The sequence below is a fragment of the Sphingomonas sp. 320_CC genome (genome assembly GCF_059691795.1).
This window is the reverse complement of the sequence record NZ_JCAWAE010000001.1, coordinates 858460-914532: the sequence shown is the minus strand read 5'-3', so window position 1 is coordinate 914532 and position 56073 is coordinate 858460. Positions and strand designations below refer to the sequence as shown.

At 64.8% G+C, this 56073-nt stretch carries 57 protein-coding genes (2 of these 57 cut by a window edge); 25 read left to right on the top strand and 32 right to left on the bottom strand.

Features of this window, described 5'->3' with window-relative positions:
- The 3 genes from AC59GX_RS04190 to AC59GX_RS04180 all read left to right on the top strand — a co-directional run.
- Window positions 1-321, top strand: partial view of a DUF4861 family protein gene (locus tag AC59GX_RS04190; protein ID WP_497300991.1) — the end only. Its footprint begins 618 nt before the window's first position; only the last 321 of its 939 coding nucleotides appear in the window; the start codon falls outside the window, past its left edge; it ends in the stop codon at window positions 319-321.
- 119 nt (window positions 322-440) lie between these two features.
- The gene (locus AC59GX_RS04185) at window positions 441-2882 is read left to right on the top strand and encodes a TonB-dependent receptor (RefSeq protein ID WP_497300989.1); all 2442 of its coding nucleotides are present in this window, start codon (window positions 441-443) and stop codon (window positions 2880-2882) included.
- A gap of 145 nt (window positions 2883-3027) precedes the next feature.
- On the top strand, window positions 3028-3735 hold the full coding sequence (locus tag AC59GX_RS04180) for a FadR/GntR family transcriptional regulator (RefSeq protein WP_497300988.1): 708 nt from the start codon (window positions 3028-3030) through the stop codon (window positions 3733-3735).
- 151 nt (window positions 3736-3886) lie between these two features.
- Here the strand turns inward: AC59GX_RS04180 and AC59GX_RS04175 are convergent, their stop codons facing one another.
- Entirely contained in the window at window positions 3887-6862 is a 2976-nt protein-coding gene (locus AC59GX_RS04175) for a sensor histidine kinase (RefSeq protein ID WP_497300987.1), read from the bottom strand.
- A gap of 332 nt (window positions 6863-7194) precedes the next feature.
- Between AC59GX_RS04175 and AC59GX_RS04170 the strand changes: the two genes are divergently transcribed.
- The gene (locus AC59GX_RS04170; protein ID WP_497300986.1) at window positions 7195-7719 is read left to right on the top strand and encodes a hypothetical protein; all 525 of its coding nucleotides are present in this window, start codon (window positions 7195-7197) and stop codon (window positions 7717-7719) included.
- Between the two features lie 256 nt (window positions 7720-7975).
- On the opposite strand, the gene AC59GX_RS04165 is transcribed toward AC59GX_RS04170, so the two are convergent.
- From AC59GX_RS04165 to AC59GX_RS04150, 4 genes are all read right to left on the bottom strand, one after another.
- Window positions 7976-8494, bottom strand: a complete 519-nt coding sequence (locus AC59GX_RS04165) for a DUF6438 domain-containing protein (RefSeq protein WP_497300984.1) — start codon at window positions 8492-8494, stop codon at window positions 7976-7978.
- Window positions 8495-8884: 390 nt separating this feature from the next.
- Entirely contained in the window at window positions 8885-9280 is a 396-nt protein-coding gene (locus tag AC59GX_RS04160; RefSeq protein WP_497300982.1) for a thermonuclease family protein, read from the bottom strand.
- 16 nt (window positions 9281-9296) lie between these two features.
- Window positions 9297-9479, bottom strand: coding sequence for a hypothetical protein (locus AC59GX_RS04155; protein ID WP_497300981.1), 183 nt, complete (start codon window positions 9477-9479; stop codon window positions 9297-9299).
- Entirely contained in the window at window positions 9479-9715 is a 237-nt protein-coding gene (locus AC59GX_RS04150; RefSeq protein ID WP_497300979.1) for a hypothetical protein, read from the bottom strand. Before AC59GX_RS04150 ends, AC59GX_RS04155 begins: the two co-directional genes overlap by 1 nt.
- Window positions 9716-9849: 134 nt before the next feature.
- Between AC59GX_RS04150 and AC59GX_RS04145 the strand changes: the two genes are divergently transcribed.
- From AC59GX_RS04145 to AC59GX_RS04135, 3 genes are read left to right on the top strand one after another with little or no spacing between them, the layout of a single operon-like run.
- Window positions 9850-10053 (top strand): hypothetical protein, encoded by a 204-nt coding sequence (locus tag AC59GX_RS04145; protein WP_497300977.1) that lies wholly within the window; start codon window positions 9850-9852, stop codon window positions 10051-10053.
- A gap of 3 nt (window positions 10054-10056) precedes the next feature.
- On the top strand, window positions 10057-10533 hold the full coding sequence (locus tag AC59GX_RS04140; protein WP_497300975.1) for a LexA family protein: 477 nt from the start codon (window positions 10057-10059) through the stop codon (window positions 10531-10533).
- A complete protein-coding gene (locus AC59GX_RS04135) occupies window positions 10530-11798 on the top strand; it encodes a Y-family DNA polymerase (RefSeq protein WP_497300974.1) in 1269 nt (422 codons plus the stop codon). The genes AC59GX_RS04140 and AC59GX_RS04135 overlap by 4 nt, the downstream gene beginning before the upstream one ends.
- A gap of 887 nt (window positions 11799-12685) precedes the next feature.
- Here AC59GX_RS04135 and AC59GX_RS04130 read toward each other — a convergent pair.
- The 9 genes from AC59GX_RS04130 to AC59GX_RS04090 all read right to left on the bottom strand — a co-directional run bounded on the left by AC59GX_RS04130 (window position 12686) and on the right by AC59GX_RS04090 (window position 19124).
- The gene (locus AC59GX_RS04130) at window positions 12686-12847 is read right to left on the bottom strand and encodes a hypothetical protein (RefSeq protein ID WP_497300972.1); all 162 of its coding nucleotides are present in this window, start codon (window positions 12845-12847) and stop codon (window positions 12686-12688) included.
- A 396-nt stretch (window positions 12848-13243) separates the two neighbouring features.
- Window positions 13244-14155, bottom strand: a complete 912-nt coding sequence (locus tag AC59GX_RS04125; protein ID WP_497300970.1) for a hypothetical protein — start codon at window positions 14153-14155, stop codon at window positions 13244-13246.
- Between the two features lie 74 nt (window positions 14156-14229).
- Window positions 14230-14643: a ubiquitination-like system serine protease family protein gene (locus AC59GX_RS04120; RefSeq protein ID WP_497300968.1), complete on the bottom strand. Its 414-nt coding sequence runs from the start codon at window positions 14641-14643 to the stop codon at window positions 14230-14232.
- Window positions 14644-14726: 83 nt separating this feature from the next.
- Window positions 14727-15854: a ThiF family adenylyltransferase gene (locus AC59GX_RS04115; protein ID WP_497300967.1), complete on the bottom strand. Its 1128-nt coding sequence runs from the start codon at window positions 15852-15854 to the stop codon at window positions 14727-14729.
- Window positions 15829-16527, bottom strand: a complete 699-nt coding sequence (locus AC59GX_RS04110; protein WP_497300966.1) for a multiubiquitin domain-containing protein — start codon at window positions 16525-16527, stop codon at window positions 15829-15831. Before AC59GX_RS04110 ends, AC59GX_RS04115 begins: the two co-directional genes overlap by 26 nt.
- Before the next feature lie 66 nt (window positions 16528-16593).
- Window positions 16594-17526 carry a hypothetical protein gene (locus AC59GX_RS04105; RefSeq protein WP_497300964.1) on the bottom strand — a complete coding sequence of 311 codons (933 nt, stop codon included), beginning with the start codon at window positions 17524-17526 and terminating at the stop codon, window positions 16594-16596.
- Entirely contained in the window at window positions 17520-17894 is a 375-nt protein-coding gene (locus AC59GX_RS04100; RefSeq protein WP_497300962.1) for a hypothetical protein, read from the bottom strand. Before AC59GX_RS04100 ends, AC59GX_RS04105 begins: the two co-directional genes overlap by 7 nt.
- Entirely contained in the window at window positions 17891-18331 is a 441-nt protein-coding gene (locus AC59GX_RS04095) for a hypothetical protein (protein WP_497300960.1), read from the bottom strand. Before AC59GX_RS04095 ends, AC59GX_RS04100 begins: the two co-directional genes overlap by 4 nt.
- 43 nt (window positions 18332-18374) lie before the next feature.
- Window positions 18375-19124: a hypothetical protein gene (locus AC59GX_RS04090; RefSeq protein ID WP_497300958.1), complete on the bottom strand. Its 750-nt coding sequence runs from the start codon at window positions 19122-19124 to the stop codon at window positions 18375-18377.
- A gap of 63 nt (window positions 19125-19187) precedes the next feature.
- Between AC59GX_RS04090 and AC59GX_RS04085 the strand changes: the two genes are divergently transcribed.
- The gene (locus AC59GX_RS04085) at window positions 19188-19577 is read left to right on the top strand and encodes a hypothetical protein (protein WP_497300957.1); all 390 of its coding nucleotides are present in this window, start codon (window positions 19188-19190) and stop codon (window positions 19575-19577) included.
- Here AC59GX_RS04085 and AC59GX_RS04080 read toward each other — a convergent pair.
- Genes AC59GX_RS04080 through AC59GX_RS04070 form a run of 3 tightly spaced genes read right to left on the bottom strand, consistent with a single transcriptional unit; the run spans window position 19522 to window position 23968 of the window.
- Complete coding sequence (locus tag AC59GX_RS04080; protein ID WP_497300956.1) at window positions 19522-20124, bottom strand: hypothetical protein; 603 nt, start codon at window positions 20122-20124, stop codon at window positions 19522-19524. The genes AC59GX_RS04085 and AC59GX_RS04080 overlap by 56 nt on opposite strands.
- Window positions 20121-22859 carry a hypothetical protein gene (locus AC59GX_RS04075; protein ID WP_497300954.1) on the bottom strand — a complete coding sequence of 913 codons (2739 nt, stop codon included), beginning with the start codon at window positions 22857-22859 and terminating at the stop codon, window positions 20121-20123. The genes AC59GX_RS04080 and AC59GX_RS04075 overlap by 4 nt, the downstream gene beginning before the upstream one ends.
- Window positions 22856-23968 carry a hypothetical protein gene (locus AC59GX_RS04070; protein ID WP_497300952.1) on the bottom strand — a complete coding sequence of 371 codons (1113 nt, stop codon included), beginning with the start codon at window positions 23966-23968 and terminating at the stop codon, window positions 22856-22858. The genes AC59GX_RS04075 and AC59GX_RS04070 overlap by 4 nt, the downstream gene beginning before the upstream one ends.
- Window positions 23969-24620: 652 nt before the next feature.
- Here AC59GX_RS04070 and AC59GX_RS04065 point away from each other — a divergent pair.
- A complete protein-coding gene (locus AC59GX_RS04065; protein ID WP_497300950.1) occupies window positions 24621-25751 on the top strand; it encodes a hypothetical protein in 1131 nt (376 codons plus the stop codon).
- A gap of 189 nt (window positions 25752-25940) precedes the next feature.
- Here AC59GX_RS04065 and AC59GX_RS04060 read toward each other — a convergent pair whose 3' ends face one another.
- From AC59GX_RS04060 to AC59GX_RS04050, 3 genes are read right to left on the bottom strand one after another with little or no spacing between them, the layout of a single operon-like run.
- The gene (locus tag AC59GX_RS04060; RefSeq protein WP_497300948.1) at window positions 25941-26291 is read right to left on the bottom strand and encodes a helix-turn-helix domain-containing protein; all 351 of its coding nucleotides are present in this window, start codon (window positions 26289-26291) and stop codon (window positions 25941-25943) included.
- The gene (locus tag AC59GX_RS04055; protein ID WP_497300947.1) at window positions 26288-27028 is read right to left on the bottom strand and encodes a hypothetical protein; all 741 of its coding nucleotides are present in this window, start codon (window positions 27026-27028) and stop codon (window positions 26288-26290) included. Before AC59GX_RS04055 ends, AC59GX_RS04060 begins: the two co-directional genes overlap by 4 nt.
- A 13-nt stretch (window positions 27029-27041) precedes the next feature.
- Window positions 27042-27497, bottom strand: a complete 456-nt coding sequence (locus AC59GX_RS04050; RefSeq protein WP_497300946.1) for a hypothetical protein — start codon at window positions 27495-27497, stop codon at window positions 27042-27044.
- 227 nt (window positions 27498-27724) lie between these two features.
- On the opposite strand from AC59GX_RS04050, the gene AC59GX_RS04045 reads away from it, so the two are divergent.
- From AC59GX_RS04045 to AC59GX_RS04005, 9 genes are all read left to right on the top strand, one after another.
- Window positions 27725-28027, top strand: a complete 303-nt coding sequence (locus AC59GX_RS04045; RefSeq protein ID WP_133032421.1) for a helix-turn-helix domain-containing protein — start codon at window positions 27725-27727, stop codon at window positions 28025-28027.
- Between the two features lie 101 nt (window positions 28028-28128).
- Window positions 28129-29184 (top strand): DUF262 domain-containing protein, encoded by a 1056-nt coding sequence (locus AC59GX_RS04040; RefSeq protein WP_133032422.1) that lies wholly within the window; start codon window positions 28129-28131, stop codon window positions 29182-29184.
- Window positions 29184-30050 (top strand): SIR2 family NAD-dependent protein deacylase, encoded by an 867-nt coding sequence (locus tag AC59GX_RS04035; RefSeq protein ID WP_497300944.1) that lies wholly within the window; start codon window positions 29184-29186, stop codon window positions 30048-30050. The genes AC59GX_RS04040 and AC59GX_RS04035 overlap by 1 nt, the downstream gene beginning before the upstream one ends.
- A gap of 267 nt (window positions 30051-30317) precedes the next feature.
- Entirely contained in the window at window positions 30318-31457 is a 1140-nt protein-coding gene (locus AC59GX_RS04030) for a cysteine desulfurase family protein (RefSeq protein WP_497300942.1), read from the top strand.
- A gap of 48 nt (window positions 31458-31505) precedes the next feature.
- A complete protein-coding gene (locus tag AC59GX_RS04025) occupies window positions 31506-32423 on the top strand; it encodes a DUF4007 family protein (RefSeq protein WP_497300940.1) in 918 nt (305 codons plus the stop codon).
- Window positions 32420-35746: a hypothetical protein gene (locus tag AC59GX_RS04020; protein ID WP_497300939.1), complete on the top strand. Its 3327-nt coding sequence runs from the start codon at window positions 32420-32422 to the stop codon at window positions 35744-35746. Before AC59GX_RS04025 ends, AC59GX_RS04020 begins: the two co-directional genes overlap by 4 nt.
- Window positions 35743-36585 (top strand): phosphoadenosine phosphosulfate reductase family protein, encoded by an 843-nt coding sequence (locus AC59GX_RS04015; protein ID WP_497300938.1) that lies wholly within the window; start codon window positions 35743-35745, stop codon window positions 36583-36585. The genes AC59GX_RS04020 and AC59GX_RS04015 overlap by 4 nt, the downstream gene beginning before the upstream one ends.
- Before the next feature lie 1062 nt (window positions 36586-37647).
- A complete protein-coding gene (locus tag AC59GX_RS04010) occupies window positions 37648-38583 on the top strand; it encodes an SDR family oxidoreductase (RefSeq protein WP_497300936.1) in 936 nt (311 codons plus the stop codon).
- A gap of 34 nt (window positions 38584-38617) precedes the next feature.
- Complete coding sequence (locus AC59GX_RS04005; protein ID WP_497300935.1) at window positions 38618-39283, top strand: TetR/AcrR family transcriptional regulator; 666 nt, start codon at window positions 38618-38620, stop codon at window positions 39281-39283.
- 18 nt (window positions 39284-39301) lie between these two features.
- On the opposite strand, the gene AC59GX_RS04000 is transcribed toward AC59GX_RS04005, so the two are convergent.
- Window positions 39302-39487 (bottom strand): SDR family oxidoreductase, encoded by a 186-nt coding sequence (locus tag AC59GX_RS04000; protein ID WP_497300933.1) that lies wholly within the window; start codon window positions 39485-39487, stop codon window positions 39302-39304.
- A gap of 355 nt (window positions 39488-39842) precedes the next feature.
- On the opposite strand from AC59GX_RS04000, the gene AC59GX_RS03995 reads away from it, so the two are divergent.
- The 5 genes from AC59GX_RS03995 to AC59GX_RS03975 all read left to right on the top strand — a co-directional run bounded on the left by AC59GX_RS03995 (window position 39843) and on the right by AC59GX_RS03975 (window position 44255).
- A complete protein-coding gene (locus tag AC59GX_RS03995; RefSeq protein ID WP_497300932.1) occupies window positions 39843-40757 on the top strand; it encodes an MBL fold metallo-hydrolase in 915 nt (304 codons plus the stop codon).
- Window positions 40758-41048: 291 nt separating this feature from the next.
- The gene (locus tag AC59GX_RS03990; protein ID WP_497300931.1) at window positions 41049-41495 is read left to right on the top strand and encodes a cupin domain-containing protein; all 447 of its coding nucleotides are present in this window, start codon (window positions 41049-41051) and stop codon (window positions 41493-41495) included.
- Between the two features lie 140 nt (window positions 41496-41635).
- Window positions 41636-42388, top strand: a complete 753-nt coding sequence (locus AC59GX_RS03985) for an SDR family oxidoreductase (RefSeq protein WP_497300929.1) — start codon at window positions 41636-41638, stop codon at window positions 42386-42388.
- A 476-nt stretch (window positions 42389-42864) separates the two neighbouring features.
- On the top strand, window positions 42865-43563 hold the full coding sequence (locus AC59GX_RS03980; RefSeq protein ID WP_497300927.1) for a glutathione S-transferase family protein: 699 nt from the start codon (window positions 42865-42867) through the stop codon (window positions 43561-43563).
- Between the two features lie 239 nt (window positions 43564-43802).
- Complete coding sequence (locus tag AC59GX_RS03975) at window positions 43803-44255, top strand: Rrf2 family transcriptional regulator (protein ID WP_497300926.1); 453 nt, start codon at window positions 43803-43805, stop codon at window positions 44253-44255.
- Here the strand turns inward: AC59GX_RS03975 and AC59GX_RS03970 are convergent.
- The 6 genes from AC59GX_RS03970 to AC59GX_RS03945 all read right to left on the bottom strand — a co-directional run bounded on the left by AC59GX_RS03970 (window position 44237) and on the right by AC59GX_RS03945 (window position 48754).
- Window positions 44237-44878, bottom strand: a complete 642-nt coding sequence (locus tag AC59GX_RS03970) for a NifU family protein (protein ID WP_497301332.1) — start codon at window positions 44876-44878, stop codon at window positions 44237-44239. The two genes, AC59GX_RS03975 and AC59GX_RS03970, sit on opposite strands and share 19 nt — an antisense overlap.
- Before the next feature lie 235 nt (window positions 44879-45113).
- Window positions 45114-45956, bottom strand: a complete 843-nt coding sequence (locus tag AC59GX_RS03965; RefSeq protein ID WP_497300924.1) for an alpha/beta fold hydrolase — start codon at window positions 45954-45956, stop codon at window positions 45114-45116.
- A 79-nt stretch (window positions 45957-46035) separates the two neighbouring features.
- Window positions 46036-46263, bottom strand: coding sequence for a hexameric tyrosine-coordinated heme protein (locus tag AC59GX_RS03960; RefSeq protein ID WP_497300922.1), 228 nt, complete (start codon window positions 46261-46263; stop codon window positions 46036-46038).
- Between the two features lie 222 nt (window positions 46264-46485).
- Window positions 46486-47457 carry a catalase gene (locus AC59GX_RS03955; RefSeq protein WP_497300920.1) on the bottom strand — a complete coding sequence of 324 codons (972 nt, stop codon included), beginning with the start codon at window positions 47455-47457 and terminating at the stop codon, window positions 46486-46488.
- A complete protein-coding gene (locus AC59GX_RS03950; RefSeq protein ID WP_497300918.1) occupies window positions 47454-48065 on the bottom strand; it encodes a TehB family protein in 612 nt (203 codons plus the stop codon). Before AC59GX_RS03950 ends, AC59GX_RS03955 begins: the two co-directional genes overlap by 4 nt.
- Before the next feature lie 2 nt (window positions 48066-48067).
- On the bottom strand, window positions 48068-48754 hold the full coding sequence (locus tag AC59GX_RS03945) for an alternative oxidase (RefSeq protein WP_497300916.1): 687 nt from the start codon (window positions 48752-48754) through the stop codon (window positions 48068-48070).
- Between the two features lie 449 nt (window positions 48755-49203).
- Here AC59GX_RS03945 and AC59GX_RS03940 point away from each other — a divergent pair, with 449 nt between their 5' ends.
- On the top strand, window positions 49204-49965 hold the full coding sequence (locus AC59GX_RS03940) for an SDR family oxidoreductase (RefSeq protein ID WP_497300914.1): 762 nt from the start codon (window positions 49204-49206) through the stop codon (window positions 49963-49965).
- A gap of 88 nt (window positions 49966-50053) precedes the next feature.
- The gene (locus AC59GX_RS03935; RefSeq protein WP_497300912.1) at window positions 50054-50488 is read left to right on the top strand and encodes a nuclear transport factor 2 family protein; all 435 of its coding nucleotides are present in this window, start codon (window positions 50054-50056) and stop codon (window positions 50486-50488) included.
- 286 nt (window positions 50489-50774) lie between these two features.
- Here AC59GX_RS03935 and AC59GX_RS03930 read toward each other — a convergent pair whose 3' ends face one another.
- The 5 genes from AC59GX_RS03930 to AC59GX_RS03910 all read right to left on the bottom strand — a co-directional run.
- Window positions 50775-52736, bottom strand: coding sequence for a ferritin-like domain-containing protein (locus AC59GX_RS03930; protein ID WP_497300910.1), 1962 nt, complete (start codon window positions 52734-52736; stop codon window positions 50775-50777).
- Between the two features lie 118 nt (window positions 52737-52854).
- Window positions 52855-53886 (bottom strand): LLM class flavin-dependent oxidoreductase, encoded by a 1032-nt coding sequence (locus tag AC59GX_RS03925; RefSeq protein WP_497300909.1) that lies wholly within the window; start codon window positions 53884-53886, stop codon window positions 52855-52857.
- Window positions 53887-53916: 30 nt separating this feature from the next.
- On the bottom strand, window positions 53917-54720 hold the full coding sequence (locus AC59GX_RS03920; RefSeq protein ID WP_497300908.1) for an SDR family oxidoreductase: 804 nt from the start codon (window positions 54718-54720) through the stop codon (window positions 53917-53919).
- Window positions 54721-54828: 108 nt separating this feature from the next.
- On the bottom strand, window positions 54829-55476 hold the full coding sequence (locus AC59GX_RS03915; protein ID WP_497300906.1) for a DsbA family oxidoreductase: 648 nt from the start codon (window positions 55474-55476) through the stop codon (window positions 54829-54831).
- A gap of 79 nt (window positions 55477-55555) precedes the next feature.
- Window positions 55556-56073: the 3' portion of a glutathione S-transferase N-terminal domain-containing protein gene (locus AC59GX_RS03910; RefSeq protein WP_497300905.1), read on the bottom strand. 67 nt of this gene lie beyond the right edge of the window; only the last 518 of its 585 coding nucleotides appear in the window; its start codon lies beyond the right edge, outside the window; it ends in the stop codon at window positions 55556-55558.

Below are 56073 nucleotides of genomic sequence, written 5' to 3'. Positions count from 1 at the left end.
GTGGGCATCGGGATCTCTAAGCATCCGACCGACGAGACGAAACGCGGCACGCTTACCGTGGACCGGGCTGCCGGACGCCTGATCTGGTGGGGCCCCACCGATCCGGCGAAGGGGACGATGGGCGTCGCCCTGCTGGTCGATCCCAAGGCGATCGTCGACGTCACGGCCGATGCGGACAATTATCTCGTACTGCTCCGCGCAAGGCCAGGGAAGCCGTTCGTCTACTACATGGGCGCAGCGTGGGATCGCGGCCTGGACGTCCACTCACAACAGGACTGGCTGGCGATGGTCCGAGCCGCGGATACGGACTTCCGCCCCTAGATCATAAGTTGTATTACAACTATTGACATCCCGTGGGGAAGGAGGATGATCGGCCCGTTACCTCCGGCAACCTGCGGGGGGACGCGACCCGGGTAACCCGGGCGTGATGGGAGGATGCGATGAAGAAGCATAGCTTGCTGGCGTGCGCCGCCGCGTACGCCATCGCCTGCGCACAACCGGCGCAGGCCCAACAGTCGGGTACTCCGGCGGATGCCTCGGCGGGCGAAGCGGCGTCGCCCTCCCCCGCCGCTCCAAGCGCCGCACTGGAAGACATCGTCGTCACCGCGAACAAGAGGTCGCAGAGCATCCAGGACGTCCCCGCTTCCGTGCTCGCGATAACGTCGGCGGGACTGGAACGGGCGAACGTGCGGGATTTCGACGACCTCGTCCGCACGGCGCCGTCGCTGACCATCACGAAGACAAGTCAGCCCGCGAACAACAGCATCAACATCCGCGGCATCGGGACCTACGCGTACAGCATCTCCACCCAGCCCAGCGTCGTGGTAGTCGTCGACGACATCCCACAGGCCTTCCAGGCCGCGGCGTTCACCGCGCTCGCCGATGTCGCGCAGATCGAGGTCCTGCGGGGACCCCAGAGTACCTTGTTCGGGAAGGCGGCGTCCGCGGGGGCGATCAACATCACGACGCTCGCTCCGACCGACCGGCTTTCGGCGCGGGTCGAGACGTTCTTCACCGACGATGGCGAACAGCGGTATCAGGGTAGCATCTCCGGTCCGCTGACATCGACCCTCAAGGCGCGGCTTTCGGGCAGCTACAGCAAGTATCGAGGGACGATCTTCAACACGTTCACCGGCAACTGGCTTAATGGCCAGTCGGACGTGCTGTTTCGCGGCAAGCTGCTTTGGGAACCGGGTTCGAACGCGTCGATCATCGCATCACCCTACTATGTGCGGACGAAGTCGACCTGCTGTGCGCCGGCACAGTATCAGCTCAGCCCCGGCGTCACGTTCGCTCGCGGACGCATTGGCCAGAACGTCATCCTCGCTGGAATCGTGCCCTCGTCTCAGAACCGCCTCACGCGGCTCGACGTTGATTCGAAGGGCGACTCGACCGACTACGGCACGGGCGTGAAGGCGGCCTATGCATTCGATGGCGGCCCGACGATCGCGTCGATCAGTTCGATCGACAGGTACAAGCTGGTTGATCTCCAGGACACGGATTCAAGCGCTTTCGACTTCCGGACGGTTGCCCCAACCGCCCCTGCGGGCGGTTCGGCGAACGGCGGTTTCTTCAAGGTGACGACCTTCACCGAGGAGCTGCGTCTCACGTCGCCCGACCGGGGGCGCCTGCGCTACGTCGCAGGACTGTTCTACAGCGACACGCGGTCGCTCCGCGACTATGTCCGCGGATCCAACACCCTGGGCAATTTCAACGGGTTGCCGTCGCTACCGTCCACCAACAGCATCGCCTATTCGAGCTATCTCGCGAGATCGGCGCAGCAGACCTATGCCGCGTTCGGACAGGCGACCTACGACGTCACGCGAAGGCTGTCGCTGACCGGCGGCCTCCGGGTTCATCGCGAGGACGTCAGATACAGCTTCATCGATCGGGGAACCGGCGTGCGCTATGGATACCCACGGTGCTCGACGGCGAGCGGGACCGCCGGCCTCGCCGTCTCCACGTGCGACCAGGACACGGTCGTGACCGGAAAGGCGGCAATCCAGTTCCGTCCGACCGAGACCGTGATGGTGTTCGCGGACTATGCGCGCGGCTACAAGGGCTTGGCATACGACCTGACGAGCACCTACACCGTTCGCACGCCGTTGGCGTCAGGCCCGTTGAAGGGCGTACCGGTCGCCGATGCCGTGGCGGCCAGACAGCCTGTGCCGGCAGAACACGGCGACAGCTTCGAAGTCGGCCTCAAGTCCACGTTCCTCGACAATCGGCTCACGTTCAACCTCACCGGCTTCTACGAGGCGTTCTACGGCTTCCAGGCGCAGAGCCGCGACGACACGACCGGCCAGAACATCTTGAACAGTCTGGGCAAGGTGACGTCGCACGGCGTAGAGATGGAGGCAGCCGCCAGACCGTCCACAGCGCTGACGCTAAACCTCTACGGCGCGTACACCGTCGCCCGAATGGACCGCTTCCTCAATGCCACCTGCTTCCCCCAGCAGACCGTCGCCCAAGGGTGCGTCGGCGGCATACAGGACCTGTCGGGGCGGACGCTGCCTAACTCGCCCCGCTGGAACCTCTCGGGCAATGCGCAGTACGATCAGCCTCTGACGAACGACATCATCGGGTTCCTCCAGTCCAGCGTCCACTATCAGTCACGCGTCGTATTCAGCCTTCTTCAGGATCCGGACTCCGAACAGGGCGGATACACGCTGGTGAACCTGGGAGCCGGTGTCAGAAGCGGTCCGTTCAAGGTGACGCTGTTCGTCAACAACGTATTCGACCGCGACTATGTGCTGACCAAGGGACGGGACGGCGTATGGAACTACGGCGTGGCCGCGTCACCGTCGACGTTGGCTGTCAGCTACAAGCCTGGAAGAGACAGCCAGCGCTACTTCGGCGTTCGAAGCGGGTTCACGTTCTGAGAGCTTGCGACGCGCGCCTGTACCAGGATCGCCGAGCCGACCGATGGGTCCTTGCCGGCGAGGAGCAGGCGGCATCGGAGACGAACCGTAGCCGCACCCGAAGGAGGTGGCTGGCGCCCCCTCCTTCGGGTGGTAAAGCGTACTCATGAAGGTAACGAAAGCCGCCAACCTCGCCGACGATCTGGTTCGGCGGTTCGAGAGCCAGATCGAGGCAGGTGAGTTGCTGCCCGGCGGGCGCTTCCCCACCGAGAAGCAGATCACCGAGGATTTCGCCGTAAGCCGGACGGTGGTCCGCGAGGCCTTTGCGCGCCTGGCCGCCCGCGGCTTGCTCGAATCACGCCGGGGATCAGGAGCCTTCGTCGCCGAGGCCGCGCACTATCGTGCCTTCCAGGTGACGCCCGAGGAGGTGGAGGCGATCGAAGACGTCCTGAAGCTGCTGGAGATGCGCATGGGTTTCGAAAGCGAGATGGCCGAACTCGCCGCGAAGCGGCGGTCGGATACAGATCTGGCCGAGATGCGTGATGCACTCGCCGCCATGGAACGTAGTTCCGACGTTGACGGATCGGTCCTGGCAGACGCCGCCTTCCATGCCGCGATCGCACATGCGACCGGGAATGACTATTTCGCTCGCTTCACCTCTTTCCTCGGCGTCCGTCTGATCCCTTCGCGCAGACTTTATCTGCAGGCCGACGATCCCGCCGCGCACAAGGCCTATGCGCAGACGATAAACAAGGACCACGAGGCGATCTACTCGGCCATCGAGGCGGCCGATCCGCCGCGCGCGCGCAGGGCGGCACGCCTGCACATGCAGAAGAGCTACGAGAGATATCAGGCCCTATCCAAACGATCATGAAGCGGTCGCGCTGCGGCGCGGACGGCGGCAACGATTGGCCCCTGTTGAGAAGTGCCTAGAATGGCCACACCTCGAACCGCCGCAATCGACGGGCGGACGGACATTGACGTTAAAAACGCGCGCCAACTGGTCCGCATCTGAAAGATCAGCGTCAGTTCCCCGGTCTAGATCGAGAACGCCAAATCGGGACGGGAAGAGCGAGGCGGACCTCCGTCCCACTACCAAGGACAGAATGGATCGACAGTTTGGCACCGATCTGCTTCGCCCGCTCCTGCATTCCAGTAAGGCCGAAATGTCCCGGCCGTCCGCCTGCCTTGAGCACTTCCGGCGGGATGCCAACGCCGTCATCGCGGATGGAAAGCGTGATGCTGAACATCGCGAATGTCAGATCGACGGTGACGATTGATGCTTTCGCGTGTCGTCTGATGTTGAAGAGCGCCTCGCTAACGATTCCGCTCACCTCGGCAATGCACTCGGGCTCGACCCAACGGACTTTTCCCTTGGAAGTGAAGTTGATCTTAATTCCGGAAGGAAAGTCCTGGCGATCGATGAGCGCGAGGACGACCCCTTCCAGATCGTCACTGGTATCGATCGCCCTGAGCGCATGGACGCGGTCGCGACCGTCGATCAGCACGTCGTCCGCGCGATCCATGGCGTCCTCGAGTTCGCGTCTCGTGCCCTCGTCGCGCACGGACTGCGCAGCGACGTGAAAGCGCAGCATCAGTCCTTGTATGCCCTGCAGAAGCGTGTCGTGGAGTTCGCGTGCGATGCGCTCCCGCTCATTGGTCCGTTCCGCCACTCTGATGCGCATGCGCCGCGTCAGTATCCGAACTCGCAGACTCAAGAGGAACCACAGCAGCACGCCGGCAAGGAGAACACACAACGCTTGGAAGATCCGCGACTGTAGGAAGGTCGGCGGAATGACTATCGGGAGATCGACGCCCTGCCTGTTCCAGACGCCCTTGTCGTTCGACGCTATCACCCGGAAGCGGTAACTGCCCGGCCCGAGGTTGGTGTAGAAAGCCTCCCTTCGCGTTCCCGGATCGACCCAGTCGGCATCAACTCCCTCGAGCCTGTAGCGGAAACGCACGCGGCTCGGCACGGACAGGCTCAACGCCGTATAGCTGATCGAGAGGTTTCTAGTCCCGGCAGGAAGATTCACCGACATCGGATCGGCATAGCGGTGACCGTTCGCGGTAAGGCCGCGGATGAGAACGGTCGGCACCCGAGGATTTGACATCAATCTGGACGGATCGACGCGGACGGCGCTCTGCCGAGTGATGAACCAGATCCGCCCGTCCTCGGCCACCGCGGCCTGAGCACCCTCCTCACCCGTAGGATGGCTGGACAATCCATCCTCCTGTCCGAGCGTGAGGTGCGGCAGGGCCGTATGCGGGTGATCGAAGGCTGCTCGGAAACTCGCCGACGCGACGTGATGGATTCCCTTGTTGTTGAGCATCCAGGTTTCACCGCTTCTGGTCTGCACGAGTCCCCGGACGCCGCGCAGCCAAGGGTATTCGTCTATCGACAGGCGGTTGAACCCGCGTCCGTTCCATCGTGCTATTCCGGTACCGCCCGCGACGAGCAGACCGAAGTCCGTCGGGAAGACTCCGGTCAGTCCACTGACACCGATGGTGTCGCCGTCTAGATACTGGGAAGTCCCTCTTGCGGAGACGAGCAAAAGGGCACGATTGCTGAACATCACGACCGGATTGCCCGCGCCGTCCATGATGATGTCCTTGGGACGTTGCGCGTTCATCGGAAGAGCGAAGCGGCGCCACTTCCCATGATCGAGCAAGAACACTCCGGCACTCGGCCGAGCGACCCATAGCCGCCCCGCTCGGTCGACCCCGCAGCCGGTTACGGCCTGCGCTCCGGGCAACGCGAAGACGCCGACCGTGCGGTCGCCACGAAGCCTCTCCATGTGTCCACCCACTGCCATCCAGATGCCGCCGGACGGGTCGGCGCATAGTGCGCTGGGCTGCATAGCCGGCCTGATGGGCATGGGCATGCCGTTGGAACCGGCGCGGTAGAGCGTCTTCCCGCCAGCGACGTATATCGCACCGCTCGCGTCGACCGCCATCTTGTAACCGCGTGGAGACGTCTGCGGCGGCAATCTGACCTGCTCGACGTCGGCCCTCCGGAACTGATCGAGGCCGTTCTCCGTGGCCGCCCAGACATTGTCCTCGCTATCCTGCAGGATGGCGACGGCCTGGTTGGAGGTCATGCCGTCGCTGGTGCGAAAGTGCTGGATCGACGCGTCGCTGGAAGGGATCCGTCCCGGCCCATCGATGCGGAAGAGTCCATCGGTGTAGGTCGAGCCCCATAGGGCTCCGTCACGAGCGAACAACAGGGCGACGCGGCTCGCCGGCGCCAGTGCGGAGTAGAAGACCGGTTTGCGCGGACGGCGGTGTCCGTGGGGATAGTCGGCTACCATGCGCGTGCCGAACGGTCCTGAGATCCAGATATCGCCTTGCCGATCCTGCGCGAACCCCGCTCCGTCCACCAGTTGCTCACCGGTGTCTTCGAACCGGGTCGCGCCCAAGCGAAGGAAGAAGAGGTGCTTCGCAGTGGCGACCCAGACCGTGCCGTCCCCGGCCGTGAACACCGACCATATCGTTTCGGAAGGCAGCCCCCGACGCTGATCGACATGCTCCCAGGCGCCTCGCCAGAAGCGGTACAGCGCGCCGGGCTCCCTGCCGCCGATGGCGTAGAGGCCGCCTTCCCGATCCTCGGCGAAGCTGGTGATCTCGCCGGGCGCGCTCGGCATGGCGACACGGACCAGGCGTCCGTTGCGATAGACCTCGACGCCGCCCCGTCCCGCGTACCCGACGAAGAGTTCGCCGCCGTGGGATACGAAGACGGCCGTGACCGGGATCGCGCCCGACGGATGACCGTCTGCCGGAGCTATCCGCTCGAAGGTGACGCCGTCGAACCGGTAGAGTCCCTCGTAGGTGCCGAGCCAGAGGTACCCGTCGTGCGTCTGCGCCAGAGCGGACACCATCCCGGGTACCCCCTCGGCCGTCGTCCAACTGCTGTGGGTGATCTGCCGTTGCGCATCAGCCTTCGTCGTCGTCGGGTAAGCCCCGAACAGGAAGGCGAGTCCCAAGACCATGGAGCTGATCATGCTCGCTACCGCGTGCCCCCGCCGCCTTTGGTCTGCTCCCTTGATCATCGACGTCCATCAATGGCCGAAATGTCGACCGCGGCCCATGGAACGGGGATGCATTCACCCGATGTTGAAACCTTATCACCCAGCCCGACGAATCGGAAACTCGGATACGCTCTTCGTTCCGAAGTGGCGGCATCGTGTCGGCAAGCTGCACTTGGCGAACGTGGCTGTCTTGCACGCGGTGTATCTTGGCGCTCCGGGATCTCGCCATCGGACCAACACTCGGCTGCCCCCAGTCCGTTCAGCGCTTAAACGGCTTGGCAACGACATTGCGTCATTGTGCCACCATGTCCGTCGCGAACTCCGCAATTCCGAGCTTGCCGGAAGAGGCCCGCTGGATTGCAGCAGCCCAGTCCGTGAACGCTTGGCGCGGACAACTCGTCCAGGCGTTCGCGTCGGCCGAAGCCGCCGTAAGCGAGGCCCTGCTCAGTCTTTCCGGCATACCTGGTCGCGGCGATGACATCCGACTCCGTCATCTCATCGGACAGCGCTTCCAGGATCTCGCGGACGCATTAGACGCGAGCGGTCCGTTTGCGGCAGAGGGCGCCATCGCAGCGTCCTGTATCGCTGCGTTCCGCATTCACGAACCACTCCGGACCGTTCTCGGTCACGGCGTGTTCCGCATCGCTCTCGATCGTCGCGATCGCTGGGTTGTGATTGCAAAGGTCGTCACCTTCCGTGCGAAAGGTGCGGAGAGGATATCCTTGGTGTTCGAACAGGACGATGCCGAAAGAACGGCTTCCGAGGTCAGAGCGCTTGGACAGAAGGTCTCATCGTCTCTCGGCAACCTGATGCGGTCAATCGCGCGCTGAGAACGCAGAGCTCTACATCGTCGCCGCGTGGAATACGCGCAACATCCACGCCTTCGACCCCGCTCGGACGGTCCTACAGGCGTGGAACCGAGGACGTGCGCCGACGACGGCCGAAGCCCGCCATCCGCATCTGCAACGCGAGGCGGGCCATTTCGAACGGAGGCCGGAGCGCAACATCAGTGATCACGCGCCCCGGATGCCGCTGGTGCCAGACGGCACGTCGCGCGGATCTTGCTTTCTTAGCCTGCCTCGCCGCTCAACCCCGCGATGACCCCGGCCGCGTCGTCTGCTGAGCCCAAGAAGCGATACCCAGACGTTTCGGCAGGCTAGCGAGTACGCTGTCGAGTTCATGTCCCGGGCCACCCGAACAGCCCCGCTGGTGCGTCGCAACCATGCGACGACCGTCCGCCGTGATCCAAGTAATCGTGTATGACGACGTATCGCTGATCGCCGCGGTACATGGGACGCGCTCCGTCGTTCCCTCTGCGGGGCGGAACGCCGCGAGATCGCCGGCGACCGCCCGGTAGACTTCGGGGCTAGAACGGCGATCGCGATCGCCCACCTCGGCAGTGTGGCGCTTGCCGGAGAAATGAACGTCTCCGTTTGGAGCGAGCATCACGTCATACACGGGGCAGAAGCCGAAGCACGGTCCGACAGAAACCGCGATGGTCTCGGGCGATCCGGCGAGGGGCGGGTTCATCACGACTTGCGGGATGGATGCGCACGCACCCAGTGAGATCAGCGCAGGCATCAACAGTACGCCGGATCGACGCATTTCGCTCTCCTTGAAACAATCACTCTCTCGTAGACGGAACCGCAGACCACCAGCCTTCATGTCGCACCGGTCCGCTCAAAAGGATCGTGATCAGGCAGCCGCGCAAAGCTACGTTCGTCATCTCATTTTCCTCAACCGATTTGAATCATGAAACAGCGATTGCCGACCAATGGATCACGTGTCTCACCGACAAATCCAGATCTGCGGGTTCGATGTTGCCGCTCCCGAAGAACGGTCTGCGGCAAGATTTGAGACGACATTGAGCCGCAGCAACAAGCATTCAGGATGCCTATCCGCTGTGGCAGTTGCGCAAACATGCAGCGGGGGTGCGCATTTGCGCAGCCTCGTGACGCAAACGCGCACTGCGAGGTTCGTCTGAATGAAAGCGCCTTAACGGCAGTCTGTCATCCGATACTGCCGCCAATACCGCTCCCATCGGACTGCGGCGCCGGCCTCGATCGTCGCGCATGACAGCGACCGGCCGTCGGGCAGCGTGCACCGGGCGACGATGCGGCTGTAGCTTCTACCAGTCGGCTCACATCGCAGCGCCTTCCCCAGTACCAGCCGCTCAACGATCTGCTGGCTGCGTTTGGCAGCGGCGTTGTCGCAGCGATAGTTCACCCGCCGCGGGTCTACCGCCCGACACGGTGACGCGCTCTCGAAGTCCGGCGCCTGAACACCGGCGATCCGAACCTTGATACCGCTCGAGCACCATAGAGGACCGTCACCGTCATGAACGCGCGTCACGATGCATGAGAAGGCCGTCGCTGGTACGATGGCGATCATTGCCCCAACATCCGCATCACTGCTTCGTCCGGCTAGCATCCGCCACAGCGTTCAGACAATCGGCTAGCACCTCCCATTGCCGGTACTGCTCGGGCTTCTCCGGGGGCGACTTCTGCATGCCCGACGCAACGATCTCGCATGCGCCCATCTGGCCATGATCCGCCATCAGCGCGAAAGCCTGTTCCCATGCGTCCTGCATCACGCGGACAACCAGTCCGACTCGGCATCGTCCACTGCCGCGAACATGTCGCCCTCGGCCTGCATGGCACTGAGGTGCTTGCGCACGTCTTCCGGATCACCGTTGCGGGGGAAGCGGCGATCGGCGACCGCTCCAATCGCAAGCTGGCCGACGAGGTCGATGCGGTCCTTCTGTGTAATGAGCCACTGGCCGAACGCTGGTTTTGGCTGCTGCTGGTCGTCATCGTGCTCAGTCATCTGGCGTCCTCGAATTGTCGGCCCCACCAATCGCATCAGATCGATGTTCTTGCAATGTTCTTGCGAATCAATCCGGATCGCGCCTAGCTACGGGGATGCCGCTTGCGGCGACTCGACACTGATGGAGCAATGAAATGCAGCACGATCTGCGGCTACGTGCGGCTGCCCGCGCCACATACGATAACGTCTATCCGTCAGCGGACCCTGCTCCATTCAGCTTCGACGAGGCCGAGCGGTTTGTCACGGTGGAGTATAGGCAAGCCGTCGGCGCGGCCCAGGATGCTCGGTCGGTTCTTGCCGCCCGGCATGAGCAGCTCCTCTTCACCGCGATTCTCTAGGTCGTGTCCTCGACAAACGGTAACCACCCGGTCGTTGTCGCGCTGAACCGTTTCGAGGAAGCCCTGCGGCTTCACGACGTCCCGTTCGAACTGGTGCCCTGCGAGGTGCCGTTCTTCCTCGTCCATACGCAAGCTGGGTTTCCGTCGCCGGCCCAAGACGACATGCAGGAACCGATCGACTTGGGCGCGTGGCTCGTCGAGCATCCGGCCGCGAGCTACATCATGCGCGTCGACGGCCGATCCATGTCCGGCGCGGGAATCAACGATGGTGATATGATCGTAGTGAACCGTGCCAGGAAGCCAAAGGCCGGTTCGATCGTGGTAGCACTGGTCCACGGCGACCGGACGCTCAAGCGGTTGCGCTATGTCGACGGCCGCCATTGGCTCGTGCCCGAGGCCGAAGGGTTCGCGGACATTCTGGTCGACGAGCACGTCGAGATCTGGGGCACGGTCGTCGGTGTCGCGCGCAAGATGGCATGAGCACGCCGATCGCCCTGATCGACTGCAACAACTACTACGTCTCGTGCGAGCGCGCCTTCGATGCCAGCCTGGTGGGCGTGCCGGTCATCGTGCTGTCGAACAACGACGGTTGCGCCATCGCCCGATCGGCAGAGGCGAAGGCACTCGGCATCAAGATGGGAGACCCGATCCACCACCTGCGAGACAAGGTCCGGCAACACGGCATTCAGGTCCGGTCGTCGAACTATGCGCTCTACAGTGACATGCAGCGTCGGGTGATAGCCGCGTGCGAGTCCTTCGCACGCGACTTCGAGATATACTCGATCGACGAGACATTCCTGGATCTGGCGGGGTTCGAGGGCCGTGATCTTGTCGCCCACGCGAACGCGATGCGGGCGCAGGTCCAGCTATGGACGACGATACCCACGTGCGTCGGCATCGCGTACACCAAGACGCTGGCGAAGCTGGCGAACGCGGCGGCCAAGAAGAACCCGCAGTTCGGCGGTGTGGCCGATTTTCGTGACGAAGACGTGCGGCGCGAGGTGATGCATGCTTTCGCGGTCGGCGACGTGTGGGGCGTAGGGGGTGCGACCGCACGCAAGCTGACCGGCCTGGGGATCCACACCGCGGGTGCGCTGCGGGACATGCCGATGAAACAGGCTCGCGCCGTAGGCACTGTCGTGCTCGAACGGCTGGTTGCCGAACTCCGCGGCGTTCCGTCCAACGCGGTCGAGGCGGTCGAGCCGCGCCGCAAGGGCATGGCAGTCACCCGGTCGTTCGGCACGCCGATCTGCGACTTCGAGAGGATGATGGGCGCGTTGTCGCAGTATGCGCTGCGGGCAGGAGAGAAGCTGCGGTCGCACGGGTTGGTGGCTGCCCGGCTGACCGCGTTCTTCCACACCAACAAGCACAAGCCCGACCGACCGCAGTACGGCGCATCGAGGATGGTAACCCTTCATCCGATGACGAATGACAGCCTCGAACTGATCGCAGCGGCTAGGCGCGGTGCGGAGAAGGCGTGGCGCGATGGCTACGCCTACACGAAGGCCGGCATCATGCTCGACGATCTGTTGCCCGAGGACGAGCGGCCGCGCACCCTGTTCGAGGAGGATACGGCCAAGCGGGACCGGTTGATGGGTGCGCTTGACGCGATCAACGCAAGGTTCGGCACTTGGACGGCGGTGACGGCATCGCAGGGGTTCAAGCGGGAGTGGAGGATGCGATCGGAGATGCGGTCGCCAGCGTGGACGACGGACATAGCGCAGGTACCGACGGTCCGAGCGTAGAGGCGGCCAGACCGTATTGCATTTGGGCGGCAGCGCCACGAGAAAGCCAGATGCCCCATGCCAGCAACATCGTCCATTGCGACGGCCCCGAAAGCCCGCACGCCTTCGACATCGTTCCGCTACAGCCTCGCAAGGGCAGCCTCGATGCGATGTGTCCGGTCTGTCAGGGCAGAGGTCAGTGGAACTCCGAGATCGATCTCGTCAGCTTCCGGTGCAAGCGCACCGTTTGCGGACGCTGCCACGGCGCGGGATGGGTCGAGACGGGCTCCGATCCGGTCGGACTTCCCGATATCGAGATCGCACCGGGAGGCTACCCCCGGTGGACACTGCGCTACGAGCCTGCTGAGGCCCCCTCTGGACCCGATCCGGAAACGCCAGGCCTATCGCAGGCTTGATCTGTTACTTGCTCGGGGTCGGGTTATCCAACCTTCCGCGGTCCGCGCGACCTCCTCGTCGCTAGCTCCTCCGGCAGTTCCTCGCCAACCAGGAGCGCGTCATCGGAGATGCCGGGTGCGGTGTCGGCCGGCGGCTCGTCGATCGCGCGCTCATTGGAACCGTCCGTGATCTTCTCCGCTTGTCATGTCAGTCTCCTTCGCAGTGTTCAAACGCACAGACGTGTTTAGGGAGGCAGACGATCAGCGACGGTGAGTCGCTACCGCCTGGACGCTGCAGCGACGGCGTCGGCGGCAGCTGCTATCCGACGCCAGTCTCGCGGGTTGGGTGTCGTGTAGAATGGCGAAAAGTCTGTCCACGAAACACTCGGTCTCGTCCTCGCCAAAAGCCGCAGCGATGGCCGATGCCTTTTCCCAGACCTCGAGGTCGGACATTACCGGATGCTCAGGCAAGCGGCTTGCTCTCGCGCGTAGGAAAGACGGGACCGCGCGCAGTCATTCGATCGGTAGGGTATGGCGCTGCAGCGCGAGCACCTCGTCATAGCTGCCGGTCAGCCACCGCTCGTGATAGCCCGACCGCAGGACCGTGATCATAGCCTCGGGATGGATCGGCGCGACTAGTTCGTTCGCGTCGCACGTGATGAGAGCATCAAACATTGCGATATCTAATCGGCTTCGTGCCAATAGTTGGACACCCTCAAGACGCGCGATGATCGCCTAAGGGATGTCCAGTGCATCGATGTAATCCATGTAAATCCCCCGATGCGAAGCGGCCGCTCATCTTACACGCCCGCCGCCGGACCATTCTCTCCGGCGGACCAGGACTAGTCGCAACGAAAACGTGAACTCCGGTTCTGCCGCGCCGGACGAACGTCGTTCGACTCCACCGTGACGGCGGGACCGTGGGGCGGGCATCAGCCGGTCAAACACCAGACTGCGAGCCGCAGACGCTTCCAACGGCGGGGGTGAACTTCGCAGGTGGATCAGCGGCGGTGTCCGCGACCAGGAAGTCAGCAAGCAGGTCGACTCAACGACGCTCTGCCTCAACGTTCGCTAGTCCGGAAGCTGCAGCTTCTCTGCCCACGGCGGACACATCGAGTTTATCTGAAGCATTCGTGCGGTCAGCTCGTGCTTAGCGAACCCCGCGGCGATGATGGCCGCACGCTCGTTCGATCTTAGATATGCATCGAGCGGACGAACGCCCCCGCCGCTGACGTCTTGCAGCGCTCTTTCACCGGACAACTCGCCATTCCGTCCCAACTGCTGATGTTCCATACCCGCCTCCGCGCGCACCTCATCGAAGGCCACCGGGATCACGGGAGATCTGAAGCTGATCGTCGTACCTTCCTCCGTCAGTACCGCGGATTTTATTATAAATGCCGGGTCCTCGAAGATCGGGTGACTGATTACCGCGTCAAGCCGCTTGCCCGGGAGCATCAAGACATACGTTTCAGGCCAGGCTTGCGGAACCTGGATTGTACATGCCCGCGTTCCAGTTGATCGAACGTTGCAACCGTCCACGATGAAGGAACCATGCACGATTCCGGAACTCATCCGCACTGCCCAACCGCCACTGGCATGAACACGCGGTCGCACGAAGGCTCCGTTGACGTAGTGACGTCTTTCCCAACCGTCCCCCATCCTCGATGTGTAGGATTTGCTCACAGCCGTCCATGACGCGGGGCTCTCGATCTCGGACCAGGGAAAGCCTTCCGAGGGTTCTGGAACGTGAGCGATGGGTAGAATACCGTACAGCATCGCCGAGAGCGAAAGTCCCTCAAAGGCACATGCCTTGGACAGAAGGAGGGAGACGCCCTTCATCTCATCTCGCAATCGCCGAAGCCGCAAGGTGCCCGCTTCCTCCCGCTCTGCGCTAGCTGCGTTGAGCTGACCCACCCACTCGGCTGCCTGCACCACCTGCTCGGGATCCCGCAGCACGCTCGCGACATATACCAGCGCGCTCACGTCGGTCTCCCGCCGACGCCAGCAGTAAATGAAGCGACTTTGGTCGGTCGGATGTTTCAGGTTCGCTATGCGCGTCATCTTAGACGATCTCGTTGCATTGTCCGTTCCTCGATGGGTGTGACATCACGATGGGCCGGATCCGGAGGACGAAACCAGGACCTAATGCGGAAAAGGAGGTCTACGTAGAACGCTCGCAGAGTCGACCGCGCGGGTGGCTCGGCGGGGCCGAAGCTGGGCATCCAATCCACGGTCCCCCGCGTGATGCGGTAGTGCGAACGACAGGCGAGGCTCGCGTTGCCGATGCTCGGCTCGAGCGTGACGGACGTCCCGTCGCAGGTCACGCTCCAGCCATCGCCGCCGATCGGCGTGACTATCTCGGTCCCGCATCCGCAGGCGCACAGGTGCACCGCGACCCCGAACTCGGCCGAGACGTAAAGCGTCGCGCTGCGCAGCCTTTCCGGGATCAGGCCGACGGAGCGGTGCGACATCACACGCACCCTCACGTCGTGGTATCCACCGGCCGCTCATCATTCATCAACGTGTTGCCGTCGACCACGTAGGCGCTCCAGTGTTAACGTTCGAAATCGGCATAGAAGCCGAGATGGCGTTTCCACCGGACCACCGCGAGCGCCGCGTTCAGACAGTTCAGGTCGGCGACCTGAACGTTGCTTGAGTACGGGTCGTCGGCGTCGTCATCGCCCGTCATGGGGATGCGGCCCCGCTCGCGGACATGACCGCGCATCTCGTCGGTGGAGGTCGTGACGCGGACCGTCCCGACGATGCCCGCGTCGGAGACATGGAGCCCCATGCCGATGTCGATAAAGGGCTTCCCCACCATTTCCAAAAATTCGACTATCGGACGCCGGCTTGCGGCGCTGTCCACCGCAATGAAGACGAAATCGACGTTCCTGAGGCCCTGGAGATTGCTCGGGCCCAGGCGCGAGCGATGCGGAACGATCCCGGCGTGCATCCTCCCGTATATGCTCGCGAGATAGTCCACCTTGGCTGGGCGCCGGCCGAGTTCCTCGAGCGTAGGCGCTCCGGGCGCGCGAAACGCGGTGTGCTGCTCGAAAACGTCCGGATCCCAAAGGTGGATGCGCGACACCGGGGTCTTCGCGACCAGGTCCAGAATGTACGACCCGCCGCCACCTAGTCCGACGATCGCGATCGAATGGTTCCGCAGCTTGTCGGTGAAGGCGCCGATCTGCGCCCGCGACGAAGCGGTGTCCTGATAGCGGAACACCGATCTGGCAGCCGGAGACACAGTGCGGACCGCTCGACGCGCGCCGACCGTCGGATCGATCGCGCGCGCATGTCCCTCGATCTCGGCGATGTAGGTCGTGATCAGGGCATGGTAATCAGGATAGTTGCCGGTCACCGGCTGACTCGACATCATGTGGTCGATCGTCATGTCGTCCCCAAAATGCCTAGCCTGCCTCGTATGCAGCATCCGCAGGGGTTGGCCCCGATTGTCGTGCGGCGTGCCCCCCCCAAAGTAGGCGACGTGACTCTGCGGCCGTATCGTCCGGTCTCCCGCGAGGCTGAGCACCGTCAGCACCGTTCCATGCCGAATTACGCCGTCGGAATCGACGAACGGCACCCCCCTGACTACGAGGTGGCCCGTCTCGATAGCAAGGTCGAAACCTTCGTTGGCAAGCCGGGAAAGATCGGCGCTAGCTCTTATCGGTTGATGAGACATTGATCACCGCTCCTGGTTGTAGACGCGCTGCTTGGCGCGGAACGAGGGAGCCATCGGGCCGGTCTCCGCCAGCGCGTCGAACGGTCACGGTGAATGTACGCTCCGGCCCCGCCGGCAGCTGAGGGAAGGCGAGCCGGACGAGGTCCTCGAAGGTCGCTTCCGCGGTCGCAAGCTCGCGAGGCCGACCGTTCAGGATGATCGGAACGCTGCGTTGCGCAGGTGCAACCGGAAGCCGGCGGGTCGAAACTTCCGGCGCGCCGCCGGTAAGGTCGATCAGGCCGCCGGTTCGCACAGGCCCGGTGCCGCCGTTAACGTAAAGCTCGCGATCGGAGGGTACGGACGCGATGTCGCGGACGTCTGAGGCGAGGATGCCGGGATCCAACCAATCCCAGTCCACATCGTCGACACGCAACGCCCAGTGCGATTGCCCCCTTCCCGATCGGAACGCCGGTACATCCTCGCCAAGCGGGATGACAGTTGCCGGTTCGATCAACGAGGCGCGTCCCCCGTCGACCCGGACCAGGCGGTGCGCGTCGGCCGGCACGAGGCCGGCGATCTCGACCGCCTCACACCCGGTAATCGACATGCCCGCGACAGGGATCTCCCTACCGTCCACTTTGATAAGGTACTCCTGCACCCCAGCGTCCCTCACGTCGTTGTTTGCGTCGTCCATCGTTCACTCCTCACAGTTAAATGTCGTTCAGGCGCTCGGTATTTGCCCCGAGCCGATGCGGTTCCATCAGCCGGGACCGTAGACATGCTCGAACGCCGTCGCTGCCAGTCCGTATCGAGCCGCGGCCTTGAGGCCCGGGTGGCGCCATCGCTCCGCCCCGTCGTCGGTCCAGTCGGCGAGACGACCGAGTTCGTCACCCATCGCGCGATCGGTGGCTACCTCGACCAGCGCTTCGATCCATGCCAGTTCCACCCAATCCGGCTGGTCGGGCAGCGTGAGTGCGACGGTCGTCGTGAAGTCCTGCAGTTCAGCTGGAAGCTCGGCGTCCGGCGGCAGCTGGATCAGCCATGTCGCCTCGGAGAGGTCCAGCGTGATGCCCAGACCCCCGTCGTCGATCCGGGACCGCATCGGATCCATGGCGGCTGCCAGTCTAGCAAGGGTGTTCGCATCGGCCGTCTCCACGCCAGTCACGTTTATGATGGGATTGGCGCAGTCCGTCATGCTCATCGCCAACGCCAGGGCAGACGGCAGTGCCGGCGTTGGCCCACGGCCCGGCGAACCCAACCCGCTGACCATCGCACAGCTCGAGACGTCGATCGCGATGTGCGCCACCCCCGCCTCCCAAGCGAGCCGACGGGCGACGTGGGTCCTGCCCGCGCCACATGGACCAGTCACCGCCAGCGGAAGCATGTGAAACCAAGGTCGACCGGCGTCCCGCTGATGCCGGCACGCCAGATCGATCGCCCCGAGCCATTCGGCATTCCACTCGCAGCCAAGCCGCGGCGTTATGCCCGCAGTCACGCGGTCGCCTCCGCGCAGTTGCCGAGGAGCGTCCAGTCCCCACGGAACGACGTGGGCTGCGTAGCTTTCGGCGATGCACATCGTCAGCGAAGGATCCCAGCTTTCGATGGTCGCGTCTTCGCGAGCGTCGCTGGCGCCAAAGGCGGTGTCCGCTTCACGAGCTTCGTCGATCGCGGGGTTCTCGATGAGCATCACCACGCGGGCCTCCACTTCGTCGCCAACACCGTCAGGGCGCCTTCGAAGACATCGGTCTCGATGCCGGGCAGAAGCTCGATCATGCGGGAGCGGCAGCGCTCCTCGGACCAGACCCGATCGGCGCCGACCCCAAGCTGCGCGGTCAGCTCGTTCCAACGGTGGAACCCGCATCCCGCTGCGATCGCCTCCAAGCCGACGTGCTGCTGCACGTCGTCGCCGAGAGCGCGGCACGCCTTGACGAGGATCATGGCTCCGCGCTTCGCGTACTTGGCGGATATCCCGCCAGGGTTCACCCCCGGGACGGAAAGCGCCGACGCGCTCACGTCCTGATGGGAATGGTGGTCCATAACGGCGCCGACGATGTTATTCATTCTCTATCCTCCCTTACCGATGCGACCGCGTCGTCGATCATCCGGCGGACGAGGCCGCCCAGATCGACGAAGGTGATGATGGATTCCTCGAGAAGCGGGTCGGGCTCCTCCTCGAACAGCGCCGCGCAGTCCTCGCGATCGCGGAACTCCAGCAGATCGACCTCGGTGCATCCGAGATAGGCCGCGGCACGGTAGATCTGGATCATGATGGGGGCTCCTGACAAAGCCGCCTGACCGACGGCATCGTCGATGCAGCGGCTGAGCGCCGCCGATCCCCGGGTCGCGGCGACGGCGCCCCAGATGGCCCAACGGGGCACGTTTCGTTCGAGCCACGCGAAGAGGAACTCGCGATAAAGTGGGGCATCGAACGTGACCGTCCAGACGAACACATGCGAACGGCCGCCACGCTCACGGCGGGCCAGTGCGATTGCCGGCATTCCATCCGACAGTATGCGCGTAAAACAGTAGGGAAGATCGGCCCTATGCATCGACGCTCTCCGGTCCTGGCCAGAAGCGCAACGGCCGAAGTCCGCCGCTGCCTAAGCCTGCCTTCTTCACGGCGCGCTCGGTCTCGAGCATGCTGGCGAAGATGAGTTTCTCAAGAGCCTCGCGCCCGTGGGCATTTACGAGGTCGGCGAACTCGCGATACCGACCCGTCTGATGCTTAATGAAATCCCAGATCCGGTCGCGGTCCCCCTTCCTGTCGAGGACAAGGGAGAAGATCGGATCCGACCTCGTTTTCTCATGGTAGAGGATGATGGAGTAGCTCTTCTCCTTTCCCCAAACCTTGTTGTTGCACCCGCACCAGATGTTGCCAGGGTCGTTCTCGTCGTCATCCTCATCAAGGTCCGCCGGCCATGGGGCGATAGCGTCCACGGTCGATGGCTCCGTCAGCACGGCATCCGCCGTCTCGCGGGCGACCATTCCAGACAGGTAGGCCGGACCGAGACCGGTCGCCGCACGTCCCCAGACGGACCACCGGTCCGGGCGGGACCACATCCAGGCGAACAACCGGCCGGCGTGATCCGGATCGACGGCGCCGCCGAAGACCCAAATGCTATCGTACCTCTCCGAACCGTCATCCATTCCGCGCACCAAATGGAGCGACGGCGTCGTACCCAGAAGGCATGCGACGTCCAGATAGGGAACGAACGGCTGAAGGGGCACGTCCTCGACGCCGAAGAACACGGCGTCCGCGGGGACCGAGCGGCTGATGTTTTCGTGTACCACGACTTGACCTCCTGCTTCCTTAACTCTACTCATAGGTTGATATTAAATGGGTAGGCAAGCGAAATGTTCACGATCGAGTGGCGACCGGCCGCCGCACACGGCGATGACCTCGTGATCTCCGTCGCAGTGACGGCGCGAGAGAATGTCCGGCTGTTCGCGTCGAGGCAGCCGGCCTCGACGGTGTTCCGCATCCACGCCTCCGACGGCAGGCAGGTGACCGTGACCCGCCAAGCCGTCCTCGACTGGGCGACCGGAACCAACCTGCCGGTCGGGGACACCGAATGGCCGCTGGTTCCAATTAGTCGCGGCGATGGGGTCCACGCGATCGAAATGCTCGATGCGTTTCTTGCGTGGACGCGTTCGCGTGGGCTCATCGACGAGGCGACCTCCCGGCGCATCAGCGGTTTCGTCCAGATGGAGCTGGCAGGCGCAACTCGCGGTACGCCAGATTGATCGCGCCCTCTCGACGGGCGGCGATCACCCCCCGCCGCTCGAGCAGCCGCTCGCGCATGTTCGCCGCGATGGCCAGGCCATGCTCCCGTGCGCGCGCCTCAATCAGCAGCTCCATGTCCCAAACCTGCTGAAGGCGTTCGCGCTCGCCGGCTTCGGCACCCCGATTGAGCGGGACGGCGTCGGGCAGATCGATCTGCATGGCGCGCAGCCGAGCTTCGATTCCGGCCTTGTGCGAGGCGAAGCCTTCCGGGCTGAACCGGCGCAGGCGCCACGGTATGCCGGACAACTCCCCGTTCCTGCCACGCCTCGGCGTCTGCGCCGAGATCAGATCGGCGAAGGGCGGTTCCTTGAGCGTGCGCAACGGGATGCCGACCCCATCCGCAAGTGCCAGGCGCTCTGCAGCATCCTCGTACCGTAAGGGCGCCTCAGCCTGCTCGAGCACGATGCGAAGCAGCGCGAGCCGATACTCGCGCACCCGTGCGCGTACGCCTGGACCGCTCCCGAAATCGGGGGGGCGATGGCCAGCGGCGTCACCGCCCGCGTTCACGACAGCGTCCTTGCGGATGCTGCGTCGTCACCCATTCGGAGGTTGGGGGCCACGACCTCGTCGCGCATGGCGCGGTACTTCCTTATGAGATCCATCTCGCGGAGCGTCGCTCGGTGGCGCGCGATCACCTGTTCCTGTTCCTGAACCGACTTGACGCGACCGTGGCGAGCCCAGACGTCACGCAGCGATACGGCGGCGGCCATCGAGTCCTGTACCTCGTCGGCTTTGTCGGGATCGGGGGCGTTGCTCCGGCAACCGATGCACGAGAACCTCACCGGACATTCGCCGAGCGTGACGCATGTCCCGCCGACGACCGATGTCAGCGCACCGACGTTGTCGAACGCCGTAGCCTTCTCCGCGTCCTGGACCGAAAGGGCACGCGCCTGGTGTTCCTGAAGATCGATGCTCGTATGGAATTGGATCCACCACCGGTCCCGCATCTTCCGGGAGGCCTTGGCGTAGTAGCGTGTGATATCGAGCGACTTCTGGTTGAGCCAGGCCGCGATGATCTCCAGCGGAACGCCCGTCCCCGCCGCATACCCGGCGAAGCTGTGACGCAGATCGTACGCCTCGAGTTCGTGCCTCCCAATGAACAACACCTGCACGAGCGGGCTGAGGGTGTTCGGTCGAAGGGGACGATCGCCGGCGTTCGCGACGAACCTACCCGGGCCGCACTTCTCGCGCAGGGCGGGATCCGCAGCTGTGATCGGGATTGGCCCGCCACCGTGCCAGCGGTCGCCTGCGAACTTCGCCATCGCCCATATGGACATGGCGCATTCCCGCGTGACGACGAACGGGACGGACTCGGTGAAACCCTTCGGAACCGCAAGGAAGACGTAACGCTGTTCTTCGTTAGGCAGATTTTCGAGGCGGAAGAACCGGCCAGGATCCTGCACTATCTGGAAGAATTCGTGCGTACGCGCACCGGATGTCGTCATGACGTTCGTACCGGCGATGGCGACGAGCATTCCGTGGGTCAGCTCGGTGATCGGAAATGGCCGAAGGCCCAGCTCGACAAGCACCCTCCGGGCCCGTTTCGCCTGCGGTCCCGCATACCACGCGAGTCCCCGCGGCAGGCGGATCGCCAGGTCCCGACCTACCTTGTTCGTCTTGAGGAACCCGAGCTGTTTCCGGACCATTTCGGGCAGCAGCCCGCGTCCAGTGTAGAACGCCAAGGCGTCGACGGCCTGACTCAACCATGGATCGCGCGGCGTTGTACCATCCACCCCATCGCTACAATCGTAGGTGAGCCACCATTCCGTGTCGAAGACGCAGTCGTACTGGTCGCCCCCCGGAAGATGCCGGTGGTCGCGGCTGGAGGTGCCGCCGACTTCAACGAGCATCTCATTGATGCGGTTGGTATTGCGCAGGGTCCAATGGCGGCGCTGAAGCCCGGGCACCCGACGACCATCGTCGTCGAAGATCGGCGCGAGGTAGGAGAAGGTGATCTCGACCGGTCCGGACGTCTCCAACTTCGCGGCCTCGGTCATTGCCTGCGCACAGCATTTCTGGTCGTGGGAGAGCTCTGCGACCCTCGATCCCGCCAGGAACCTCGCCTCGGCCAGACCGTCGGAGATAGGTTCGACGCGATCCTTGCGCTTCCGTCGTCCATCGGCGATCTGCTTGCGAATTCCTTTGCCTATCGCCGCAGCGAACTCCCGGGGCATCCGCGGTAGTGGCAGCTGAAAGCCTCTCAGCAGTTCAGCGTCCGCGGGTTCGGCGGCACGGACCTCTCGATCGATGTCGACGTGAGCCTCGAGGAGGAAGTGGCCGACCTTGTGCCGACGCGAATCCGGATCGTTCGGAAAACGCGTCTTTTCAAGGCAGTACTCGATCGCGAAGCGATCGAGGCCGTCCAATGTAGATAGGTCGTCGTCGCCGACCGCGTTAGCGATCTGCTTCAGGACCAGCATCTTGTGATATGCGTGGCGCGACACGGGTTTGCGCAGGATGTTATCGAGCAGCAGCAACCCGAGCCCGAAGAGCTTTTCGTTCCGGCAGCCGATAAGCTGCGCCGCACACGCCGGCGGTACGTCCCTGATCTGTCCGAAACCGCGTTTGACCAGATAATCCCGTAGGGCCAGGGGGGCCTGTTCCAGGAGCGCTGCCGCGTCGGCGCCCGCCGCTGCGCGGGCGAAACGGTGACTGCCGCCGTGCTTGTTCTTGTGCTCCGTCACCAACCTCTGCGCCATGGCTCCGCCACACAGCAGTCGGGTAAAGTCGTGGTTCGTCGGGTCCGTGGGCATGTGACGTACCGCTGCGGCGATGGCGCTGGCGGGGGGGCGAACCTCTTGACCGGGCCGGCAGAGCGAGTGGATGCGTCGCAGGCGAAGGACGTCGTCGAGCGACGAATTCTCGTCCATGTACTGAGCCACGATTGCGTAGATGTCGGCCTTGCGCTCCAGGTCGAACAGAACCGCGCCATCCCCAGGATCGTTAGCGACCAGCTTGATGGCACCGGTGGCGAGCAGTTCGTCGAACTTCGGCGCCTTCAGCATCAACCGGGAGCGGTGGAACGACAGCAGGCGTGCACGTTCGGCATCGTCGAGGATGGCGTCGGATGCCAAGGCCTTGGCCTGCAGCATCCGCAACTTCGTACGCTTCCACCGCCGCTTGGCGCGGGGCGGCTCGGGCGCGGTATCGTTCTTCGACGCCATCGGGTTACCGTCCGCGGGCGCTTCAAACAATGGCGGAACGGACGTCACGGTGTCGTTGGTCGTGCGGGCGTCGGTCATTTGGCGGATCCCATCCAGCTGTCGAATGCGTCGTCGATTGGGTTTGGGTTGCAGAACTGCGGCAAGGCCGTCCGCCCAGGGGCGAGCACTGCGGTCTCGTCCGCCTGCATGACGTTGTGGAATGCTGCGGACAGAATGGCGTTTCGCCGTTGCCGGTGACGTTTCGAGTACAGGAACAGCATCGCCTCGCCGGTCGACCAGGCCATGTACTCGATGAGCTTCTGACAGGCGGCGGCCAGAAGGTCCGGCTCGTCCCAGTACTTCGCGTAGATCGTGTCCAGGTTCGAAGAGACGAACGCGTGACGCGGATCGTGACCGCGCAGACCGAGCGGCGCGAAGGTCGGCGAGAACTTGTGGTTGTAGAACCCGTCGCGGGTATAGTTGCCGCCGATGCGCGTCGGCACGATCGGCACCCTGAGATCGTCAAGGTGACCTGCCTCGTATTTTTCGCGGTAGTCATCGAACTTCAGACTGCGACCGTACCGCTTCATTTCCAGCGGCGAGATCCGGTGATCGTCGATGTAGGCGATACCGTCCGCGGCACAGCCCGGCGTCCAGCCAATCTCCTTGTGGATTTGACCGCGCGATCCCTTGTTGATGGCGTTGCACCGGACGCCGCCGAAGCTCGCCTCCATCCAGTCGAGTATCGTCAGCGCGACGATCTCACTCAACCGCGCCCCACTTTCGATCAAAGCGCGGAGGATCCAAAGATGTCCGGACGACCAGCCAGCGAGCAATGCCGTCTTGTAGGCTACATTCATCGGCGTGGTAACGAGGCGTCCGACGGACGGCCATTTGTCACCGGCCATGATGAAGTATCTCGGCATCTCGTAGAGGAGCTTGCGAAGCTCTTCTTGACTGCGATCGGTCCCGAGCGCCGCATGCTCGGCGAAGCGCACCGAGGGAGGGAGATGGTCCTGCAGGAACGGGTTGGCGTGAGGATAGATTTCGAGCGCCTGCTGTATGCTGATGCCTATCGCCATCCCGTACAGAATCCGCGCCACGGCCGTGGCGCCCTGCTTCCCTGGATCGACGTAGAACGCGCTGTGGTTATGTGCTGGGGATAAGGAGCATCCGAGGTCCTCCTCGAGCATCTTGGCAATGAGCACCCGCGCCTGGTCGACCGAGCCCTCGATCGCCAGCGCCCCCTGCCGCTTCAGTTTCTGGACTATCGGTGACGAGTAGAAGAGCCGCTGCCCCCGCTCGTAGCTGACGCACGTGCTCGCAGCCTTGTACCGGCTCATGTACGAATGGGTGACGCTCAGCTCGAGCTCACCATACCCTGGAACCTCGCCGACACCCCTTCCCCGGACGCAACGCGGAAACACGAGATCTCCGGTTTCGAACACCTCGAACAGGTCATCGAACGGTACCCCGCCCGGTCGTCCAGCGCCGGGCGAGGGTTCGCGTACCTTGGGCGCCAACGGTCGCGAGAAGTCGATGGCCGGCACATTGCCGTATCGACCGCCTGTAACCGCGGAACCGATCGAGAGGCCAGCCCTCGTGTCAACGTCCACTCTGCCTCTCCTCGATTGGCACTGGGTCAGGGAAAAAGCGCGAAACCCGGATGCGAATGTATCTCTAATGGTTTACACAACTCGTGATAGGTAAAACAAAACCGCCGGAGCGGTACGCACTTTTCCATTACACTTACATCCCAACTAAGGAGGCGTTGCCGGGGCGTCAAGGTCACTATTCAATTACAGGTACATAAACCGTTGAAGCGTCGGAGATCGGCGTCTAGCTAGAGGAGTGGAAAAAATGACCAGAGAGTTGGAAGAGCGTCTGCAGGCGCTCCCGGAGCGGTGGCGTGACGTCACGCGGACCCGGACCTACGCGGTGATGGACTATGTCAGTGCCGGAGAGGACGGTGCCATTCTCGTCGACGTCCTTTGCCGCCGGACGGGCCTGACCAGATCCGCGTTCTATGCGCTGGTACGTCGATGGCATAAGTCCAAACAGGACCCCGCTGCGCTGGCCCCTTGGGCCAGACGAATCGACGGCACGACCCGGATCAGCAAGGAGGTTGTGGAATACATCGATGGTCAGGTCAAACCACTGATCGACCAGGATCCGGATCGGCCTACCGAGCCCGTGGCCGTTGGAGTGTTGGCCAGTTGGCCGGCCCATCTCCGCAGGCCCGGCATCAGCTATGTCCGCCGTCGCGTCGGCCTGGCACGGAGCGAGCACCAAAAAAAAACGCCTAGAGTTACCCTGAAGGCCGGTGATGACGCTGACGATCCACCTCGGCCCAGACCGGAGCCAAGGTGGCCGCTCGACGTGATTCTGATAGACCACATCGCCATCGAGGCCGTAGTCTGGCTCGACGGGGAGCCAACGTTGCCGATCGCCACCATCGCGTTCGATCTCTTCAGCTGTCAACCGGTGGCCATTTCGGTCGGGCTCGACGTTCCGGGTCCAGCCACCGTCTCCGGAGTATTGGCGGAGTTGGCATCCAGAGCTGCCCCCCGCGGAGCCCCGGCGCCATCCACGGTTATCATGTCGACGGTCTTCGCGCAGGGATGGCCCAAGCTCATTGCAAGGCTTGGTGAAACGGGTGCCGTGGTGATCCCGGAGCGGTCGCGAAAGCTCAAGTTCGGGCCGGACGCCAATCGGCTACTCGGCGGTTGGCTCTGTGGCTACAAGCTCGCGCCGAGGTTGGGCCACCGACCCGTGGACGAACGCGCTTCGCCACGAGCGCTGTCAAAGATGCCACATCGCGATCTCGCCGATCTCAGCGGACAGCTCCGGGGGGAGTCGATCCTTCGCCTGATGATTCTGATCGACGAGGCCAACTGGCCGCCCGCCGCCGCTGCTCACCCATCGTACGCGTGGGAGGTAATGGCCGCGCTCGCTGCAAACTATATCAAACGGGTGCCGAGAGCCGACTGATAACCTGCACTGGGCTGCAACGTACGGAAAGTTTTAGTGCTGCTACTTCTGCACTGAAATCCGGAGCGCCGCGGGGTTGTGCGCCAGTTCAGCAACATTTTGAGAGGGTAGAGAGGCGGCACCGAGATCAAGCGCGTAATGCTCGATCCGAAGACGGTTATTCGGTGAGAAATTTAGTAACGTATCGCGTTAACGACGAAGCGGCACGACGTTCGAGCCATTCGACCAGCGTGTCACAAAGTGCTGACGATCACGGAAACTCGGGGTTTGGAAGGCGTCAGCCAGGCTGTCATCACGGCAGAGGACTTCGATCAGCCACAGCAACGTCTCCGCAGACACCGCACCGTACGCTTCGAACTCTTCGATCTGATGATGGAAAAGTCCAGCCGCGTCCGCGACGTCGGCAACCAAAAGCCCGTAGCGGAAACGCAGGGCGGCTAGCCGTTGCCCCAGCACACGGGCGTCGGGGACCCGGAACGGCCCCTCATGGTCGTCGCGCGGGCGACGACCGAACGCCGTCCACTCCAGGTCATCCATCATGCCACGAGGCCAACGGTCGGTGCGACGTTGTAGGCGGCCGAGCCACCGACAAGAACGCGGCAGCCATCGAGCACCGGGTGCTCGGCCAAGTATCCGACGTCCCTGAACAAGGCGGGATCCGTACGGATCACGCCGGCGAGCGCCAGCCACGCGCCGCCGAAGAAGCGGGCGTCCGATCGCCGCACGGCCTCGCCCGCCGCGAACAACAGGAAGGTGGCAGCGACGTCCGCCGTGCATCGTCGGCGGACCGAAGCAGGAGTCCCGGTCGCCTTTCCGCGCGCAAGCCGCATGTCGATACCGATCGCCGCCGCTCTGTCGGCCAAGGACGACCAGCCCTTGCCCGGCCTCGCCCCGCCGCGGCGCATCACGTCAAAATGGCGCTCGAACGACGCGTCGCCCCAGGCGGCCAGCGTCGGGACGGCGAAACACCATGCGGCGGCAGCGCGCTGCAACAGCATCGGAATGTCCCAGGATCGTCCGTTGAACGTGATCAACATGTCTCCAGCAGCCGGACTAGGGAGGGCGCGATCAATACCGAAGATCATCTCCTGCTCACGGCCGTCAAGCCCAAAGCGCTCGAAGCGAAGGTTCGATGGAGCGCCACCTCCCGAGACATCGAAGGACAACACGACAGCCGCCTTCAGCCTGTGCAGGGCGGAAAGATCCATTTCTGTCCTGGCCCGGGGCGCCGCGTTCAGCATGGCTTCAACATTAGGGCCGGTTTCGATGTCGAGCACGGCGTACCGCATATCAGGCGTCCGTCTTCATGTCGGCAAGCGCAGCGCGGTGACGTGACACCGTGCGCTCCGCCATCATCAGGACGAGCTCCATCGGGTCCGGGCGGAGCACGAAGCGGATCTGTGTATCGCCTTCGGCGAACTCGGCCTCCTCGATCGGCGTCGCGCCACCACGCCTCGCGTGGGGTGCACGGAGCCAACTTCCGACGAGCTCGTCATCGCCCACCAGCAAGAGCGCCTCCCCCAGAGCGGAAGCCACCGAACCGATCCTGATCGCCCCCTGCTCGCGATCCGGAACCACCCTGGCCGGCTCGTCCGACATGCGCAGCAGCCTGCGGATGTCACCCTGCGTGAGGCGAAGCCGACCGATCAGGTCGGCGAGCATGTCACCCGAGGGCACCGCAAGCGTTGCACCCGCATGAAAGGAGGGACGAAGGACGGAACCAGTATCGATGTCGGTGTGCGGCATAACAACCTCCACTCGAATTAAACTCAACCTATAGGTAGATTAGTTGCGTCAGTTTGTCAAGTTGCGTCCGCTTCAGCCCTTTCCACCCACGAAACAGGAGTTCATTCGCAGCCGCTGCGCGGCACGTTCCACGCCGCCCGATCCGCTTTACGAAGGCCGACGCGAAAGCCACCCGCCTGGGAGCGACGCGCGTCGACACGAAGAGCTCGAGCGTCTACAATCCGCACATGGTTGAGGTAGCGAACCCGGACGAAATGGCGTTGAAGCGGGCGATGGGCAGAGCCATCGCCCACGCGCGCGTGGCTGCGGGTTTCACCTCGCAAGCAGCGTTCTCGCGCGCGATCGACGTCCGTTTCCAGTACATGAGCCGGGTCGAGAAGGGCGAGGAGAACCTGACGCTCGAAACTCTCGCCAAGATGACTGGCGTACTGGGCGTCTCGATGCCCGACTTTCTCAACTCGGTCGCGAAGGAGCTGAGCAATCCCAGCGACCCACCGAAGACACGCCGCGGGCGACCGCCAGCCGCGTGAATGCCGTCGCACGGGCCGGGAGCGATCCCGACCCGTGTCGACTTGAGAGTTCCTCGACGTGTGTGGCTTCCGCTCTCGTCGCACTTCGCTATCGTGCGTTCATGATCATCGAGCAGCAAATCGCGCGAAACGACGCGCTTCATGAGCGACGCGACACTATCCAGCTAAATCCTAGCTGGCAGCGCGGAGCCGCTTGGAAATCCCCCCGCCAGGTTCTGCTGGTGGATTCCGTCCTCCGCGGCATGGACATCCCCAAGGTCTATCTTCGTCGAATGCCGCCGGGCGGCGTATTCGAGCACGAAGCCGTGGACGGTCAGCAGCGCCTGCGGGCCCTGTGGCTTTTCCGGAACGACGAACTCGTTCTCGATCACCCAGAGAGGCTGTTGCCGATCAACGGCGAAACCGTCGACGGCCTGACCTATTCGGAACTTTCCGATACCTTGAAGGAGCGCTTCGATGCGTTTCCCGTGAGCGTTGCGGATATCGTCGAGGGGACGGCCGACGAGGTCACCAACCTGTTCGCCCGCCTGCAGATGGGTGTGGCGCTAAACCCCGCCGAACTGCGCAACGCGATGCTCAAACCGATGCGGCACATAATCGACGGCGTCGCGACGTCGCATGAATTCTTCCTAAACTGCCGCATCGCGGACAATCGCTATCGCCGACAGGATTTCGTGACGCATCTGTTCGCTCTTGCCGCCTACCGCGGGGAAAGGGACATCAAGGCGCCCGATCTGAAGCGCATGGTCGCAGACTTCGGTCCGGACCATATGGACCGGATCCTCGAGTGCGCCGCCGAAGTTGGAGACGCGCTGAACATTCTCGAGCAGGTCAACGAACTTTCAAGATTTCGTATCGTCCAGAAATGGATCTTCGTGGATCTCGGCTGGCTTGTCATGCAGCGCCTCGCGGCGGGGGCGAGCGTCGATGCGGCAAGACTCGCCGCTGCCTATCATGGGTTCGAGGCAAGGCGCGCGCTGCACAATCGCGCGCCGGACGTCCTGATCCAGGACGGACGCGCGAACCCCGTCCTCGATCGTCATCTGTACAACTACATCCAAGCGTTCCGAATTCAGGCCGGCCGTCGTGACAGCGTGGCGGCTCGTGCCGCGGCGCTTCGAGCCTTCTGCCCCGACATCGACGCAAGGAGCGAATGATGGCTTTCGACACAAAGCGGATACCCGACGATCTCGTGCGCGCCTACCGCGATCGCCGTTGTGCAATCCTCGTCGGCGCCGGAGCGTCAGCCGGCGCAAAGCTGCCGCTGTGGGACGGACTGCTCGAACAGATGGTGGACGCCGGCGTGAAGCACCGGGTCATCACGCCCGAGAAGGAAGCCGAGTACCGCGCCCTGATCAAGGACCCCGGGCAGTGGTTGATGGTGGCGGGCGGACTGAAGGACGATCTGCGGGTCTACTTCAGCGACTTCATCGAAACCGCATTCATCAAGTCGAAGCCGAAGCCGACCGATCTGCACAAGGCCCTGGTCGCGCTCGACCGCCTGCAGTTCGTCGTCACCACCAACTACGATACCCTGATCGAGCGCACGTTTCGCGCGGGCGGCGACGAGGACGTCTCCGTCCTGACGTTCAAAAACGCCGGTGAACTCCAGCGTCGTCTCGGACAGCGCGAGTTCTTCATTCTGAAAGCACATGGCGACGCCGCCAAAGTCGGCGACGGTATCGTCCTCACGGAGACCGACTACCGCGAACTGCTCTACCGCCAACGCGCCTATCAGAGCCTCCTCCAGGCGATCTTCACGATGTTCACGGTCGTGTTCGTAGGAGCCTCGATGAACGATCCGGAGATCAAGCTGCTGCTAGGCTTCATCGCCGATGCCTTTACGCCAGGCAGTGGCCCCAACCACTTCGCGCTGATGGTCGACGAGGAGATCACGACCGTGCAGGAGGAACGGTGGTTCAAGGACTTCAATGTCCAGATCATTCCGGTGAGCAAAGCCAACAACTACGAGGATCTGACGGCCTTCCTCGTCGCGCTGCACGAGGTCGCGGACGTCGCCTGAGCCAGTCACTTCGCCAACGCCGTCGCCGCCATCATGTCCGGCGTACAGGGGCATGGTCCGTGATCGCCCCCGGACGCCGCAGGGTTCGCCCATCGACCTACAGCGGGGAACGTGGGCAGCACTCCAGCGACATCATTAGGGCGGCGTCGCGGCTATCGGACGGCATACACATCCCTCAACACCATCGGAGAACGACCGATCGCAGCACCCTGTCACGGTCGCACTCTCGACAAGCGCCCCGCCAACGTCGCAATAGGAGCGGTGCAGATGCCCATCTATCTCGACGGACTGTCCACCACGCCGCTCGCACCCGAGGCACGCGACGCGATGCTCGACGCCTGGTCGCGGCCAGGAAACCCGGGTTCGCCCCACGCGGCGGGTGAGCGGGCCGCGGTGACCGTCGAGGAGGGACGCGCCCGCGTCGCCGAACTCATCGGCGCGTCCCCCGCCGAGGTGTTCTTCACGTCAGGGGCGACGGAAGCGGACAACATCGCCATCACCGGCGTCGCGTTGGCCGCCCTCGCCGGCTGCAGTGCGCGCCGCCGCGTCATCGTGTCCGCAGTCGAGCACAAGGCGGTGCTCGCGCCCGCCCTCCGGTTGCGCGACCTGGGCTTCGTCGTGGACATCGCGCCGGTCTATGCGAACGGCGTCGTCGATCTGGACGCGCTGGCGTCTCTCATCCGCGACGACACGCTTCTCGTGTCGGTCATGGCGGCGAACAACGAGACGGGGGTGCGCCAGCCGGTCGCAGCCGTCGCGGCCCTCGCCCATGAACGCGGCGCGCTCTTCCACTGCGATGCCGCGCAGGCGGTCGGCAAGGTGGCGATCGACGTGTTCGACATGGACGTCGACTATCTCAGCGCGTCGTCGCACAAGATGTACGGCCCCGCCGGCGTGGGCGCGCTCTACGTGTCGGCGACCGCGCCCCGCCCCGCCCCGCTCGTGCTGGGCGGTGATCAGGAGCGGGGTCTGCGCGCAGGGACCGAGCCGACCTCACTGGTCGCGGGTTTCGGCGCCGCGGCGGCCGTGGCCGGCATGCGGCTCGATCGGGACGGCAAGCACGCGGACGCCCTTCTCGACATGTTCTTTCTCGAACTCTCGCGAAGCGACGTGCGGTTCGCGGTGAATGGTGACGGCACGAAAAGGATCCCCGGAGCAGCAAGTCTGGCGATCGTCGGCACGGACGCACAGTCCATAGCTCAATCCCTGTCGACCGAAGTGATGCTCTCCACTGGGTCGGCCTGCACGTCCGGGCAGATCGATACTTCACATGTTCTTGCCGCCATGGGCCTCGACGACCGACGGCGTCGGTCGACCATGCGAGTCCACTTCAACCGATACTCGACCGAGAACGAGGCCGTCGATGCCGCCCGGCTGTTGGCCAAACGCGTCGAGCTTCACTCGTAGGGCGCTGGACGACTTGTCCAGCGGGGTGCGTTCCGCTATCGTTCCAGCATGAGAAACGCTCTTCAAGACCAAGCCACCAAGGTGCAGTTCGCCGGGCACGAGACCTTCCCGCTGCGTCTGCTATGGCCGAAGAAGGCGTTCGAGGCCGTCCGTGGCGGCGCATCGTTGAGAACATTCCAAGAACACGAGGCGATTGCACGATTCGGCGTCGGCCGCAACATGGCAGTCTCGATGCGCCATTGGAACATGGCGAGCGGTTTAATCGAGGAACGAGCCGGTCAGCTCTGGCCCACCGCGCTCGCCTCCGCGATCCTTGACGATGATGGGCTCGACCCGTTCGTCGAGCATCCGGCCACGATATGGCTCACCCATTGGCACATCGCATCCACGCCCGAGATGACGACCACGGCCTTCTTCGCGTTCAACGCTCTGCCCGGCGTCGACTTCGACAGCGAAAGTCTGGCCAGCGAACTGCTGCGGCTGGTGGAGGAACGGGGATGGCGCGCCACCCGCGTGACGATCAAGCGTGACGTCGAGGTTTTCCTGCGCAGCTACGTCCGCCGCACGGGCGCGCTGACGGAGGACGCGGCCGAGCCGCTGCTCGCCGAACTCGGCCTCGTTCGCGAAGCCCGCATTGGCGGATGGTTCGAGTTCGTGCGCGGGCCGAAGCCGACCCTGCCGGACGGCGTGTTCGCCTTCGCCCTCGATCGGTTCTGGCAGAGGACCGGGGGGGACTCCACGACGCTCACCGCCGAGCAGGTCACGTACGAACCCGGCTCGCCCGGACGGGTCTTCAAGCTCGACGAGGACAGCGTCGTGACGCGACTGATGGCGCTCGACGCGATCACCGACGGATCCTGGACGTGGACGGACACCGCGGGCCTTCGTCAGGTCCATCGCCGTCACGAACCCGACTGGCTCGATCTGCTGACCCGTTCCTACGGCCGCATGGCGGAAGCGGCATGAAGACCCTTTCGGACATCGTCACCATCGAGCGGCGTTTCGCGCGGTCGGCGCGCATAGACCGCGATCTCGCCGGCACGCCGCCGCTCGTCGGCTACGTCCTGCAGGCGAGCGTGGCCAAGTCGCTGACGGCCATGGCGTGCAGTCAGATCGAAAGCGGGCAAGGCGCCTTCACCTGGACGGGCCCCTATGGCGGCGGCAAGTCCTGCGCCGCGCTGCTGCTCGCCAACCTGATCGCCGGGAAGGGCGACAATCGGGACGTCGCGCGCGACATCGCGGGCGACGAGGTCGCCGGCCTCTTCGACGAGGCGTTCCCGACGCGCCTGGGACGTTGGGACGTGCTCGCCGTCACCGGCAGCCGCATCAGCCTGCGCGAGGCGATCGCCGCCGCCGCGCAGGCGTCGCTCGACTGGAGCGATGACCGCACGAGCGAGGCGATGGTGTCGGATCAGGCACTCATCGACGCGATCATGGCGCCGAGGGGCCGCGGCAGGCGCGCCGGCGGCACGTTGATCATCCTCGACGAGCTCGGCAAGATGCTCGAGTTCGCGGCGCTCTACGGCGGCGATGTCCACCTTCTCCAAGATCTGGCCGAGGCCGCCGCCCGCAGCGATGGCCGACTTGTCGTCCTCGGCATCCTCCATCAATCCTTCGAGCAGTACGCGGCCCGTGCGGACCGCGACGCCCGGCGGGAATGGGCCAAGGTCCAGGGCAGGTTCCAGGATCTTCCGTTCCTCGCCGGCCCCGACGAGACGGTCACGCTCCTCGGCCGCGCGATCGGATGCGCCAAGCGTCCGGCGGCGGCAGGCGCGGCGGCGAAGGCGGTCGCGGCCGAGGTCGGGGGACGTCGCCCCGTCGATGCCAAGGCGCTCGCCTCCGCCCTCGCCGCGACCTGGCCGCTCAATCCCATCACCGCTCTGCTTCTCGGGCCCGTCTCACGCCAGCGCTTCGCCCAGAACGAACGCAGCGTCTTCGGCTTCCTCAGTTCGTCCGAGCCGGCAGGTTTCCAGGAGCATCTGACGGGCACGCCCGCCGCGGGCGGGCGCACCTACGATCCGGACCGTCTCTGGGACTATCTGGCGACCAACTTCGGGATGGCCCTCGCCGGCGGTCAGGACGGCGGCCGCTTCAGCCTCGCGTTCGAGGCGATCGAACGCGCAGGCGCCAAGGGCGGTCCGCTCCACGTCTCGCTCACCAAGGCGGCGGCCATCATCGAGTTCTTCCGCAACGGTTCGGGCGTCGCGGTCTCGGACGAGTTCCTCGCGCTCGCGGTTCCGTCGTCCGATCGTGAGGCCGTCGACGCGGCCATCCGGGACCTGCTGTCCTGGGCCATCCTGATGCCGCAGCCGCGCCTCGGCGGCTACGCGCTATTCGCCGGCAGCGACTTCGATCTCGACGAGGCGATCGGCCTCGTATCGTCGCAACCCTCGTCGTCCGAACTCAACGCCATCCCCGCACGCGTCGGCCTTCCCGCGGTCGCCGCCAAGCGGCACTATCTGCGCACCGGCACGCTGCGCACGTTCGACATCGTCCTGGACATCGCCGTGCGAGCGGAGAAACCGCAGGATGCGGCGAAGCGCCTTTCCCAGGTCGAACGGCGCGGCAGCGGCATGCTGGTTCTCGTCGTCAACGACGGGGCCTTCGACCGGCCGGAGATCGACGTCCGCTGCAAGCTCATGGCCGACGCGTTCCGCAAGGCCGGCGCCATCGTGGCCGTCGGCGCGGCGCCCTCGCGGCACGATCTTCTCGCGCCGGCGTCCGAGCTGCTCGCGCTGGAGCGGGTGATGCGCGACAATCTGCGGCTCGAGGGCGACCGGATCGCGCGTCGCGAGACGGGCGCCCGCCACGCCTCGACGACCGAGAACCTGCTGCGTCGTCTCGATGCCGCCCTGAACGAGGCCACGTGGCGGCTCTCGATGGAAGACGACGACGCCGTGCGGCAGCCGTTGCCGGTGCTCGCGAGCACGCTCGCCGACAAGGCGTTCAGCGAGGCGCCCATCCTGCACAGCGAGCTCCTCCAGCGGAACAGGCCATCGTCGAGCGCCATGGCCGCCGTGCGCAACCTCATGCACGCCATGGTCGACCGACCGGAGAAGGCCGATCTCGGCTTCACCGGCTATCCGGCCGAGATGGGTCTGTACATGACGGTGCTGCGGCCGTTCGGGCTGCACCGCGAAGTCGACGGCTCGATCGACTTCCGCCCGCCGCTTTCCGACGGCCCCGGCGCGACGCTGACCGCGGCATGGTCAGTCATCGAGGATACGACGGACGTGACGCTCGATCAGGTCTACGCCACCTGGTCCGCCGCGCCGTTCGGCATGAAGGCGGGAGTGATGCCGCTGCTCGCGATGGCGAACCTCATGTCCAGGCGCGACCGTGTCGCGGTCTATGTCGACGGCGTCTTCCAGACCGACTTCGACGACGTGCTCGCGGACAAGATGCTGCAGCGGCCGGAGGCGATCCGGCTCCGCCGGATCGACCGGTCGGTGCAGGAGGCCGCATATCTCGGCGGACTCGCCAACGCATTCGAACTAGCGCCCGACGCGCCGGCGTTGTCCGTCGCCCAGACGCTGTATCGACGCTTCGAGGACCTGACCGCATACGCCCAACGCACCAAGTCCATCCCGGCCGAATGCGTCGCGGTCCGCGACGCCGTCCTGCGGGCGAACGATCCGGAGGAGGTTCTCTTCGAACGCATTCCCGAAGCCCTCGGCGGCCGTCTCTCGGCCGAAGCGGTGCTCGACGCGCTCACCAGTTCGGAAAGCGTTTACGGCGAGCTGCTCGGTAGCCTCCGACTGGCGTTGGCCCGCGGCCTCGGCGTCGAAGCCGACACGTTCAGCGGGCTTGCGGAGCGTGCGGAGAATCTTCGCGACCTGACGAACGACTTCGCCTTCGAGGCCTTCGCGATGCGTGCCGGCGCGTTCGGGGCCGGCGAAGGCGACATCGAGGGCCTCGCCAGTCTGCTGCTGCACCGGCCGCCGCATTCGTGGTCGGACCGTGACGCGGACCAGGCCCTGCTCGAACTAGGCAAGCTCTGCAGACGCTTTCGCGAGACCGAGGCGCTCGCGATCGTCAGGGACCGCACACCGACGGCCGAAGCCATGGCGCTCATCGTCGGTCTCGACGCCGCCGTGCTCCCGGTCGTCCGGAGCTTCATCCTGACCGAGGCCGAGAAGTCGCAGGCGACGTCTCTCGCGGATCAGATCATTGCCACGCTCAACTCGGGCGATCGGCTCGCGAGCGTCCAGCTGGCGGCACTCGCCCGGGCGATCGCGGGCGTCGCACTCGAGGACGGCTCGATCCAGAAACAGGCGCAGGCGGCATGAAGACCAGGGAACGGCACATTCTAGGCGTATCGGGCGGTCGCGACAGCGCCGCGCTCGCCGTGCACATGCGGCAGACCAGGCCCGACCTGAGGCTCGAGTACTTCTTCACGGACACGGGCAAGGAGCTTCCCGAAGTCTACTCGTTCCTCGACCGGCTCGAAGGCTTCCTCGGACAGCCGATCGCCCGGTTGAACCCGGACCGCGACTTCGACTTCTGGATGGCGGAGTACGGCAACTTCCTGCCCTCGCCGCGCACCCGGTGGTGCACGCGTCAGCTCAAGCTGCGTCCGCTCGAGCACTGGCTCCGGGACGATCTGAACGCCGGCGTCACCGTGCATTCCTACGTCGCCATCCGCGCGGACGAACCATCGCGCGAAGGCTACCAATCGACCCAGTCCAACATGCTGGTCCACCTTCCGCTCCGCGACGCTGGGATCGACCGCAAGGGCGTGATCGACATATTGCGCAATGCCGATGTCGGCGAACCCGAATACTATGACTGGCGGTCACGATCGGGCTGCACCTTCTGCTTCTTCCAGCAGAAGATCGAATGGGTTCGGTTGGCCGAACGCCATCCCGACCGCTTCGAAGAGGCGGTTAACTACGAGAAAACCGCGATGAACGGCGGTTCACCCTTCACATGGAGCCAGGGCGAAAGCCTTATCGCGTTGACGCAGCCTGAACGAGTCGCGCAGATCAAGGCCGACTACGAGAAGCGGCTCGATCGCCTGCGTAAACGCCGTCCCGTGAACCCGCTATCGGGCAGGGCCCTGGAAACCATCGACGACGTGTACGGCATCGAAGAGGCGAGCGGTGGCTGCGTGACCTGCCACAAGTGAGCGCGACGTCGACCACACCGGCGTCCCTTGGTTGCGGGGTACGGTCGACGTCGAACGGCAGCTTCAGCCCGCAAAGCCGGGCAGCGAGATCGGATCCAGTTCCAAGTGTCTGCCGGCAGCTGATCACCGCGGACCGCACGGTTTCGACGAGCGTACGGTTATCCTCGTCGATCATGGGGCGCTGGCTTGCGATGCACGTCTGAACGGACGGGCGTGTCGTCGATGTAGCGCAACGGCTCCTCACTGTCGCTCTGGCGGACCTCCATGCCGATCAGACGCTTGCCGGGCCGTGCCTCGCCAAGGGGCGGGTTCAAATTCCATGAGTTGAGCCGCAGGCCGAAGAGACCCTCTCCCCGTTGAACGGCACCACTTTGACGATACTCACCCCGGGAACCGTCGCGTCATCTACGAACACGTCCTGTACGGTGACGGAGACGTCGGTCACCTCCGCGTCGGACTTTTCGAGCGCAACTCGATCGGTTGGCACTGCATCTCCTTCATCAGGGCGACGACCATCGTATCATCGTCGTCACGGTCGCAACGCACGGCCGGCAACTGAATTATCTTCTGCCGGACGACGACCTCGAAGGTATGCATCGCTCAGGCCAGACTACTTACGACGTGCATTGGCAGTCGTCGAAATCATCATCGACGAGCTTGAAACACTGGCGCCCGGCGCTTTCTCGTCACTCGGCCCGTCATATTTCACTCACCGCGAGTAGGTAAGAGCGTCATACCGTGCAAACGCAGCGATGAATTTAATCGGGAACCGCAAGATGCGACAGTACAAGTGACTCGGCTTTCATCTTAAATCCCTTGAGGGGCAAACTCGAATTCAACTTAGATCCCCGCCGCGACGGCATTTGCCGTGCTATTGGGCGTTCTAACGCGATTAGTGTCCTTCCGCTTTCTTACACTCCCATGCGACCAGCTCGGCTACTGCTGCAGCTAGGTTAGCTTCTCCGACTAACCTATCTCTAAATTCCCTTCACCCCGATAAGGCTTATCTAAGAGACCATCGGTCTGCTAAAGGTGCGACCTGTTCCTTCCGGAGATGAAGTCATGGCGTTCACGGTACAAAGCGTTCGGAATTTGGCGGGCCAGAGAGCTGTCGTGACTGGCGCGACCGGCGGCCTAGGATACGAGGTAGCCAAGGTGCTCGCATCGGCCGGCGCCGCCGTCGTTCTGGCTGGAAGGAATAGTGAGAAAGGAGCACTCGCTCGCGCCAAGATCGCCGCGACCTCCGATGCGGAGATCACCTTCGAAAAGCTGGATCTGGCAAACCTCGACTCCGTCGGCAATTTCACTGCGCGTTCTCTGGCGAACGGTCGGGCCATCGACATTCTGGTGAACAACGCAGGACTTATGGCACCGCCCGTGCGCCGCGTGACCGACGACGGGTTCGAGCTACAGTTCGGCACGAACCATCTCGGCCACTTCGCGCTCACTGCAGGGCTGCTTCCGCTTCTCGCCGCGGCCTCTACCGCTCGCGTCGTCTCTGTCTCTTCGGGCATCGCGGCATTCGGAAAGATTGACTTCGAGGACCTGCAGTCCGAGCGAGCATACGTTCCCAACACCGCCTACATGCAGTCGAAGCTGGCCAACCTGCTCTTCTCGCGCGGGCTGCAGCAGCGCAGCGATCATCAAGGCTGGGGCATAGTGTCGGCATCTGCGCACCCGGGGCATGCCAGGACGGACCTGATAGTGAACGGTGCAGGCCAGCCGACTGGCGGCAAGGCGTTACTCGTAGGGCTCTTGCAGGCGATTGCATCCCACGACGCCGCCTCTGGGGCATTGCCAATCATCCAGGCAGCGACGGCATCGGACGTCGGGAAGCTCGACTATTTCGGTCCTACGAGGATGTTCCAGCAGAAGGGCCCGCCAGGACGGTTGACGCTTCCGACGAAGGCCCAGGACGACTTGACGTCCGACCGCTTGTGGTCGGTGTCAGAGGACCTGACCGGCGTCCGCTTCCCAAGGCACGGGCTTCGGCCCTGACAAAGCGCTTGCGCACAGACGGCCGGACGCGTGAATGAGCGTGATGACCGAGTTCATACGTGCGAGGCAGGCGGACCAGAAGGACGCTCGTCGACTGAGTCTTCTTACTGCTGCCGCCGAGCTTTTCGACGAGGCGGGGCCCTCCGGTGCCGGGCTCAACGCCATCGCTGCGCGGGCGGGATTCACGAAGTCCAACGTCTATCGGTACTTCGAGAACAGAGAAGACGTGCTGCTCGCGCTGTTCCTGCTCGAATTCGAGCGCTTCTGTCACGACGCTAGCACCCGACTGCTGGCCTGCCGTCCGGGTGAACTAGACGCGCTGGCTGCCGCTTGGGCGGACGCTCTCGTCATCTCGCCCCGTCTTTGCGAGCTCATCGCCATTTTCGGCTCCGTCCTGGAACGCAACGTCTCCGCCACACGCATAGAGGACGTGAAGGTCGCGATGGGCGGTCATACGGCGGCGCTCGTCACCGCTCTAAACAAGCAGGTCCCGGGCTCGTCAGCGGAGGACTGCGGATGGGTCTTCTCGATGACTATGGCGCTGCTAGCGGGGATGTGGCCGGGCGTACGCCCTTCGCCCGCGCTTGCGATCGTTCTCGCCAAGCCCCGCTTCGCCCACATGGTCCTGCACGTCGATCGGGAATTGCGGCGGGCCATACACGCGCTGCTCTCCAGCATCGCCGATCCCCTCGTTCCATAAACCGAAGGGCGTTTACGCTCAGGCCGGAGTGAAGCCCCCGTCCACCGAATGCGTGGTGCCGGTCGCATAGCTCGATGCGTCCGAAAGGAGATAGGAGACCAAAACGACGACGTCTTCCGGCGTCCCGTGACGACCGAGCGGCACGATTCCGGCAAACGTCTTCTCTGTTCCCGCGAACAGCTCGTCTGCGAGCTTGAACGTCATCTTGCCGCGATGGGGCCATCCGCCCGCGCTCTACGCGGAGACGTTGGACGGTTCGACGCAGCGGCGGCGGCCTGCATGCCCAGCAGCCCGACGCCGCCGCGATTATGCCGGGTGCATACCGTCTTGGTACATTCGGATCTTGTGCTCTTGGGTCTTCGGCGCAGATGCCCAGCCTGTCATATCCCAGCAACGGACGGCGTTGGTGTCTTGAACATATCCGAGCACCGTCCGTCCGACCGGCCCAATCGAACCCACCCCTTCGGCTCACCAGCCACAGGCATCGACCACGCTCGCGCACGGTCCGGGTCCATGTTCGACGACGGCTGACGGTTTGACCCGACAGGAGGACAGTAGAATGACTCACGCCAAGATCTCGCATCCCGGCCGAACCACGCCCGAGGAGATGGTGTCATCCCGATATGCGCTGCGGGTCGGAGAGATCGAGGTGCTGGTCGTCAGCGATGGCGTCCTGCCGCTGCCGACGACGACCATGTCGACGAACGCAGACCCGGATAGCCGCGCAAGTTGGCTAAAGAGCCTGTTCCTTCCGGCGGACGGACTAGATTGGCCACTCAATGCAATGGTGGTGCGCACAGGCGAACAGGTCATCCTCGTCGATGCGGGCCTCGGAGGCCAGTTCCCAGGCTTTCCACGTGCAGGCCAGTTCGCAAAGCGACTGGAGGCCTCGGGGATCGAGCTTTCGTCAGTGACCGACGTGGTGATCACGCACATGCACATGGACCACGTCGGCGGACTTCTGGACGAAGAGGTGAAGAACGGCCTCGGCTCCGAGGTGCGGATCCACGTGGCGCGGGCGGAAGTCGACTTCTGGGTCGCGCCCGATTTTTCCCAGACGGTCATGCCGGCACCGGTGCCGGACGTCCTCCGGTCGACGGCCAAGCAGTTCGCCGACCATTACCGCAGCCAGCTGCAGACGTTCGAAGACGAACACGAGGTCGCTCCAGGCGTACTGGTCTGGCGGACGGGCGGCCACACCCCCGGCCACAGCGTGGTCCGTCTGAACTCCGGCGGCGATCAGCTGACGTTCGCGGGCGACGCGATCTTCCCACCGGGTTTCGATCACCCCGACTGGCAGAACGGCTTCGAGCACGATCCGGAGGAGGCGCACCGTGTTCGCGTCCGCCTGCTGCGGGGTTTCGCCGCATCGGGCGAGATGGTCGTCGCGACACATCTGGCGTTCCCGTCCGTCGGACACGTGTCGGCCGAGGGGGACAGCTTCAAGTACGTCCCCGCGTATTGGGACTATTGACCGGCATCTGGTGATGCCGCGACCGATCATGGATGCCGATCGGACGGCACCCGTGACCACAGCGCCCTCCCACGTCGCCCGCCGGACACAGGCCTTCCCATTGGTCTACCCGGAACGTTCGATCTCCGCCCCGCGACCGGCAGCCTCTTACGGAATCCCGATCCTCGGCACGGTCCTCATGTTCCCCGGTCCCGCCGGGCGGACGGATACAATCCGACGAGCGGTCATGCTTGACCATGTCCTGCACAATCAAGCGTCGCATTCAGATGCGCCGTGAACGGAGAACCCATCATGAACTCGAAGTCACCCCGCCAAACCTCCATCCTCCTTCTGGCGGCCGCGACGGCCCTAATCGCATTCGGCTCCGCGTCGGCGCACGAGGCGCATGAGAGCCACGGAACGGCGGCCAAGGTGTCGGTCGTCTACAAGCACGAGCTTCCGAACGTGCCGGGCAAGAGCATGAAGGGCGTCCTCGTCGAATACGGTCCAGGCGGCTCCTCGCCCGCCCATACCCATCCGAATTCGGCATTCATCTACGCGACCGTGCTCGAGGGTGCGGTGCGTAGTCAGGTAAACGACGGCCCCGTCGAGGTTTATAGGGCCGGTCAGAACTTCTCCGAGAATCCCGGCGACAGACACGGGGTGAGCGCCAACGCCAGCAAGACCAAGCGCGCACGCCTCCTGGCGGTCTTCGTCGTGGACACGAACGAGAACGACCTAGTGCTTCCCTATAAGTAGGACGGCCCTCCCCCCGCGATCGGCACTGCGCCACGGCTCGCGGTCGCCAATCGAGGGCACCCAGCTACGTCGACCATTGGTATCGGCCGCCGCAGGCCGGGACATCCCACCGCCCAACCCATCGCGAAGGAAGAACAGCCATGAAGATCGTCGTAATTGGAGGAACCGGCCTCGTCGGATCGCGCACGGTGGATCGACTGCGCCGGCTTGGTCACGACGTCGTCGCAGCCTCACCCAAGAACGGCGTCGACACACTGAACAACAAAGGGTTGAAGGAAGTCCTGAGCGGCGCGTCCGTCGTGGTCGATCTGGTGGATGCGCCATCCTACGCGGAGGATGAAGTGATGCGCTTTTTCATGACCGCGACTGGCAATCTCCTCGCGGCCGAGGCGGAGGCTGGCATCCAGCACCATGTAGCCCTGTCGATCGTGGGAACGGAACGCCTGCAGGACAACGCCTACTTCCGCGCCAAGCTGATCCAGGAGAGGCTCGTCCTTGCATCGTCGTCGCCCCACACCGTCGTTCACTCGACCCAGTTCTTCGAATTCCTCGGGCGGATCGCCGACGCCGCCGTCGTCGATGGCGAGGTCCGCCTGTCCCCTGCCCTCATACAACCGATCGCTGCGGACGATCTGGCGGACTTCATCGCGTCCATAGCCATCGCAGCTCCGCGGAACGGGACCGTGGAGGTGGCCGGACCATCCCCTGTCCACTTCGATGAGATCGTCCGGAGCTATTTGGCGGCGATCGGCGATCCGCGAAACGTCGTCGCCGACGTGCACGCCCGATACTTCGGAGCGCAGATCGACGACTCCTCGCTCGTTCCAGGCGATGCTGCCTTCCTCGGCTCCACCACGTTCCAGCAATGGCTGCAGCTGCGGAAGTCGGTGTGAACCCGTGCGATCGGCGAACGACCACTGCTGCTCCCCCGTCTTGACTCTCCGGGATTCCATCATGCCCTAAATCCCGACGATCGACCGTATCGACCGTTACCGTCCGCCGCAGGTACTCACCTTAGAGGAGGTGAAGGTCGATAATTCGGGCCTTGGCCATGTGCACGTGCGCAACGCGATGCTCAGGCTCAACTTCGTCGGCGTCTACTATCGCCGTGAAACCTTTTCGGTGCTGAGCTTCACGCTGACACCGCCTGATTTGCCGACCGAAAGATGCATTGCAGCGCGTCGCTGGGCACGCCCCCGCAGGGCATCCTACCACTCGGCATCTTAAGCGAACGCATCGACTGCTCCGACATGCGCGGAGCGGGGGCGAGTTTCCATGGCACATACGGTCATGCGCCAGACGCATCCGATCCAGAGCGTCGCGAACGGCGCCATGGGTCACTGGGTAGAAAGCAAATTCGAGAGGTCACATGAGAGTAAAGCTATACCATTACCCGGCGACGCGCAGCACTCGCGTGGCGTTCCTGCTGCATGAGTTGGAGCCGGAGATATCCCATGAGATAGTGCGGCTCGACCTCTACAAGGGGGAACAGTACGCGGCGGACTTCACTGACCGCTTTCCGCTTCACGCCATTCCGGCAGTCGAGATCCAGGATGACGACGGGCAGACCTCCACCATGTCGGAAAGCGCCGCTATCATCACCGCGCTCGCCGACGCCTTTCCGGTGAAGGCGCTGGCCCCGCCGGCGTTTCCGTTCAGCGCCGCGCGCGGAGACTATCTCCGGACGATCGACACGTGCGGCGCTTCCCTAGACATGATGCTCTGGCAGATTAGGATCCATCAGCACGTCCTCCCGGAGAGCGAGCGCGATCCCCGGACGGTGGCGCGCTATTCCCGCAAGATCTCCGACGAGGTCGCACCCATGTTGGCGAAGCGGCTCGACCGGAGCGCCCACATCTGCGGGGACGACTTCAGCGCAGCCGACTGCATGGTCTCCCATGCGCTCGTCTGGGCGCGGAGCTACGGTCTGTGTGACGATGACGCATTTACCAGCTACCTCGCCCGACTTTCTCAGAGGCCGGCGTTCCAGAAGGCCTATGCGGACATCACGGAGTTCACCCCCGAGGTGCCTCAGGAGATGGTCGCGAAGGGCTTGTTCACGGGGTAGGATCGGGGTCCCCCCAAGCCAACCTTTTGGAAATCGGGCATTTCGTTAAAATCGCGCCGCGGTCACCGAGCGCGCAGCTCGTGACGGTGCGCACGATGGTCACAGTCACCACGAACGGGATTGAACCTGCCGGGCACGCGCGCGGTTACGGAGCCCGCCCGAAGGACCGTGGTCAGCGGCGGTTGCCCAGCGTTGCCGAAGCTATATGTCCCGTCGATCAACGATCCCGGGAACTAACGATGCGGATCACCGTCTACTCGGACTACTCGCTACGCCTGCTCATATACCTCGGCATCTCGCTCGACCGGCGCTGCACGATCAGCGACGTCGCCGAGCATTACGGAATCTCGCGAAACCACATTATGAAGGTGGCGCACGAACTAGGGCGCGCTGGGTTCGTCGAGACAGTTCGCGGTCGCACCGGCGGACTCAAGCTGGCTCGACCGCCCGAGGAGGTGCGGATCGGCGACGTCCTGCGTTTGACCGAGGCCGATTTCGCCCTGGTTCCGTGCTTCGAGTCCCCACGCCTCTGCCGAATCACACCAAGCTGCGTCCTCAAGCGCGCGCTGGCCGAGGCGCTACACGCCTTCCTGGCTGTGCTCGATGGCTACACCCTCGCCGATCTGGTAGCTCCGTCGTCTGCGCTCCGCCGCGACCTCGGACTCGCGGATGCTCAGCCCGCCTTCGACTGATCGTCGCGGAAGCGGGCGCCCCGTCCGCGTAGCATCGTGCGCCAGGCCGGTTCGTCGCGTCGGGTGCCGGACCGCTCCTGCCTAGCCACGACCTGCCGGATCTCGGGAACGTACCGCATCAAGGTTGTCTCGACGTTGCGCTTCAGCGTCATCAGCGCGGACGGGCAGCTGCCACACGCGCCGGTCAGGAGAACGGTCACCACGCCATCCTTGAAGTTGACGAACGATATGTCGCCACCGTCCCGCGCGACCTGCGCCGCGACACGCGTGCGCAGCAGCTCGTCTATCTGGCGTTCGATGTCGCCGTTCAGCTCGACCGGCTTCGAGGCGTCCTCCGCAAGTTGAACGATTTCGTCATGACGTGACAGACTGTCGGCTAGGCTGAATAGGATCTCGGCACGCAGCGGCTCCCAGTCCACGTTATCGCCGTGCCGAGTCACGGCGATGAAATCGCTGGCGAGCAGGCATTGCTCGACGCCGTCCAACTGTAACAAGCGGGCGGCGAGCGGCGGCGGATCCCCGGTCGCCTTGGTCACGGCCATCGGATCCCGGAGCGGCAGCGGAACCGGCAGGTTGAAGCGCATAGCGCTTGGGTTCGGCGTGACGCTCCACTCGATCAACATGGTCCATCGACCCTCTTCGACAGTAGCGGCCGGGTCCAGCCGACCAGAAACTCGTGCGGCCGTTTCGGGCGCCGCCATCTCCCCGCGACCGAGCCGCCCCCTCGATGATCACCTGCCCAGTCTCGCGGTCAATGGGACCGATGCTGCCCGACGCGAGTCGGACCACGCGGTGCTGCCTCACCAGAATTGGATGAGGATCACCGTGCGACCCGCTCAGAGCCCGGCTAGCCGGCGGTCAAGCCCGGATGAACGCGAGGATGTCGGCGTTCAGCACTTCGGCGTTCGTCGTCAACATGCCGTGGGGATAGCCGTCGTAGATCTTCAGCGTGGCGTTAGGCAGCAGCTTCGCCTGCAGCTCGGCCGCGTTGCGGTAGGGTACGACTTGGTCGTCATCACCTTGCAGCACAAGCGTAGGCACTGTGATCGCCAGCAGATCGTCCGTCTGGTCGGTTTCGGAGAACGCCTTTATGCCCTCGTAGTGCGCCAACGCGCTGCCCATCATCCCCTGCCTCCACCAATTGTCGATCACCGGCTCGAGAATCTCCGCGCCAGGGCGGTTGAAACCGTAGAACGGGCCAGCGGCGACGTCGCGGAAGAAGCGCGAGCGGTTCGCGGCGAGCGCCGAACGGAAACCGTCCAGTACATCGATCGCCAAGCCACCGGGATAGCGCTCGGTCTTAACCATGATAGGTGGCACCGAGCTGACGAGCACTGCCTTCGCAACGCGGCCCTGCGGCTGGCCGAACTTGGCGACGTAGCGCGCCACTTCGCCACCGCCGGTGGAGTGGCCGACATGCACGGCGTTCTTCAGATCAAGACGCTCGGCGACGGCTGAGGCGTCCGAAGCGTAATGGTCCATGTCATGCCCACGGTCCACCTGAGCCGACCGCCCATGGCCGCGACGATCGTGCGCGACGACGCGGTAGCCGTGGCCGAGGAAGAAGAGCATCTGCGCATCCCAGTCGTCCGACGAGAGCGGCCAGCCGTGATGGAAGACGACCGGTTGCGCGTCCTCGGGGCCCCAATCCTTGAAGAAGATGTCGGTGCCGTCGCTGGTCTTGATGAAGCCGCTGCCCATGTCCGTCATCCCATACAGTCGCTGTTGTTCGTTAGGTTCGTCCGCGGCGCGGCACGGCGTCCACGCCGCGCCGCGCGCTTCACCGCCACCAGTTGTTGGCGGCGCTGACCGTCTGGAAATTCGTCGCGACGACCTGCGAGGAGGCGATCAGATCCGAGGCCTCCCGCTCATACACTGTCCGCAGGTGCGTGCGCACCTCGGCGGACGGCTGCGTCATCTTGACGGCCATGCGCGACAGCTTCACCGCGAGTTCGTATCCCTGCTGCGGCGTTTCAGTGACAAGCGTGCTCAACCAGACCTGATCCATAAAACCCTCCTCTGTTCGACGACGGTCTGGCAGGCCGGTGGATTGGTCGACAGTGCCGAGATCCGCCAAAACGTTTATACCATCGACCTTCGCGGCGACGGCCGGGACCTCGTCGCGAACCGCTCCGAAGCAACCCTCGCGCAGCTACGCTCGGCGCCGGATGAAGTTGTTCTAGGCGCCGCGACCGATGCCGTCCCGGGCTTGGGACGGCGTCGGCGATGATCATTGGCGTTCGCCGGAGGAGACCGGATAGGCCTGATTGCGGATCGCCAGCATCGGATCCGCAGCCTCTATGCCGTCTGGCAGACGGCCGGGCAGGAACGCCAGCGCGCGGTCCGCCTCCGGGGTGTTGGCCGCGAGGGTGGTGATCGTGATCGTCCCGAGCTTCACCAGCCGGCGACTTGCCGGCCACGCGATCGACGGATCGTCCAGAAGGTCGCCGGGCTCCCCGAGCTGGGCAAACCAGTCGAACACGATCGGACCGGCCGCGACCCGCTTCGCGATCTCAGGCTGCAGGTAGTTCGCCGTCGGCTTCCCACCAGCGCCGAAATAGCGTTCGCCGGCGGCGGGCGAGAAACGGTAGCGGACCGGACGGCTGCGTTCCTTGCCGTCGGTGAAGGTCACCGCGTTCACGCCGAAGTAGGCGGTGGTCGCGTAGCTGAGCGGCGCGGGGTGCTGCTTCGTGAGGAAGGCCTTGGCCACGGGATGGTCGCGGAGGAAGCGGTCGAGCGGCGTCGGGGCCGCGACGCCGGGACCACTCGCGCCGATCGCGCGGAGCAACGCTCCGAACTCGGTCGCCGTACGGGTCGGGAACCCGTCGAAATTGTGGGTGACGACGTCCATAGTGGGATTCGACCTCGGACCGAAGCTGATGGCCATGCCCCGAGGGTTGGCACCCGGCACGTCGTCCGCGATGTCGGGGAAGCCGGTGAAGTTCGAGAAGCGCACGGTGACCGGCGTCGCTCCGCGGAACAGCCGCGCTCGGCTCAGGGCCCGCGCTGCAGCCGTGGGCTCGAAGCGTCCCTCCAGGATGATCCCCTTCGCATGCACCGCGCGGGCGTGGTGTTCGCCGAAGGCGGCGTGCAGGTCGCGGACCAGTTCCGGCCCCGATTCCGCGGGGGCCTCCTGCGCGGAAGCCGACGCCGTCGTGAGGATCAGCAGCGCCGACGCGGCGGCGAAGCGGAACGCGCTCATGAGACATCTCCTCGGGGTGGAGTTCCGGCGGGCTTGCCGACAGGTTCAGGCTCCCGGCGGAATTCGACGTGGAACACCACCTCGCCGATGGGCGCGATGTGGTGCAGGATGGTCGGCTCGACGATGCCGGGCGCCGCGTCCGGGGTGAGGACCGTGGATGAAGCCGGACGCCGCTCGTCGGTGATGTCGTAGCGGAGAGCGCCCTCGGACACGCGGATGAGCGCCCAGGTTCCCGCCTTGGTGTCGTGGTCCTTCAGCAAAGCGGCCGGCACGCTGTCGGCGGTGAAGTCCGCCGTGCGCCGCTGGAACACCGTGCCGTCGGGCAGAGACTCGGGGTTGGATACGAGCGTGGCGTCGGGTCGTGCGGCGTCGCTGACGCGCTGGTCGAACCCGCTGTTGCTGCTGAAGAACGCGGCGGCGAACAATGCGCAGCCGAGCAGCACCGCGATGCAGACTGCGATGGCCAGTCCGGCAACGATCCATCCCGAGACAGGCGCGAACAACGACAGGTACCATAGCGAGGAGAGAAACAGGATGGCGGCCGTGGCCACCGCCCATGGCATGAAGCGCCAGAACTCGGTTCGGGCGTCGTCGAGAGCGGTGGCCATGATCACGCCGCCTTCCGGATCTCGTTGGCGTGCTCGGGATACGGGGAGACGGTCGCCATCGCCGGCTGACCGCCCATCTCGCTGGCGAGCCCGTGGTTGACGTCCCGGTGATGCGCCTCGTCGGCGCGGACGACCAGAACCACGTCACGCAGCGTGGCGTCGTCGGGCAGCTTCCAATAGTGCTTCGCGATGTCCGGGGCGGGCCCGTTGACGGCGCGACCGTCATCGATCTCCTGGAGATACAGCGTGTAGCTGTAGACGGCCTCCTCCTCGAAATAGCCGATCACCCGGTGGGCGGTCTTGGCGCTGAACAGATACAGCGTGAAGTATGCGAGGTAGAAGACCCACTGCGCGGCAAGGATCACGAACCGCTCGAACCAGGTCGGCTGCGCCACCTCGATGAACGTCATCAGATGCATCCGCTCGTTCTCCGCCTCTTCCAGCAGCGTGCGGATCCATCCGTTGTCGTCGGACATGTCGCGCAACGCCTTCAGGTGCTTCAGGGTCGCGCCGACCATTCCGGGCACCGCCGCGATCGTCTCCAGGACGACGGCGCGATGACCGTAACGCTTGGCGAAGAACGTGTCCGCGATGAGCCGGAGCGCCTTCGTAAAGCCCAGTGCGACGCGGTCGGAGGCGCTGGCCGGACGGTGATGGACGGACAGGTCGATGTACGGTGCGTTTGGCATGACGGCTTTCCCTGTTGCTGGGGATTCTTGCAGTGCCCATCGAAGTAGACCCCGCACCGAGAAGCGACAGACCCAAGAAAACGCAAAGCAAGCATACCATCGCGGCGGGCGGTTCACGCTCCGGCCTCGAATTCCGCCAGTAATCAGCGGCTAGGCAACTAGTCGCCAGAGGACGTCGTCTTGCGTTATCGCGCAGGCCGGCCGCCCTTCCCGCCGTCCCGGCGCCTGCGACCCCACGACTTCACCCTAGCAGCCGCCCTGGACGACAAGGCTCCCAGGCGGATCGTCCACCTCGGCGCGCCGTCCCCACACGGTTCGTCGCGCCGCTCTCGCGCTTGGTACATCCCCTTTGCCGCATCTCGGTTCTGGCCGGAACGTTCCCGAGGCCTAGATCGACGTGGTCGCATGCCACAGCTCGGACCCCCGAGCGCAGATAGAGGTGACCTCGAATGTCCAATCTCACAGGAAAGACCGCCCTGGTCACCGGCGCCAGCCGCGGGATCGGGCGATACACCGCCGAACGCCTGGCCCGGGACGGAGCCCGCGTCGGCGTGCACTACGGCCAGCAGGAGGCGGCGGCGATGGAGGTCGTGGCCGGCATCGAGGCCGCTGGCGGCTCGGCGTTCGCCATCCAGACTGACTTCTCCCTGCCCCACGCCGCGGAGACGCTGTGGGGGGCCTACGACAAGCATGCCGACGGCGTCGACATCCTCGTCAACAACGCCGGAGAGGTCGTCTACGGGACCGTGGCCGAGGTGAAAGAGGAGGACTTCGACCGCCTCTTCGCCGTCAACGTCAAGGCGCCGATCTTCATCATCCAGCACGGGCTCAGCCGACTGCGCGACGGTGGAAGGATCATCAACCTGTCGTCGGCTGCCGCATACATGGCGAGCCCCATGGCGACGATGTACGCGACGACGAAGGGGGCCATCAGCACCCTGACGCGCACGGTGGCCTGGGATCTGGCTGATCGGCGCATCACGGTGAACGCCGTGGCGCCGGGGTTCACCGACACGGACATGAGCACCTGGTTCGCGGAACCCGGCGCCAGGGAGTGGGCGGCGAGCATGAGCGCGTCGGGACGCGTGGCGGAGCCCAGCGACATCGGCGACATCATCGCCTTCCTGGCGTCCGACGATGCGCGTTTCGTCAACGGCCAGGTCATCGACGCGACCGGCGGCGGCCTGCTCGGCGTCACCAAGGCCGGTTGACCGCGGCGCGACCCGCGAAGGGCGTCCTTTCGGACGCCCCGATGCCGCCGCCCGCCGTGCGGTCCACTCAGAACATCAGGATGACGCCTTGACCATTTCGCCACCCATGCCCTCGCCCACGAGCGAACAGGAGATCGCAAACCTGGTCTCCGCATATGCCTTCCGCAACGACGACGCCGACATCGGCGGGCTCGGCGACCTCTTCGCCGAAGCCGTGTTCACCCTCGACGGCACCACCGCGAACGGCAGGCATCAAGTCGAAGCCATCGCGAGCGCCATGATCCCCATGGGACCGGACGGCCTCTCCACCACCAGCCACGAGATCACGAACCTGATGATGGTGGTGGATGACGCAGCCGGCACCGCCACCGCCAGATCCTATTGGACGGTCTACCGATCGGTCTCCGGAACACCGCGGGAGGCACTCATGGCCGGTCGCTACGCCGACGAATTCGAACGACGCCATGGCGAGTGGCGGTTCACCAGGCGCGACGCGACGACCAGATGGAAGGCCAAAGCCTGACGGCCGCGAAGCGGACTGCTCACGTGCCGGAAACGTTGCAGCATCCGCTTCTCCATCCCGCACCCGTCCAAGCGCATAGGCCGGACGTCGAGCCCAAGCCCGACGTCCGGCCATCGACGTCCCCGACGGACCCGAGAGCGGGGACGCGGTACCGGCGCGACCGCCGCCGGGGCGTGTTCCGCTCGCCCCCTTTCGGATCCTACCGGGGTTCGACCAAAGGCTGTGGTCCCGGGCTCGGCCAAAGCGGCATGCCCAACATCGCATCGGTCGGCCGGCTCCGGTCGCTTCAGGTCGATCTGAAGCCATTGGTGCGGTGGGAATCGTCGCAGAACGGCTTCGTGGCGCTGCCACCGCAGCGGCAGAGCCGCGTCGCTCGGACCGTGGCCAGCGTACGGCCGGTCCCGCTCATGATCTCAAGATTGCCGCGGATGGCCAGCGGACCATCGAGCTGCGGGGAGACCTCGACGGGCCCGTCACGCACGGCGAGCAGAGGCGTATCCCGGCCCGCGGGATCCCCGGTCGCGACGAACCCGACATACTTGTGCGACTTGTCGCAGAAGGGCTTGTTCCGCGAAGCGCCGCAGCGGCACAACGTGGCCCGGTATCCCGGGCTCCGGCCATCGATCGAGAGATCGGCGTGGATGGCGTAGGGACCGTTCTCGCGCAGGGTCACCAGGTTCACCGGCGGGGCCTTCTCGTCGTGACCGTCCCGGCGAAGGAAGGTCAACGCTCCGGACGGACATTGGCGCACCGTCGTGCTGACGTCCTCGGCCGCCGTGGCGTCGGGCACGATCCAGGGGCCTTCGACGTTCGCCAGGAACGTGGCCGGTGCCAACGTCACGCAGAAGCGCGCATGGATGCAGCGCTTCCCGTCATACATGACGGTCACGTCCGCACCTTCCACTCGATCGATCCCGTCTACGGTCTCCGCCGCCGGCGCCGACTGCGCAGGCGCTGGCGACGCAGGGGGCGTTGCCTCCAGAACCGCCGGAAGGTCGCGAGCCGCCGGCGCGGTGCGCAACCGGTCCGACAGCGAGCGCAGCGTCCGCGCCGCATCGGCGCAGCGCCGGTCCGCCGGGTCGAGCCCTTCCGCCACCTCCGTCAGCTCGGCGATCCGCTCGACCATGAGCGGACGCATCGCCGGGCCGGACGGCAGCGATGCCGCGTCCCGCACCGCCGTGAACGAGACGCCGGCGTTGCAACCCGGGTTCGACGGCCCGGCCGGCAGGCGGGCGGCTCGTTCGGCCAAGGGCGTGAGCGCCTGCATCAGTCCGATCGCGACGTCCACGTACAGGGCCTTGTCCGAGCTCGAGCCCGACAACGTGTAGGACGCGGCGAGCAGCCGCAGCGTCAGGGCGTAGGTCGCGTTCGCAAGATCTACCGTCGCCGCGGCGTCGGCATCCTCGATCCAGACCCGGCCCTCCGCGCGCGGCGGCTTGCGCAGCACGGGATTGCAAGCCGCGGGATGCGCCGGCTCGAACCGGGGATCGGAGATCCGGAACGCCCGATACTCCTCGCGGATGCTGAGGAAGCGCTGAAAGTGCGAGTCCGCCGTGTGCGACGGCGCGCCCTCCCCTTCGACGATGATCTCATCGATCGCGGCCAGTGCGGAGGTCAGGTCGGTGACCTGCCGGGCACCGCCGAGAGCGACCTCGGCCGACGACATCTGCAGGCCGGGATCGCCGGGGAACGCCGCCGCTTCCCCATACCGGTCGACGAGCAGCCGGAGGTCGGAGGCGATCGTCCTGTAGAAGACCCCCACCGTTTCGTAGTCGTATCCCGCCGGGGTGAGGCGCGGCGCGACCGGGGTGCGCGTCACGACCGCCTCTGGCGCGAAGCCCGCGCCATCGGGTTCATCCGATCCCTCCGGACGCTCCAGGTGGACGAAGTGCTGAAGCACCGCGTCCCCGAACGGCGCGAGCTTCACGACGACGCCGGCCGGAAGGTATCCCGGGGCCAGGGGGAAGTTCGTGCGGCCGAACCGCGGCGCCGCGCCGAGCGCCGCCGTGATGTTCCAGACCGCCACGAGGTGGCTCATCTCGTCGATCGCGACGCCGATGATCGCTTTGCGCCAGCGCGCCACGGCCTCCGCCTCCGCGGGCGCGAGACCGTCGTCTCCATCCTTCAGGCTGAATGCCGCATACAGATACGTGCACATTAGGTTCTGCTCGAGCTCGGCGGCCTCGTACAAGGCATGCAGCAGCTTCTCACGGCTCGTCGCCGGCATGCGTGAATGTTCGTCGGCCATGTGCACCTGCTCGATCGGGATGATCCGCGATCGGGCATAGCCGAACTTTCACGCCCCCTTCAGGCGTGAGATCCGTCGAACCGACTGTACCATCAGCCCCGCCGGAAGCGGGGCTCCCCTATCCGGACAGCATGTCCCGGACCATGGGCGCCACCTTGGACCCATAGAGGCCGATGGCGTCGATCATCCGCTCGTGGGACAAGGACCCCGCGCTGTACTTCATCTGGAAGCGCGTCAGCCCCAGCCCCCGGACCGTGCGGGCGATCTTGCCCGCGACCGTCTCCGGCGACCCGACGTAGAGCGAGCCATGGTCGATCTCGCCATCGAACTCGGCGCGCGTCATCGCAGGCCATCCCCTCTGGGCGCCGATGTGATCGCGCATGGCCTTGTAATGCGGCCAGAGCTGCTCCCGCGCCTGTTCGTCGGTCGCCGCGACATAGCCCGGAGAGTGAACGCCGATCGGCTGCGGGTCCTTGCCGAGGACCTCAAGGCGATGCCGGTGGAACTCGGCGTAGCGGACGAAGCGCATCGGGTCGCCCCCGATGACCGCCAGCATCAGCGGCAGGCCGTAGCGAGCGGCGCGGTCGACCGATTCCGGACTGCCGCCCACGCCGATCCAGGTGCGCAGCGTGCCGCTCTCGATGTTCGGATATACGGACTGGCCGACGAGCGGCGCGCGCGTCGTCCCCCGCCACGTCACCGGCTCCTGCCGCAGCAAGGCCGCGAAGAGGCTCAGCTTCTCCTCGAACAGGACGTCGTACTGCGCCATGTCGATCCCGAAGAGCGGAAAGCTCTCGGTGAACGAGCCTCGTCCGAGGATCACCTCGGCGCGCCCGTTCGACACCGCATCCAAGGTTGCGAACCGCTGGAACACGCGGATCGGGTCGTCCGAACTTAGTACCGTTACCGCCGTGCCCAACCGTATGCGGCTCGTCTGCGCGGCGATCGCGGCAAGGACGATCTCCGGTGCGGAGACCGCGAAATCAGGACGATGATGCTCGCCGACGCCGAAGAAATCGACTCCCGACCGGTCGGCTGCGACGGCCTCGGCCACGATGTCGCGGATGGTCTGGGCATGCGAGAGCGGGATGCCTCCCGGGCCGTCCGTCACGTCCCCGAAGGTGTCCAGGCCGAATTCGAGTTGATCCATGTCTTTGACCTTCCTCAAGTGGGACGGGCGCTAGTATGCCAAGGGAGCCCGGCCGTACGGCGCCTCGGGCATCGCGCCATCGAACACGGCCAGCGATCGACGCAGCCAGTCGTCGAACCGCATGGACGCGAGAGCCGACCCCGCGGATACGGTCAACGCCTCCCCGGCCGTCGACGCGCCGAAATAGGGCGCCTCGACATCGACGCGTAGGTCGCGCGGGTCCTCGTTGGCCACCAGGATCGACTCCGCCAGAGCGTCGAGCCGATGCACCTCCGGGCCTCCGATCTCCACGACGGCGCCGTTCGGATGGTCCATCGCCAGATCGAGCAGCGCATCCGCCACGTCGTCCGCCGAGACCGGCTGCATGAGCAGGGGCGGCAGGCGGATGAGGCCCCCCTGCCCCCCGGCATCGACGATATTGTAGATGAACTCGTAGAACGGCGTGGAGCGCAGGATCGTGAAGGGCGTGCCGGCACCTTCGATCATCCTCTCCTGAAGCAGCTTGGCTTCGAAATAGCCCGCCGCGCCAGGCCGTTCGACGCCGATCGCCGACAGCGCGACATGGTGGCCGACGCCGGCCCGGCGTTCAGCCACCTGCAGGACGCTGCGCGACGCGCGGAAGAACTCGAGCATGTCGTCGGAACGGCCATAGCCGGAGCTCGAGACGTCGATCACGGCCTCGGCGCCCTCCAGCGCCTCGTCCAGACCGCGGCCGGTCACCACGTCGATGCCGCGCGAACGCGCCGCGACGACGACGTGGGCGTCTTGCGCGGACAATGCGGCGACCAGCTTGCGGCCGATCAAGCCGGTGCCCCCGATGACGACTATCTTCATGGCAGCGGGTCCTTTGCACGAACGGTCATGCACTGGTTCTACGCCTCGGACCCAACGCCACCAGAACCGAGAACTGAAGACCCCGCTATACCAAGAGCGAAGGTGCCGTCAGCCGGCCGCCGCGATCTTGCGCAGAGCCTGCTCGAAGAACTCGACGGACTGGCCGCCCGAGATGAGATGGGTGTCGTTTATCACGATCCCAGGGACTGCATCGATCCCGCGCGCGCGCCAAAGACCCTCCTCGCGCCTGACCTCGTCCGCATATCGCCCGGAGGCCAGCACCTCCTGCGCCGCGGCGCGATCCAGTCCGGCGGCGGCGGCGGCATCGGCGAGGACCATCGGATCGCCGACGTCCCGACCGGCGGTGAAGTTCTCCGCGAACAGAGCGTGCTTGAGTTCGATCTGACGTCCTTCGAGAGCTGCCCAGTGCAGCAGCCGGTGCGAGTCGAAGGTGTTGTGGATGCGGCTCTCGTCGGTCATATTCATCGTGAAGCCGAGCTCCGCCGCCCGGGCGACGATCATCCGCCGGCTCGCCTCGGACTGCTCCGGCGTCGAACCATACTTCTCGGCCACGTGCTCGCGCATGTTCTGGCCGCCGGCCGGCATCGCCGGGTTCAGCTCGAACGGCTTGAACGCGATCTCGGCATCCACCGAGCCGGCCGTCCGCGCCAGCGCATCCTCCAGTCCGCGAAGTCCTATGATGCACCACGGACATGCGACGTCCGAAACGAAGTCGATCTTGAGGTGCGCAGTCATGACGGGCTCCCGGAACGGTATTGACGAGGATCGCGACGCGATGACGGTGGGCGGCGGTTAGAACCGCCGCCCACAGGCGTCAGCTCAGACCTTCGGCCGCCAGCGTGGCCTGAACGGCCGCGCGCGCACGGAGGTTGCCGTAGACGGGTGCTAGGGCGTCCGGGATGGTGACCCCGAACTTGTCCGCCCAGAGCAGCGTCACGAACAGGTAGAAGTCCGCGACGCTCGGCTTGTCGCCGAGCAGATAGTCGCCGGCGACGCGGTCGGCGAGATACTGCAGCCGCTTGGTGATGTACGCTCCCGCAGCAGCCTTGTCGGCCTCGCTGCCGTTCCGCCAGAACGGCTTGTAGCTCTTGTGCACCTCGGTGGAGATGTAGGCGAGGGCCTCGAGGAGACGCGTCCGGCCGATCGGTCCCTCGAGACCGAACTGGGGATACTCGCCGGCGAGATAGTCGAGGATCGCGATGTTCTCGGTCAACGGTGCCCCGTCGTCGAGCACGAGCGCCGGGACGTATCCCTTGACCGTGACGGCCGAGAAGTCGGCGCCCGAGGCGGTCGTCTTGCTTTGCAGGTCGACGCTCTCGCTGTCGAACGGAA

Bases quoted from the DNA above. Each gene is read 5' to 3' on its own strand.
- AC59GX_RS04185 (WP_497300989.1), top strand. From the start codon at position 441: ATGAAGAAGCATAGCTTGCTGGCGTGCGCCGCCGCGTACGCCATCGCC.
- AC59GX_RS04180 (WP_497300988.1), top strand. From the start codon at position 3,028: ATGAAGGTAACGAAAGCCGCCAACCTCGCCGACGATCTGGTTCGGCGG.
- AC59GX_RS04175 (WP_497300987.1), bottom strand. From the start codon at position 6,862: ATGATCAGCTCCATGGTCTTGGGACTCGCCTTCCTGTTCGGGGCTTAC.
- AC59GX_RS04170 (WP_497300986.1), top strand. From the start codon at position 7,195: ATGTCCGTCGCGAACTCCGCAATTCCGAGCTTGCCGGAAGAGGCCCGC.
- AC59GX_RS04165 (WP_497300984.1), bottom strand. From the start codon at position 8,494: ATGCGTCGATCCGGCGTACTGTTGATGCCTGCGCTGATCTCACTGGGT.
- AC59GX_RS04160 (WP_497300982.1), bottom strand. From the start codon at position 9,280: ATGATCGCCATCGTACCAGCGACGGCCTTCTCATGCATCGTGACGCGC.
- AC59GX_RS04155 (WP_497300981.1), bottom strand. From the start codon at position 9,479: ATGCAGGACGCATGGGAACAGGCTTTCGCGCTGATGGCGGATCATGGC.
- AC59GX_RS04150 (WP_497300979.1), bottom strand. From the start codon at position 9,715: ATGACTGAGCACGATGACGACCAGCAGCAGCCAAAACCAGCGTTCGGC.
- AC59GX_RS04145 (WP_497300977.1), top strand. From the start codon at position 9,850: ATGCAGCACGATCTGCGGCTACGTGCGGCTGCCCGCGCCACATACGAT.
- AC59GX_RS04135 (WP_497300974.1), top strand. From the start codon at position 10,530: ATGAGCACGCCGATCGCCCTGATCGACTGCAACAACTACTACGTCTCG.
- AC59GX_RS04130 (WP_497300972.1), bottom strand. From the start codon at position 12,847: ATGTTTGATGCTCTCATCACGTGCGACGCGAACGAACTAGTCGCGCCG.
- AC59GX_RS04120 (WP_497300968.1), bottom strand. From the start codon at position 14,643: ATGTCGCACCGCTCCGTCGGCCTGATCCCGGAAAGGCTGCGCAGCGCG.
- AC59GX_RS04115 (WP_497300967.1), bottom strand. From the start codon at position 15,854: ATGTCTCATCAACCGATAAGAGCTAGCGCCGATCTTTCCCGGCTTGCC.
- AC59GX_RS04110 (WP_497300966.1), bottom strand. From the start codon at position 16,527: ATGGACGACGCAAACAACGACGTGAGGGACGCTGGGGTGCAGGAGTAC.
- AC59GX_RS04100 (WP_497300962.1), bottom strand. From the start codon at position 17,894: ATGAATAACATCGTCGGCGCCGTTATGGACCACCATTCCCATCAGGAC.
- AC59GX_RS04095 (WP_497300960.1), bottom strand. From the start codon at position 18,331: ATGCCGGCAATCGCACTGGCCCGCCGTGAGCGTGGCGGCCGTTCGCAT.
- AC59GX_RS04085 (WP_497300957.1), top strand. From the start codon at position 19,188: ATGTTCACGATCGAGTGGCGACCGGCCGCCGCACACGGCGATGACCTC.
- AC59GX_RS04075 (WP_497300954.1), bottom strand. From the start codon at position 22,859: ATGACCGACGCCCGCACGACCAACGACACCGTGACGTCCGTTCCGCCA.
- AC59GX_RS04065 (WP_497300950.1), top strand. From the start codon at position 24,621: ATGACCAGAGAGTTGGAAGAGCGTCTGCAGGCGCTCCCGGAGCGGTGG.
- AC59GX_RS04060 (WP_497300948.1), bottom strand. From the start codon at position 26,291: ATGATGGATGACCTGGAGTGGACGGCGTTCGGTCGTCGCCCGCGCGAC.
- AC59GX_RS04050 (WP_497300946.1), bottom strand. From the start codon at position 27,497: ATGCCGCACACCGACATCGATACTGGTTCCGTCCTTCGTCCCTCCTTT.
- AC59GX_RS04045 (WP_133032421.1), top strand. From the start codon at position 27,725: ATGGTTGAGGTAGCGAACCCGGACGAAATGGCGTTGAAGCGGGCGATG.
- AC59GX_RS04040 (WP_133032422.1), top strand. From the start codon at position 28,129: ATGATCATCGAGCAGCAAATCGCGCGAAACGACGCGCTTCATGAGCGA.
- AC59GX_RS04035 (WP_497300944.1), top strand. From the start codon at position 29,184: ATGGCTTTCGACACAAAGCGGATACCCGACGATCTCGTGCGCGCCTAC.
- AC59GX_RS04030 (WP_497300942.1), top strand. From the start codon at position 30,318: ATGCCCATCTATCTCGACGGACTGTCCACCACGCCGCTCGCACCCGAG.
- AC59GX_RS04025 (WP_497300940.1), top strand. From the start codon at position 31,506: ATGAGAAACGCTCTTCAAGACCAAGCCACCAAGGTGCAGTTCGCCGGG.
- AC59GX_RS04020 (WP_497300939.1), top strand. From the start codon at position 32,420: ATGAAGACCCTTTCGGACATCGTCACCATCGAGCGGCGTTTCGCGCGG.
- AC59GX_RS04015 (WP_497300938.1), top strand. From the start codon at position 35,743: ATGAAGACCAGGGAACGGCACATTCTAGGCGTATCGGGCGGTCGCGAC.
- AC59GX_RS04010 (WP_497300936.1), top strand. From the start codon at position 37,648: ATGGCGTTCACGGTACAAAGCGTTCGGAATTTGGCGGGCCAGAGAGCT.
- AC59GX_RS04005 (WP_497300935.1), top strand. From the start codon at position 38,618: ATGAGCGTGATGACCGAGTTCATACGTGCGAGGCAGGCGGACCAGAAG.
- AC59GX_RS04000 (WP_497300933.1), bottom strand. From the start codon at position 39,487: ATGACGTTCAAGCTCGCAGACGAGCTGTTCGCGGGAACAGAGAAGACG.
- AC59GX_RS03995 (WP_497300932.1), top strand. From the start codon at position 39,843: ATGACTCACGCCAAGATCTCGCATCCCGGCCGAACCACGCCCGAGGAG.
- AC59GX_RS03990 (WP_497300931.1), top strand. From the start codon at position 41,049: ATGAACTCGAAGTCACCCCGCCAAACCTCCATCCTCCTTCTGGCGGCC.
- AC59GX_RS03985 (WP_497300929.1), top strand. From the start codon at position 41,636: ATGAAGATCGTCGTAATTGGAGGAACCGGCCTCGTCGGATCGCGCACG.
- AC59GX_RS03980 (WP_497300927.1), top strand. From the start codon at position 42,865: ATGAGAGTAAAGCTATACCATTACCCGGCGACGCGCAGCACTCGCGTG.
- AC59GX_RS03975 (WP_497300926.1), top strand. From the start codon at position 43,803: ATGCGGATCACCGTCTACTCGGACTACTCGCTACGCCTGCTCATATAC.
- AC59GX_RS03970 (WP_497301332.1), bottom strand. From the start codon at position 44,878: ATGTTGATCGAGTGGAGCGTCACGCCGAACCCAAGCGCTATGCGCTTC.
- AC59GX_RS03965 (WP_497300924.1), bottom strand. From the start codon at position 45,956: ATGGGCAGCGGCTTCATCAAGACCAGCGACGGCACCGACATCTTCTTC.
- AC59GX_RS03960 (WP_497300922.1), bottom strand. From the start codon at position 46,263: ATGGATCAGGTCTGGTTGAGCACGCTTGTCACTGAAACGCCGCAGCAG.
- AC59GX_RS03955 (WP_497300920.1), bottom strand. From the start codon at position 47,457: ATGAGCGCGTTCCGCTTCGCCGCCGCGTCGGCGCTGCTGATCCTCACG.
- AC59GX_RS03950 (WP_497300918.1), bottom strand. From the start codon at position 48,065: ATGGCCACCGCTCTCGACGACGCCCGAACCGAGTTCTGGCGCTTCATG.
- AC59GX_RS03945 (WP_497300916.1), bottom strand. From the start codon at position 48,754: ATGCCAAACGCACCGTACATCGACCTGTCCGTCCATCACCGTCCGGCC.
- AC59GX_RS03940 (WP_497300914.1), top strand. From the start codon at position 49,204: ATGTCCAATCTCACAGGAAAGACCGCCCTGGTCACCGGCGCCAGCCGC.
- AC59GX_RS03930 (WP_497300910.1), bottom strand. From the start codon at position 52,736: ATGGCCGACGAACATTCACGCATGCCGGCGACGAGCCGTGAGAAGCTG.
- AC59GX_RS03925 (WP_497300909.1), bottom strand. From the start codon at position 53,886: ATGGATCAACTCGAATTCGGCCTGGACACCTTCGGGGACGTGACGGAC.
- AC59GX_RS03920 (WP_497300908.1), bottom strand. From the start codon at position 54,720: ATGAAGATAGTCGTCATCGGGGGCACCGGCTTGATCGGCCGCAAGCTG.
- AC59GX_RS03915 (WP_497300906.1), bottom strand. From the start codon at position 55,476: ATGACTGCGCACCTCAAGATCGACTTCGTTTCGGACGTCGCATGTCCG.